Raw genomic sequence first — 47412 nt, 5'->3', positions numbered from 1 at the left:
ATCACCATGGGTAAAGGATGTTAAAAAGTGTTCACCATGTCCCCGAACACCTGTCTACCATGTCCCCGGACTGTACACACACGGGGAGAGGGAGAAAACATTAAAAAAGGCAACTTTCGTTGCCTTTTTGCTTTTACCTACAGCTTCGGACCCGCGCTCACCAGCGCTTCACCTGCCGGGGTATCGGTGTACTTCTCGAAGTTCTCGATAAACAGCTTCGCCAGCGATTCCGCCTTCTCGCGCCACTGTTCCGGCGATCCGTAGGTATTGCGCGGGTCGAGGATACGCGTATCCACACCCGGCAGTTCCGTCGGAATGGCCAGATCGAACATCGGCAGCGTGAAGGTTTCGGCGTTATCCAGAGAACCATCCAGAATGGCGTCGATAATGGCGCGGGTATCTTTGATGGAGATACGCTTGCCGGTACCGTTCCAGCCGGTATTCACCAGGTAGGCCTGCGCGCCGGATGCCTGCATGCGTTTCACCAGCACCTCAGCGTATTGCGTCGGGTGCAGCGACAGGAATGCCGCGCCGAAGCAGGCGGAGAAGGTTGGGGTTGGCTCCGTGACGCCACGCTCGGTACCCGCCAGCTTGGCGGTAAAGCCAGAGAGGAAGTGGTACTGCGTCTGGCTGGCGGTCAGGCGGGAAACCGGTGGCAGCACGCCGAACGCATCCGCCGTCAGGAAAATCACCTTCGTGGCATGGCCCGCTTTTGACACCGGCTTCACGATGTTGTCGATGTGGTAGATCGGGTAAGAGACGCGGGTGTTTTCGGTTTTAGACGCATCGTCAAAGTCGATAGAGCCGTCGGCACGTACGGTGACGTTTTCCAGCAGCGCGTCGCGGCGGATCGCGTGGAAGATATCCGGCTCGGCCTCTTCAGACAGGCGAATGGTCTTCGCGTAGCAACCGCCTTCGAAGTTAAACACCCCGTCATCGTCCCAGCCGTGTTCGTCATCGCCAATCAGACGGCGTTTTGGATCGGTGGAGAGCGTGGTTTTCCCGGTGCCGGAAAGACCGAAGAACACCGCTACGTCGCCTTTCTCGCCGACGTTCGCCGAGCAGTGCATAGAGGCAATACCGCGCAGCGGCAGCAGGTAGTTCATGACCGAGAACATCCCTTTCTTCATTTCGCCGCCATACCAGGTACCGCCGATCAGCTGAATACGTTCGGTCAGGTTGAAGGCAATGAAGTTTTCGGAGTTCAGACCCTGCTCTTTCCACTGTGGGTTAGTGCATTTCGCACCGTTCATCACGATGAAGTCAGGTGTGAAGTCCTGCAGCTCTTCGTCGGTCGGACGAATAAACATATTCTTAACGAAATGCGCCTGCCAGGCCACTTCGGTAATGAAACGCACGGAAAGGCGGGTGTCGGCGTTAGCGCCGCAGAAAGCGTCGACAATGAACAGACGCTTACCGGAAAGTTGATGGGTTACGAGCCCTTTCAGATGCTGCCAGGTTTCCGGGGAGAGCGGTTTGTTGTCGTTCTTCCCTTTGCCCTTGTCAGCCCACCACAGCGTATCGCGGGTAGTTTCGTCTCGGACGATATACTTATCTTTCGGCGAACGACCGGTAAAGATACCGGTATCGACGGCGATAGCACCAAGGTTCGTCAACACACCGCGCTCGTATCCTTCCAGTGCTGGATTGAGCTCTTCCTGATACAGCGTATCGTAATCGGGGTTGTAGACCACTTCCTGGACGTCGTGAATACCATAAGCCTTGAGATCTTGCGGGGTTAAACCAGTAACACGCATATCACTGCTCCTTAGCCAATATGTACTGCCTGAAATTGTAGGGTTTTTCTGGGGATGTTAACCGCGACGGGGCTCATAGATTTGTGCATCTGGATAAAACCCTTACTAACGGAAAACGCTGCGACTCCAGTCACAGTGCAGGCGGATTATCGCAGGAATCGCTTTTTGGTTGGGGAAAATGTTCCGAAAAGGTTAAGAGGTGGTGATTTTATCGGAGAGAATGTGAATGTAATCGCATACATGTAAGAAAATTACGTAAGAGTTACATAGGGAAAACGATTCAGCTTTTGGGGGATTTTTACCCCTCACCCTAACCCTCTCCGCAAAGGGGAAAGGGCAGGGTGAGGGGTAGCGTATTAATGAACTTGCGGATCTGCCGGAGAGGCATTATTGCGGATTTCAGCGATATCCATTGAATTGAACACGTAGTGCGTACCGCAGTAGTCACAGTGCATATCAATTTCGCCGTCTTCAGCCATGATGCTGTCGATCTCTTCATCCGGCAGAGTTTTCAGTGCGCCAGCGCAGCGCTCGCGCGAGCAGGTGCACTTAAACTCCACGGACTGCGGATCGTACACGGTCACTTCTTCTTCGTGGTACAGACGCCACAGCACGTCGGTCGCCGACAGGTTGAACAGTTCTTCCGCCTTGATGGTTTCGGTCAGCGTCGCCAGATGCTCAAAGTCATTGGTCTGTGCGTCCTGCGCTGGCAGAACCTGCAGCAGCATGCCGCCCGCAGCAGGCTGGCCGTCCACTTCACCGGTACGGATGAACAGACGCGTAGGCAGCTGTTCAGAACGCATGAAGTAATCTTCCAGGCAGGCTGCGAGGGTATCGCCTTCCAGACCGACCACGCCCTGATAGCGTTCACCTTCCTCCGGGGAGATGGTGATCACCAGGTAGCCATTGCCCACCAGCGTTTTGAGGTCAGCATTTTCAGGCACGTCGCCCTGAACGCGCGCCACGCCGCGCATCTGCTGCTGGTTATTGCCGTTGATCACCGCCAGCGTCATCGGGCCGTCACCCTGCAGCTGCACGGTGATATCACCGGCAAACTTCAGCGTTGCGGTCAGCAGGCTGGTGGCAACCAGCAGTTCGCCCAACAGGGTCTGCACCGGCAGCGGGTAGTTGTGGTTTTCCAGAATCTGTTTCCAGGTTTCGGATACGGTGACCAGCTCGCCGCGCACGGCGAATTGTTCAAACAGATAGCGGTGTAATTGGTCGTGTTGGGCCATTTTCATCTCTCGTGCGGGTGAGGGTTACTCGCTCTCACCGTGTTTAAATTTCATCAGATCGCGGCGCTCTTTTTTATCCGGTCGCCGGTCCGGGTGGGGCATGGTCAGCGCATTCATTTTGCGCGCCAGCGCGGTCTTCTCGCGCTTTTCAACGCTTTCAGCCGTCTCTTCGTAAAGCAGTACGGCTTCCGATGCGGGCCGCCGCTGTTCGGTAATGGCTTTGATCACTACCGTACGTTCGTCGTTGCCCTGGCGCAGCGTTAAGGTAGCGTTCAGCTCAACCAGCTTGCTCGGCTTGCTGCGCTGGCCGTTGTAATGCACTTTACCGCCGTCAACCATTTCACGGGCAAGGGCGCGCGTTTTATAAAAACGGGCTGCCCACAGCCATTTATCCAGTCTTACCCCATCTGAGGGCTTTTCTTTCATGGCGTCTCCTTCACGGTCAGTGAGGGGATCATCTGGCGGTAGTCGTTCAGTCCCGGATGGCGCAGATAGCTTTTTTCAGCCAGGCCAGAGTCAGGATTCGTGACGCCCAGACAGTAGCGAATGCCAAACGTTGCCGCTGAATCAAGAATAGGCTCGCTGTCGTCAATGAACAGCGTGCGCTCCGGCTGCAGGCCGGTCTCTTCCTTCACCGCATGCCACAACCGCTGATCCTCTTTCGGATAACCAAATGTGTGGGTGGAAAGTAATAAATCAAGGTGCGACGCCAGTCCCGTATGCTCCAGCTTCACGGCCAGGTTATGTGGATGCGCGTTAGTCAGCAAAATACGGCGCTTGCCGCTTGCTTTCAGTGCGTCCAGGAAGGGAACCGTATCTTCGCGCAGCACGGCGCGTGGTCCCTGGGCAGTGGTCATGGCACAAATATCCAAACCGAGGCGCTCGCTCCAGTAGTCCAGACAGTACCAGTTTAGCGTATGTTGCACTGCGCTATATTGCGAACGAATGAACGCCTGCGCTTCTGCCGGGGAGATACCCTGCTGCTCACCATAGGTTTCCGGTACCAGCTTTTGCCAGAAATAGTTATCAAAGGCGAGATCGAGCAGCGTGCCGTCCATATCCAGCAGAACGGTGTCGACCTGCTGCCAGTCGATATCAAGATGCATAGGGGGGAACTCCAGCCAGAAGAAACGTGCGCGACAGGGTAGCACATCTTGTCGCGCAACGACGTTATCAGATCAGGCTCTCAGAGGAGGGGATCAGCTTAGGATTTAGGCAATTCTCATAATATTGCTGGATCTCCGCCAGACGCGTGCGGGAGCGCTGGTAGCGGCGCAGGGCCATAAAACCGTTCCAGAAAATGGCGATCAGCATGGCGATCATCAGCAGAGAGGTGCCAATGTAACGCCACAATCCTGCGCTGTCCGGCATCCGGTGCAGGCCGATATGGCGCGTGCCGTTGGCGTCGGTGTAGATGCTTGTGACAATCCCTTCGGCACTGAACGGCGTTTGCATCAGCATCTGCGCCAGACGCTGGAACTGGCTCCACTGCTCCTGGGCCGGGTAGTCATAAAGCGCTACCTGCGGGTAAGGCTGATCGACCAGGTCGCTGCCTTCATCGCTGGCAATCACAAAGCCGCCCGGTGCCGGACTGTTGAGCGCCTGAGCCGCCCGGGTGGTTTCGCGCATCATAAACGGCGATGTCGAGGTGGCGACCAGGTTATCAAGCGATTCCGCGCTGACCGGACGCAGCAGCACGTTGACGCCATCAAGTCGTCCCGCCTCGGCGCGTTTCACCAGCGAGTCCCAGTCTTTACTGTTCCCGAGGTTAACCAGCGCGTTCTTGAGGCGTATGCACTCATCCTGCGAGGAGCATAAGTCCTGGGTTTTCAGGACAATGTCGCCAAAATCATCCAGCAGAATCATGCCTGATTTCTGGATGGCGGAACGCAGCGCGGGGCTGACGCGTGAATCATCGTCCGGTTTCGGGTGCAGCTGGCGGTTGACCGTCTGGGTCAGCGCCGTGGCTTTATTCACCACTTCGGATTCCGGTAGCGGCAGCGGCGGCGCGTCGTTCCAGATAATTTGCGAACAGTCGAACGGCGTGAACGGTGAATTCTGGCGCGTGTTCCACGCCCCCGGGGTATGGATATTACACATTCCGGTGCCTTTCAGGCGCAGCGTATCGCCCACCCGTACACCCGCTTCATCGAGCTGGTTGACGCTGGTCGCCTCGATGGTCTGCGCGCCTTTGATCCACGACAGGGTAAATTTGATGGGCATATCCAGCGGCACGAAAAGCAGCAGCATGATAAACACCAGCCCGGCGCCGGCGGCGATGACCGTGCTGCGGAGCCAGTGCTGAAGCGGGAAATTTTTTACTTCATCATGCAGGGATAAGAAGCGCCCCTGTCGCACAACGTGGCGGTCAAGATAGATATCAATATCGGTTTTCTGCCCTAAATCCTGCGCAATCCACGGTTGCCAGTGGCGCGGGTAGATCAGGTCAATAATCCCGAGTGAGATATTGTTGAGATGCTCCTGATCGTTCTCACCGAACAGGCCCCAGCGCTTTGGCGTGCCGCGCAGGCAGTGGATCTCCCGCAGCGAGGTTTTGGCCGGCGGGGCAAAGAGCCCCCACAGCCCGGCCGCAAGAAGCAACACCGCGCCACCCGCCAGCCATGGGACAAAGACGTCCGGCGTCAGCAGGCAGACAAAAAAGAGCAGGAAAGCGGCAACGATCAGGATGGCTTCACGAATACCGTCCGGACGGCTCAGGGCGTACTCTTCATGCGTCTCCTGACGAATATTCAGCAGCTCAATCTGCTCGGTCTCTTCACCACGAATAGAGGCCTGCGTTGAACTCGCGCGTTCCAGCGCAAAGCGCGGGGCTTCGTGAAGATAGTCATTCAGGGTATGGCCGTTGAGCGAGATTACCAGCGGCAGCGAATCGGTGTGAATCAGCTCAACGCTGTTTTCGTCGTTAATGTACTGCTCCCAGGACGGGGGCAGATGCACCTCAACCGAATCCAGGTAGTAGCGCCACTTGTTGGGGTCGTCAGTCGTAATGCCGTAGCGCGTGATGGAGCGCGTCACGCAGAGCACGGTGTCACTTTGCGCGTTAAGCTTAAGCGCGACAGGTGCAGTCGTGGCTCCCGTCGGCCCAGGCGTTAACTGAGAACGGTTCAGCGTTTCGAGATAGTTTTCAACTGCATCGCGCTCGTCTTGCGTGAGTTTACGCGTTGTCGCACCCGCGAAGGCATTTAAAAAGGGCAGCCGGTAACGGCGCTGTATGCGTCGCCTGTACAGCCACCCTGCAATCAATGCGCTGACCAGCATAGCAGCGAGAACAATCAAAATGGTGCTCATGCTTTCCCCATCTTACTTATCTTACAGGTGTAGTCAGTAGCACCTTTACATTGAATGAGAGTCTGTGGCTGGCTATCGGCAAGTATGGAGTCGAACTTGAGCATTCTAAAGCGCATCCCAGTGACCGGTGATAATAGCAAAGCCTGTCATGGCGCGATATCAGCAAATTCCTGGAAACATTTCAACCTCTTGACATTTGTTTTGAATTGAGGATTGATCCCTGCTACGTTGCATAAATGTAAATAAAGAACAATTGACATTGCCGAAACCGTGCGGCATATCGCACAATAACGTCAGTTCACACTGCTAAGACCCCATCAAGATGAGCAAACCACTACAAAAACCCACCATTCTGCACGTTGAAACTGTCGCCAAATCGCGCCTGTTTAACGTCGAGAGTGTGGATCTGGAGTTCAGCAACGGTGTGCGTCGTGTTTATGAGCGTATGCGCCCCTCTTCGCGCGAAGCGGTGATGATTGTCCCTATCGTCGACGATCATCTGATTTTGATCCGTGAATACGCCGTGGGGACGGAATCTTACGAGCTTGGGTTCTCGAAAGGGCTCATCGATCCGGGTGAAACGGTCTTTGAAGCAGCAAACCGCGAGCTGAAAGAAGAGGTGGGTTTTGGCGCGAACGAACTGTCGTTCCTGAAAAAGCTGAGCATGGCGCCGTCCTATTTTTCCAGCAAAATGAACATTGTGGTGGCTGAAGATCTCTATCCTGAATCGCTGGAGGGAGATGAACCAGAGCCGCTGCCGCAGGTTCGCTGGCCGCTGGCGCATCTGATGGATCTGCTTGAAGACCCTGATTTTAACGAGGCTCGCAACGTGAGCGCGCTGTTCCTGGTTCGCGAGTGGCTGAAGGGGCAAGGGCGGCTGTAGGCCATAAAAAAGCCGGGTAGCGGCTTCGCCTTACCCGGCCTGCAATTCTTTGCCCGGTTTTTACCGGGCATTTTTATGCTTAAAACAGCTCGTGCGTCTCGCCGTTATCAATAATCTCTGTACCCACCTCATGCACCGCCTGTGTGGTTGGCTGCGTACCTTCGATAAAATACTCGGCACGGCTATTACCGCCGTTAGCGAGCTGGCCGGTGCTGCGGTCAATATTGACCGTCACCACGCCCGGTGGCGGCGTCAGCGGCTGCTCCGGCACGCCTTCAAGAACGGATTTCATGTAGGCATCCCAGGCCGGCTGCGCGCTTTTGGCACCGCCTTCGTAGCCGGAAATCTGATCTTTAATCGCGCCGGATGCCGTGGTACGGCCTAAATCACGGCGATGATCGTCGAAACCGATCCAGACTGACGTCACCACGCCCGGCCCATAGCCGGAGAACCACGCATCCTTCGAGCTGTTAGTTGTCCCGGTTTTACCGCCGATATCATGGCGCTGCAGATCGCGCCCTGCTCGCCAGCCGGTACCCTGCCAGCCGGGTTCACCGAAGATGTTGGTGTTCAGCGCGCTCTTGATCAGGAACGCCAGCGGCGTGTTGATCACGTGCGGTGCGTACTCCTGCGCGCCGGTTTGCGCCACCAGCGACTGGTTAGCCTGCTCCAGCTGCGGCTGCGGCAAGACGATATTTGGCTGCTCCTGAGAAACGGCAGGGTCTTCCATGTCCTTGTTTTCGAGCACCTCGGATTTCGGCGTATTGCCGTAAATGACCGGAATATCACACTCAGGGCAGGCAATTTTCGGCTTTGCTTCAAACAGCACGCCGCCCTGGTCGTTCTCGATTTTGCTGATGAAGTACGGGTCAACCAGGAAGCCGCCGTTGGCCATCACCGAGTATCCGCGGGCGACCTGAAGCGGCGTAAAGGAGGCTGAGCCCAGCGCCAGCGACTCGGTGCGAACGATGTTCTGCGCCGGGAAGCCGAAGCGCTGCAGGTACTCTGCCGCATAGTCGACGCCCATCGCGCGCATGGCACGCACCATCACCACGTTTTTCGACTGCCCCAGACCCTGGCGAAGACGAATAGGACCGGCATACTCCGCAGGAGAGTTCTTCGGCTGCCAGTCGGAACCGGCACCGGCATCCCAGCGGGAAATCGGCACGTCGTTTAGGATGCTGGCAAGGGTCAGTCCCTTATCCATCGCTGCCGTGTAGAGGAACGGCTTGATGTTGGAACCCACCTGACGCAGCGCCTGCGTGGCGCGGTTAAATTTGCTCTGGTTGAAATCGAACCCGCCGACCAGCGCCATTACCGCCCCGTTCTGTGGGTTAATGGAGACCAGAGCCGAGTTCACATCCGGTACCTGCGCCAGCCACCAGGTATCGCCTGACTTGCGCACCCAAATCTGCTGCCCGGCCTGTACCACGTCGGTCACCTTGCGCGGCGTTGGCCCCTGCAGGGTGTCCGAACGGTATGGACGCGCCCAGCGAATACCGTCCATGCGCAGGGAGACGGACGTGCCGTCCGCCAGCGTCGCAACGGCTTCCTGAGGATCGGCCTGCGTCACTACGGCTGGAAGGAGCGGACCATAGGTTGGCAGCGCTTTCAGCGTGCTGGTGATTTTTTTGCTGTCCCATGCGCTTTCGCCCACTTTCCAGAGCACGTTCGACGGTCCGCGATAGCCGTGACGCATATCGTAGTCCATCACGTTATTGCGCACCGCGTCCTGAGCCGCCTGCTGCACTTTACGGGTAACGGTGGTGTATACGCGATAGCCATCTTCATAGGCCTTGTCGCCATAACGACTCACCATCTCCTGGCGCACCATTTCGGTCAGATAAGGGGCAGAGAAGGCGATCTCAGGGGCATGATAATTGGCGTCAATGACGTCGTTACGCGCCTGGTCGTACTCGCTCTGGCTGATATAGCCTTCGCTCAGCATACGTGACAGGACGACATTACGACGTGAGGTAGCACGATCGAGCGAGTAAAGCGGGTTAAACGTGGACGGCGCTTTTGGCAGACCGGCAATGGTTGCCATTTCGCTTAGGGTGAGCTGTTCAACAGGCTTACCGAAGTACACCTGCGCGGCTGCCCCCACGCCATAGGCACGGTAGCCCAGATAGATTTTATTGAGGTACAGCTCAAGGATCTCGTCCTTGTTCAGCAGTTGCTCAATACGGATCGCCAGGAACACCTCTTTGATCTTACGCGTCAGCGTCTTTTCAGGGCTGAGGAAGAAGTTACGCGCCAGCTGTTGCGTAATGGTGCTCGCCCCCTGGGAGGCGTGACCGGAGAACAACGCAATGCTTGCGGCACGGAAAATCCCGACCGGATCGACACCGTGGTGCTCGTAGAAACGGCTGTCCTCCGTGGCGATAAAAGCTTTCACCATCACGGGGGGAATTTGGTTTAAGGTCAGCGGGATACGACGCTTCTCGCCATACTGCGCCATCAGCTCGCCATCGGCGCTATAGACCTGCATTGGGATCTGGAGACGCACATCGCGGAGCGTGGCGACATCAGGTAGCTGTGGCTCAATATATTTGTACAAACCGTAAATCGAGCCTGCTCCCAGCAGAATGCAACAGACTGCAAGGATGAATAAATACTTTACGAACTTCACCGGAGATTTCCCATTTGGTTTCACTTGGGCAGTTTCTAAACAATCGCGCGGTAGTATAAAGGCAAGCCTGATTCATTGATATAGCCGTCAAGGCGACGGGCGATAAGGAGATCGTGAAGCATGGCTTTCAAAACATGGCAAACGGGCGTTCATATTCAACAGGATAAGGTCCTGATTACGGCACTGGTCCGGGAGAGAGGCGGCTGGTGCTTACGCCGCTGGTGGGCCATTTCTCTGGCCGAAGGCATCATTCGTGACGGCAAAATTTGTCAGCCAGAAGCGCTGGCCGATGCCTTACGCGACTGGCGAAAAGCGCTCCCGCACTACCACCGGGTATTTCTCTCCTTTCCTGCTGCACGGACTCTGCAAAAAACGTTGCCCCGACCGTCTCTTGCATTGCGCGACAGCGAGCAGCTCTCGTGGATGGGGGCGGCGCTTTCGCGCGAACTGGAGATGTCGACAGAGTCCCTCTGTTTCGACTACACCCAGGACACCTTCAGCAATACGTTTCACGTGACTGCTGCACAAAACAAAGAGGTTGAAACGCTTCTTGATCTGGCGAAAACGCTACGTTTGCGGCTGGCGACCATCACCCCGGATGCCAGCGCGCTGGCGAACCTGCTGCCTGCGTTAGCGCCGACGCAGTGCGTCGCCTGGCGGGATGCGCATCACTGGCTGTGGGCTATGCGCCATCAGTGGGGGCGTCGTTATACCACTGAAGCAGAAAACGTCACTGAGCTGGCGGCGCTGCTGGCCCTCAACCAGAATGACATCGCGTTCTTTGATGCCGAACGAACCCCATGGGAAACGCTGCAGCGCTGGCATGCGCCTCTTCCCGAATGCGGGGCTGACTATACCGTCGCGCTGGCGCTGGCCATGAGCGAGGTGCCTGAATGAACGTGACCAACCTCCTGCCCTGGCGTCAGCAGCGGCGCGCGCGATGCCTGCGTTTCTGGGGCGGCGTATTTGTCGGCGCATTGCTGCTCATGCTGGTGACCGTTTTTAGCGTAAGGATGAATCATCTGGTAACGCTGCGCGCGCTGCAGGCTCAACTGGCGGGTACGCAGTTCGTGCAGCGTGGTCTTGTGTCTCGCCAGCGACCCACCGCAGAGGTGCAAAACCCTGCGGGCACGCCGCAGCACCGCGCATGGCAACCGGTGCTGGAGTCACTTTCTGAGGCCATGCCTGCGCAGGTATGGCTGACAGAGCTGCGTTATCAGCCTCCTGCTCTGATGTTGATCGGATATGCCACTACCCTGCAGGCGCTTTCTGCCTTGCGTAATGGGCTGGAGCACATAGACGGCTTTACGCCCGGTTCTGAGGGGGAACTCCGGCAGGATAGCCAGGGGCGCTGGATGTTCACTCTGCACCTGAAAAGCGAGGGGTAATGCGTGGAGACCTTGCTAGAACGCTGGTGTGAAAGTCGTCCCTGGTGTCGGCTGGTCTGCGGGGGGCTGGGTATTCTCCTGATGGGCCTGACAGCATGGGGTGTATTGCTCCGGCCAGCAGAGAGGCAGTGTGCGGATCAGCGGCAGCAGTTGAGCCAGGCGGCCAGGACTAACGCGTCGCTGTGGCCCACCGCCAGTCAGGTGCCGTTTAGCCCGCAAACCCGGACGGCACTGGAGATAAAGCCCTTTTCACCGCTCGATTTTCAGGGGGAGGGTACAAGGCTCCTTCACTGGAAGCCGTTGCAAAACGGCGGTGAACTGGCGCTGGAGGCGGAGTGGCAGGCGATCCCGCCTCTTTTTTCCCGGCTGGCGCAGCGGGATGTGCGGGTCGCTGCTTTTACGCTTGCGCCACAAAGTACGGCGTTACGCCTGAAGCTGGAGCTGGAACATGCGAAATAGCGCGAGATACCTGCTGGTTTGCTCGACGCTGCTGTTGACCGGCATGCGCGATCCGTTTCGCCCGCCGGACGACCCTTGTGCCACAGCCGAACTGGCACAGTGGCACTACCGCGGAATGGTGGGAGGGCAGCAGCGCGTTGGTATTTTGCTGGATGGGCAACGGCGCTGGCATCGTCTGAAAGAGCACGATCGTTTCCCGGCGGGCTGGCGGATAACGGCCATCAATGAAACGGAACTGGTTGTTGATGTGGGTGACACATGCGATCCCGAAGAATGGGCGTGGCAACGAGAAGGAAAGGATAAAAATGAAGTTAAGGATAGTGCTGTTGCTGCTGGCGTTCAGCCGCCCGCTGTGGGCAGTCGCGCCAAAGCCGGTCACGCTGGTGGTGGATGACGTGCCGGTGGTTCAGGTGCTACAGGCGCTGGTTGCGCAGGAGAACCGTAATCTGGTGGTATCGCCGGATGTCGGCGGCACGCTCTCGCTTAACCTGACGCGCGTTCCCTGGCGGCAGGCGTTACAGACGGTAGTCACCAGCGCCGGACTCGTTTTACGAGAGGAGAGCGGTATTTATTATGTCCATACCGCAGCCTGGCAGCGTGAACAGCGGGAACGTTTAGAGCAGGAGCGAGCGCGTCGACAGCTTGATGCTCCGCTGGTCTCGCACAGCATCCCATTTTCTTATGCGGATGCCGGAGAACTGCAAAAAGCGGCTGAAAAGCTCCTGAGCCCAAAGGGGAGTTTATCTGTCGACAAACGCACCAACCGTCTGCTCATCAGGGATAACCAGGCGGTGCTGGAGGCGCTGCAGCAGTGGGCGGCTCAGATGGATATTCCCGTCGAGCAGGTCGAACTGGCGGCGCACATTGTCACCATTAATGAAAAAAGCCTGCGAGAGTTGGGGGTGAAGTGGAATCTTGCCGAGGCCACTGAGGCGGGTAAGGTTGGACAGCTCACGACGCTTGGCAGCGATCTTTCCGTGGCCAGTGCTACCACGCATGTGGGGTTTAATATCGGGCGGATTAACGGCAGGCTGCTGGATCTGGAGCTCTCTGCGCTGGAGCAAAAACAGCAGGTCGATATCATTGCCAGCCCGCGGCTGCTGGCCTCGCACATGCAACCGGCCAGCATTAAGCAGGGGAGTGAGATCCCGTATCAGGTTTCAAGCGGTGAAAGCGGGGCGACCTCGGTGGAGTTCAAAGAGGCGGTACTCGGAATGGAGGTCACGCCGGTAGTATTGCCCGGTGGGCGCGTGCGCCTGAAGCTACACATCAGTGAAAACATGCCGGGACAGGTGCTGCAGCAGGCCGATGGCGAAACGCTTGCCATCGATAAACAGGAGATAGAAACCCAGGTGGAGGTAAAAAGTGGAGAAACGCTGGCGCTGGGGGGAATTTTCTCGCAAAAGAACAAAACCGGCAGTGACAGCGTGCCCGGGCTTGGGAGCATCCCCTGGTTGGGACACCTTTTTCGCCATGATGGAAAAGATAATGAGCGGCGTGAGTTAGTGGTGTTTATTACGCCACGTCTGGTCGGTATTCACTAACGGGTAACGATCCCCGCAATGATTTTGCATTCAGTTTGTTGCAGATGTTTGACGTGGGGCATGAATTAGCATACAAGGAGTACCGATTTGAGTTGGACTTACGTCTTATTACCTTATGCGTCCGGCGCGGTGATTTAATCAGTTGCCAAACAAGCCGGAGTATTGAGATAATTTTTAGTCTGACTCTCGCTCTATTGCATATGAGGTTTCAGTTCATGTCCTGCTACGCCGGGTGTCTGCGAAGCGGGGATTACCATTAACGAATAGTCTTAGTAGTACCGATAAAATGGCAGAGAAACGCAATATCTTTCTGGTTGGGCCTATGGGTGCCGGCAAAAGCACTATTGGGCGTCAGTTAGCTCAACAACTCAATATGGAATTTTACGATTCTGATCAAGAGATTGAGAAACGAACCGGAGCTGATGTGGGCTGGGTTTTCGATGTAGAAGGCGAAGAAGGTTTCCGTGACCGAGAAGAAAAAGTGATCAACGAACTCACGGAAAAACAGGGCATCGTACTGGCAACAGGCGGCGGCTCTGTGAAATCTCGCGAAACCCGCAACCGTCTCTCCGCCCGTGGCGTAGTGGTCTATCTTGAGACGACCATTGAGAAACAGCTGGCACGTACGCAGCGCGATAAAAAGCGCCCGCTGCTGCAGGTTGAAACGCCACCACGCGAAGTTCTGGAAGCGTTGGCCGACGAACGCAATCCCCTGTATGAAGAGATTGCCGATGTGACCATTCGTACTGACGATCAGAGCGCTAAAGTGGTTGCAAACCAGATTATTCATATGCTGGAAAGCAACTGATTCTGGCTTTATATACACTCGCCTGCGGGTAAAAGCATTAAAGGTGGATGTCGCGTCATGGAGAGGATTACAGTTACTCTCGGGAAACGTAGTTACCCTATCACCATCGCGGCTGGTTTGTTTAACGACCCAGCTTCCTTTTTACCACTAAAAGCGGGTGATCAGGCGATGCTGGTCACCAATGAGACGCTGGCTCCGCTTTATCTCGACCGCGTGCGCCACCTGCTTGAGCAGGCAGGCGTAAAAGTCGACAGTGTGATTCTGCCCGATGGCGAGCAGTATAAAAGCCTGACGGTACTTGATACCGTCTTTACCGCATTGCTGCAAAAACCGCACGGTCGCGATACAACACTGCTTGCCCTGGGCGGCGGTGTTGTGGGCGATCTGACCGGCTTTGCGGCCGCAAGCTATCAGCGTGGCGTCCGTTTTATTCAAATCCCGACCACGTTGCTGTCTCAGGTCGACTCCTCTGTCGGTGGCAAAACGGCAGTCAACCATCCTCTTGGCAAAAACATGATTGGCGCGTTCTACCAGCCTGCGTCGGTGGTGGTGGATCTCGACTGTCTGAAAACCCTGCCGAAACGCGAGCTGGCCTCTGGCCTGGCTGAAGTGATCAAATACGGCATTATTCTGGATGGCGAGTTCTTTAACTGGCTTGAAGAGAATATGGATGCGCTGCTGCGCCTGGATGAGGCGAAACTGGCATACTGCATTCGTCGTTGTTGTGAGCTGAAAGCAGAAGTTGTCGCGGCAGACGAGCGTGAAACCGGCTTACGTGCTTTACTGAATCTTGGGCATACGTTTGGCCACGCCATTGAAGCCGAAATGGGTTACGGCAACTGGCTGCACGGTGAAGCCGTCGCGGCTGGCATGGTCATGGCAGCCCGCACCTCTGAACGTCTTGGGCAGTTTAAACCGGAAGAGACGGCACGTATCATTGCGCTACTTGAACGTGCAGGTTTGCCGGTAACCGGGCCGCAGGAGATGTCGGCGCAGGCGTATTTACCCCACATGATGCGCGATAAAAAAGTATTGGCAGGTGAGATGCGTCTTGTACTCCCGCTTGCAATAGGGAAGAGTGAAGTGCGCGGCGGAGTGTCGCACGATGTCGTTCTTGGCGCCATTGCTGATTGCCAGCAGGCGTAACAACTAGAAAGGTCAGGCCACTGTTATCGGTGGTCGTTTAGCTTCAGGCGAAATGCAAAGACGTAGGCATAAGCCTTTGAGTGGGGTGTTAAATGGATGAATTCAAACCAGAAGACGAGCTGAAACCCGATCCCAGCGATCGTCGTACTGGTCGTTCTCGTCAATCTTCAGAACGTGATAACGAGCCGCAGATCAACTTTGACGATGTTGATCTGGATGCAGACGATCGTCGCCCTTCGCGCAGCCGCAACGCGCGTGATGAGCGAGAAGAAGAGGATTATGAGTCCGAAGAAGATTCAATGGACGAACAGCCTGTAGAGCGTCGCCCGCGTAAACGTAAAAAAGCCGCTGCGCAGAAACCGGCCTCCCGTCAGTACATCATGATGGGACTTGGCGTTCTGGTGCTTGTGCTGCTGATTGTTGGCATTGGCTCCGCGCTGAAAGCACCGTCCACCAACTCAACCGATCAAACCGCCTCCGCAGAGAAGAGCATCAACCTCTCCGGTAATGATGCGACGGATCAGGCGAATGGTGCACAGCCAGCGCCGGGCACCACTTCCGCTGAGCAGACTGCCAGCAACACAACGACGCCGCAGGATGTTTCTCTGCCGCCCGTTTCATCAACGCCTGCTCAGGGCCAGGCACCTGTCACGCCCGAAGGCCAGCAGCGTGTTGAAGTTCAGGGAGACCTGAACAATGCGCTGATGCAGCCGCAAAACCAGCAGCAGGTTGATAACGTTGTGGTTAACTCTACGCTGCCAACTGAACCTGCAACCGTCGCACCGATCCACGGTGCTACCGCGCAGCCGCAGACGGCAGCAACGGAAACTAAACCGCGCCAGACGCAAACTGCGACGCGTCCTGAACGTAAGCAGGCGGTCATTGAGCCGAAGCGTGAAACCAAGCCTCAGGCCGTGGTAAAAGCGCCTGAAGTGAAAGCCGCACCGGCACAGCCGAAACGCACTGAAACGGCTGCCGTGAGCGAGCCGGCCAAAGCGCCAGTCACGCAGACTGCGCCGAAAGCGACGGCAACCACAACGGCACCTGCTGCCACCGCTGCGCCTGCCGCGACGGCGACGGCTTCCAGTGCTGCAGCAGGTAAAACAGCTGGCAACGTCGGTTCGCTGAAATCTGCACCGTCCAGCAACTACACGCTGCAGTTGAGCAGTTCGTCTAACTATGACAACCTCAACGGCTGGGCGAAGAAATCGAATCTGAAAAACTACGTGGTTTATCAGACGACCCGTAACGGACAGCCGTGGTACGTGCTGGTGAGCGGTGTGTATGCTTCTAAAGATGAAGCGAAGCGCGCCGTGGCGACACTGCCAGCAGACGTTCAGGCGAAAAACCCGTGGGCGAAGCCGATTCATCAGGTGCAGGCCGATCTGAAGTAATGTTTAAAGCGCAGGATGCTGTCGGAGCTTTCTCCACAGCCGGAGAAGGTGTAATCAGTTAGTCAGCATGAAAAAAAATCGCGCTTTTCTGAAATGGGCAGGGGGGAAATACCCCCTGCTCGATGATATTAAAAAGCACCTGCCAAAAGGCGAGTGTCTTATCGAGCCCTTCGTGGGTGCGGGATCGGTGTTCCTGAACACCGATTTTTCTCGTTATATCCTGGCGGATATCAACAGCGACCTTATCAGCCTTTATAACATCGTTAAGCTGCGTACCGATGAGTATGTGGAAGAGGCGCGCAAGCTGTTTACGCCAGAGAACAACAGCCCTGACGTTTACTATCAGTTCCGCACGGAATTTAATCAGAGCCAGGATCCGTTCCGCCGCGCGCTGCTGTTCCTTTACCTCAACCGTCATGGTTACAACGGCCTGTGCCGGTATAATCTGCGCGGCGAATTTAACGTGCCGTTTGGTCGTTATAAGCGCCCGTACTTCCCGCAGGACGAGCTGTATCATTTTGCGAACAAAGCGCAGAATGCAGAGTTCCACTGCCTCTCCTATGAAGAGTGCATGGAACTGGCAGGCGTAAACTCGGTGGTCTACTGCGATCCGCCTTATGCGCCGCTGTCTGCGACGGCGAACTTCACCGCCTACCACACCAATAGCTTCAGCCCGGCCGAACAGGCCCGCCTGGCGGAGATGGCGGAAAAACTGGTCAGCAAAAGAATTCCGGTGTTAATTTCAAATCACGATACCCCTGATACGCGCGAATGGTACAAAGCCGCGAAGCATTTTCAGGTTAAGGTGCGGCGTAGCATTAGCAGCAACGGCGGCACACGTAAAAAGGTGGACGAACTCCTGGCTCTTTATCGCCCCTGAGCCGTTTTGCCCGCCGGTAAACACATTTCAAGGAGATGCGGATGAAACAGTTTTTGATTGCCCCCTCAATTCTGTCGGCCGATTTTGCCCGCCTGGGTGAAGACACGGCGGAAGCTCTCGCAGCTGGCGCAGATGTCGTCCATTTCGACGTTATGGATAACCACTACGTTCCCAATCTGACCATCGGTCCGATGGTGCTCAAGGCCCTGCGTAACTACGGCATTACCGCACCGATCGACGTTCACCTGATGGTGAAGCCTGTCGACCGCATCGTGCCTGACTTCGCCGCAGCGGGCGCCAGCATTATCACTTTCCATCCGGAAGCCTCCGAGCACGTTGACCGCACGCTGCAGCTGATCAAAGAGAACGGCTGTAAGGCGGGGCTGGTGTTTAACCCGGCAACACCCTTGAGCTATCTCGATTACGTGATGGACAAGCTGGACGTGATTTTGCTGATGTCCGTTAACCCGGGCTTTGGCGGCCAGTCGTTCATCCCTCACACGCTGGATAAGCTGCGCGAAGTGCGCCGTCGCATTGACGAGTCTGGCTATGATATTCGTCTGGAAGTGGACGGCGGTGTGAAAGTGAATAATATTGGCGAAATTGCGGCAGCGGGCGCGGATATGTTCGTTGCAGGTTCGGCAATTTTCGACCAACCGGATTACAAAAAAGTCATTGATGAAATGCGCCGCGAGCTGGCGAAGGTAAGTCATGGATAAATTGCAGGCAATTCGGGGTGTGGCATTCGACCTCGACGGCACGCTGGTGGACAGCGCACCGGGCTTAACGAGCGCCGTCGATCGGGCGCTGTATGCACTGGAACTGCCCGTTGCGGGCGAAGATCGTGTGATTACGTGGATTGGCAACGGTGCCGATGTCCTGATGGAGCGCGCGTTGACGTGGGCTCGTCAGGAACGCGCGTCGCAACGTTCCGCGCAGGGGAAACCAAGCGTCGATCACGCCGATATCCCGCAGGATGAGCAACTGCGTATTCTGCGCAAACTGTTCGATCGCTTCTACGAAGAGGCCGTCGAGGAGGGAAGCTTCCTGTTCCCGGACGTCCAGGAAACTCTGAGCGTGCTGCACGCGAAAGGCATCCCGCTGGGACTGGTGACCAACAAGCCGACGCCGTTTGTTGCGCCGCTGTTGGAGGCGCTCAATATCGCGAAATATTTCTCCGTGATTGTAGGCGGGGATGACGTGCAGAACAAAAAACCGCATCCGGAGCCGCTGTTGCTGGTGGCAGGAAAATTATCCTTAACGCCTGCGGAGCTGCTCTTTGTCGGGGATTCGCGTAATGATATTCTGGCTGCCCGAGCGGCGGGGTGTCCTTCCGTCGGTTTAACCTATGGCTACAACTACGGTGAGGCCATTACGCTGAGTGAGCCGGATGTTGTGTTCGACCACTTCAAAGATTTGTTGCCCGCACTCGGGCTTTCGCACAGTGAACATCAGGAATTGAATAATGACTAAGCCCATCGTTTTTAGTGGCGCACAGCCTTCAGGTGAATTGACCATTGGTAACTACATGGGTGCGTTGCGTCAGTGGGTCAGCATGCAGGATGACTACCATTGCATTTACTGCATCGTAGATTTGCACGCTATCACCGCGCGTCAGGATCCTGAGAAGCTGCGCAAAGCCACCCTGGACACCCTGGCCCTCTATCTGGCCTGCGGTATCGATCCTGAAAAGAGCACCATTTTCGTTCAGTCTCACGTGCCGGAGCATGCGCAGCTGGGCTGGGCGCTGAACTGCTATACCTATTTCGGCGAGCTGAGCCGCATGACCCAGTTCAAGGATAAGTCTGCCCGCTACTCTGAAAACATCAACGCTGGCCTGTTCGACTATCCGGTGCTGATGGCGGCCGATATCCTGTTGTACCAGACCAACCAGGTGCCGGTGGGTGAAGACCAGAAGCAGCACCTGGAGCTGAGCCGTGATATCGCCCAGCGCTTTAACGCGCTTTACGGCGACGTATTCAAAGTGCCAGAGCCGTTTATTCCGAAATCCGGCGCGCGAGTGATGTCGCTGCTGGAGCCAACCAAGAAGATGTCCAAGTCTGACGATAACCGCAACAACGTTATCGGCCTGTTGGAAGATCCGAAATCGGTGGTGAAAAAGCTCAAGCGCGCGGTCACCGACTCCGACGAGCCGCCTGTGGTGCGCTACGACGTGCAGAACAAAGCGGGCGTCTCCAACCTGCTGGACATTCTCTCCGGCGTGACCGGCCAGAGCATTCCCGAGCTGGAAAAACACTTCGAAGGCAAGATGTACGGCCACCTGAAGGGTGAAGTGGCAGAGGCGGTTTCCGGCATGCTGACCGAGCTGCAGGAGCGCTACAACCGCTACCGTAACGACGAAGCCTTCCTGCAGAAGGTGATGAAAGACGGCGCGGAAAAAGCCAGCGCGCGCGCGTCCGAAACCCTGAAAGCGGTGTACGAGGCGATTGGGTTTGTGGCGAAACCTTAAGCCGGCACCCGACAAATACGGACTCAATAAAAAAACCGGGAAATCCCCGGTTTTTTTACGCCTGAAAAACGCTTACTGCTGTGCCGCCGGGCCGCAACCGCCGATGATCTTCGAAATGGAGATCGCCGGGTGCAGCAGGTAATCGTAGCTGCAGTTATTTTTAGTATTTTGAACGTGACCGGTGCAGGCGGTCAGCGTCGATAACAGGCCAACCAGAACGGTGGCTTTTGCCAGCTTGAACATACGCATTCCTTGTCTAAAAATCTTAAATTGGATGTAACACGAGGGAATAAATGGAAAAGTTCCACTATGCGAGCGGTATGTTATCGACTGAGGTATGAAGGGAGTAGTCCGCTTAAGGACTACTCGAAGGAGGGAGAATATGCGTTAGTGATTCGAGAACCAGTTCAGCTTATCGCGCAGTTCAACCACGCGACCCACCACAATCAGCGCCGGGCTTTCGACCTGCTGCGCCAGCTCACCGAGCTGCGTCAGCGCGCCATTCACCACGCGCTGCTTGATTGACGTCCCGTTTTCCACCAGCGCAACGGGCATATCAGCCTCCATGCCGTGCTCCAGCAGTTTCGCCTGGATAGTGGCGGCCTGGTTCAGCCCCATGTAGAACACCAGCGTCTGCTTTTCAGCGGCCAGGTTATGCCAGTCCAGCTCGCTGCCGGTTTTCAGGTGGCCCGTGACCAGACGCACGCTCTGGGCGTAGTCGCGATGGGTCAACGGAATGCCTGAGTAGGCTGAACAGCCGGACGCCGCCGTTATGCCCGGCACCACGGAGAACGGAATGCCTGCATTGCACAGGGTTTCCAGCTCCTCGCCGCCGCGGCCAAAGATAAACGGATCGCCGCCCTTAAGGCGCACCACGCGTTTTCCCTTTTGCGCTTCTCGCAGCAGGATCTGGTTAATCTCCTCCTGCGGCACGCAGTGGTAGCCTGCCCGTTTACCGACGAAGACGCGGTCGGCGTCGCGGCGCACCAGGTTCATGATGTCATCGGAGACCAGGCGGTCATACACCACGATATCCGCCTGCTGGATCTGCTGGAGCCCTTTCAGGGTCAGTAAACCCGCATCTCCCGGACCAGCCCCGACCAGCACCACTTCACCTCGGTGATCCAGCGGCTCGCTCAGCAGCTGCTCGGTCGTCTCTTCAACCGCTTTCGCGTCCTGATTCGCCAGTGACTGCGCCAGCCTGTCGTTAACGAAAAATTTCTCCCAGAAGCGACGACGCTCACCCACGGTTGAGAAGGTTTGCTTCACGCGGGAGCGAAGTTGCCCGGCGTAGTGGGCTATCTGGCCGAGATGCTGCGGCAAAATAGCTTCCAGTTTTTCCCGCAGCAGGCGGGCAAGTACGGGCGAGCGGCCGCCGGAAGACACCGCGATCATCAGCGGTGAACGGTCGATAATCGACGGCATGATAAAGCTCGCCTCTTTCGGCGCATCCACCACGTTACAGAAGATCCGGCGCGCTTCGCAGGCGTCGCTGACGCGCTGGTTCACTTCATCGTCATCCGTCGCGGCAATGGTCAGCCAGCAGGTATCCAGCAGGGACTCATCAAACTCCCCCTGCACCAGCGTGAGCATCCCTTCCTGCGCCCAGACGTCAAACTGCGGAGCGAAGGTGAGGGCATTGACGGTCAGTCGGGCTCCAGCATCCAGCAACAGGCGCGCTTTGCGTTCAGCCACATCGCCGCCGCCTACAAGCAGGCAGTCGCGATGGCGTAATTGACAAAAAATCGGCAGGTGGTCCACGACGTTACCTCACAGCATTCAAGGAGGGGTAAGAATTGACGTCAGGATAACAGCAGGAATCGTACAGAACATACGGTTTTTCCTGCCGTTACCCATAAGGGGTCATAAGCCTTTCCTATTGGAAGGCGGAGGGTTACGCTTTGAGCTGCACCTTGCCGTCCTTCACTCGGGCGTCGTAGTGCTTCACGGAGAAGCTTTCATCTTCCATGCAGTGCCCGTCGGTTAAGCGGAAACGCTGCTTTTTCAGCGGGCTGGCGACCCACAGCTCACCTTGATGTTCAGCAATCAGACCGCGGGAGAGCACGCTGGCCTCAAAGAACGGATCGATATTGCTGATGGCAAAGACCTGTTCATCGTGGCGAGGGCGGAAAATAGCTACCTGCTCGTTACACAGCAAAGCACAGACGCCGGTTGCTGGCAGAATGTCGTTAATGTTGCAGATGTTTACCCACTGGCTCATGCGTTTTCCTCCACCAGCATCACCGGAATGCGTTCATACGGGGTTGCAGGACGATGCTGTTCGCGCTCCGGCACTACCTGCACGTTCGGGTCGCGCTGGGTGCTGTTGATAAAGTGTTTGAAGCGCGTCTGCGCCGCCGGGGTGTTGACGGTTTCGGTCCACTCGCAGATCACCGCCTCGCGCAGGCGAGCCATCTCGGATTCCAGCTGTTCGTTCAGACCCAGCTTGTCATCAATGATGACCGACTTCAGGTAGTCGATACCGCCTTCGAGATTATCCAGCCAGGAAGCGGTACGGGTCAGCTTATCGGCGGTACGGATGTAGAACATCATGAAGCGGTCGAGATACTGGATCAGCGTGTCGCGATCGAGATCCGCCGCCAGCAGGTCGGCGTGGCGTGGTTTCATCCCGCCATTGCCGCACACGTACAGGTTCCAGCCTTTCTCGGTGGCGATGATCCCTACGTCTTTACCCTGCGCTTCCGCACATTCACGGGTACAGCCGGAGACGCCGAACTTCATTTTGTGCGGGGTACGGATGCCTTTGTAGCGGTTTTCCAGCTCGACGCCGAATCCCACGCTGTCGCCCACGCCGTAGCGGCACCAGGTGCTGCCCACGCAGGTTTTCGCCATACGCAGCGCTTTGGCATACGCGTGACCGGTTTCGAAGCCCGCTTCAATCAACTGACGCCAGATTTCCGGCAGGTCATCCTTCTGCGCGCCAAACAGGCCGATACGCTGGGAACCGGTGATTTTGGTGTACAGATTAAATTCACGGGCGATACGGCCCACGGCGACCAGCCCTTCCGGGGTGATTTCGCCACCGGCGGAACGCGGAATGACGGAGTAAGTACCGTCTTTCTGGATGTTCGCCAGGAAGTTATCGTTGGTGTCCTGCAGCGGCGTGTGTTCTGGTTTGAGCACGTACTCATTCCAGCAGGACGCCAGCAGGGAGCCGACGGTCGGTTTACACACTTCACAGCCGTAACCCTGGCCGTGTTTCTCCAGCAGTTCGTCGAAGGACTTGATGCCTTCCACGCGGATCAGATGGTACAGCTCCTGGCGAGAGTAGGCGAAGTGCTCGCACAGGTTGTTGTTCACTTCGATGCCCTGTTTCGCCAGTTCAGCGTTCAGCACCTGAGTCACCAGTGGAATACAGCCGCCGCAGCCGGTACCGGCTTTGGTTTCGGCCTTCAGCGCCGCAACGGTGTGGCAGCCTTTGTTGATGGCGGAGATCAGCATGCCTTTGGTGACGTCGAAGCAGGAGCAAATCTGCGCGCTGTCCGGCAGTTTATCTACGCCGATAGATGGTTTACCGCTGGATGCGTGCGCCGGCAGGATCAGCGCGTCCGGGTTTTCCGGCAGTTCAATCGCGTTCAGCACCAGCTGGAGCAGGTTACCGAAGTCGCTGGTATCGCCCACCAGCACCGCACCGAGCAGGGTTTTGTTGTCCTGGCTGACGATAAGGCGTTTGTAGACCTCTTTGCTTTCGTCCAGATAGACGTAGCTGCGGGAGTTCGGGGTGCGGCCATGGGCATCGCCGATACCGCCTACGTCCACGCCCAGCAGCTTCAGCTTGGCGCTCATGTCTGCGCCGGTGAAGGCGTTTTCGCTGCCGAGGATATGGTCCACGGCGACCTGCGCCATTTTGTATCCTGGTGCCACCAGACCGTATACCCGGTTATTCCAGCTGGCGCACTCGCCAATGGCGTAGATATCCGGATCGGAGGTCTGGCAGGTATCGTTAATCATGATCCCGCCGCGCTGGGCTACGGCCAGGCCGCACTGCGTGGCGAGCTTGTCGCGCGGACGAATACCGGTGGAGAAGACGATGAAGTCCACTTCCAGCTCGCTGCCGTCGGCAAAGCGCATGGTTTTACGCGCTTCTGTGCCTTCCTGCACGATCTCTTTGGTGTTCTTGCTGGTGTGAACCTTCACACCCATGCTTTCGATTTTACGACGCAGCTGGTCGCCGCCCATGTGGTCCAGCTGTTCCGCCATCAGCATCGGGGCAAATTCGATAACGTGGGTTTCAACGCCGAGGTTTTTCAGCGCGCCTGCCGCTTCCAGGCCCAGCAGGCCACCGCCAACAACCGCACCGCGTTTGCTTCGACGTGCGCAGGATTCAATGGCGTTGAGGTCTTCAATGGTACGGTAAACGAAGCAATCCTGGGTTTCCGACCCTTTAATCGGCGGGATCCACGGATACGAGCCAGTCGCCATGATCAGCTTATCGTAAAAAACCGTACGCCCGGCGCTGGAGTGGATCACTTTCTCCTGACGGTTGATGGTGATAGCGCGTTCGCCCACCAGCACTTTTACGCCATGCTTCTCGTAGAAACCTTCGCGCACCAGAGAGAGCTCTTCGGCGGTATGGTGAGAGAAGTAGGAAGACAAGTGCACACGGTCGTACGCCTTGCGGGGTTCTTCACAGAACACGGTAATATCGAACTGGTCAGCATCGGCTTTATCGAGAAGATCCTCAATAAAGCGGTGGCCGACCATGCCGTTACCGATGATAGCGAGTCTGACTTTGCTCATTTTTGCCTCGATTTCTTTTCTATTACTGCCTACCTTAACGATTCAGCAGGGACACTTATTGATGCAAATCAAATACGCCTTCACCTACCCCTTAGTGGGTATATCTATGATTTGTCAGGTTTTTTATAAGTAACGGATAATGTTTGATTTTTGTGCTTGCTTGTTTTTCGCACAAATTTGACGGGGTTTTTACGAATCGGCAGTCAGAGCGGGTAAGCAGGGTAAAACCCCTTTGCAGAACGCAAAGGGGTTTTGACGATTAGTGGGTAGCCGTTGCCGTATTGTGCTGGCGGTGACGGGTCACGAAGCCCAGAATGAAACACATGATAAACACCACGGCATACAGACCGTTAGCGGTGTGCAGCGCGGCCAGCGGGCCGCTGTGCGCCACAATCGGGCCCGTGACCACGAAGGTCAGCATGGTGCCGATGGTGCCGCAGGTCAGCACGAAGTTCACCAGTTTTGGCGAAGCCACTTTGGTCTGCAGGGAGCCCAGGGTGATGATTGAGGTGTAAATCGCGCTGGAGAAGAAGCCCAGGGTCAGGATGAACCATGGCATATGCTCCGGGGAACCGTTGATGAACAGATACATCAGCACGGTCGCCAGACCCGCCAGGACGGTCAGAATACGTTGCAGGTCGAAGAAGCGCAGGATGAAGCTAAAGGCCCACATGCCGAACATGTAAGACATCCAGAAATCGCTCACCAGTTTGCCCGCGTCGTTCAGGCTCATGCCCAGACCTTTGGCGTATTCAGGTACCCACGAGATAAAGCCCAACTGACCGAGGATGTAGCACAGGGCGGCAATGGAGAGGAACAGCACGCCGATACCCCATTTTTCCTTCGCCACCGGCTCTGAGGTGGTCTGCGCTTTTTTGCCCAGCACCGGGAAGTCACAGCCGAAGGTCAGAATGAAGATCGCGACATAGACCAGACCGATACAGGCGTATACCCAGTACCATTCAATACTGCGCGCGAGCAGATACGCGGCGACCATCGGGAAAATCATCCCGGCCATGCTGAAGAAGGAGTCGGTAAACAGCAGGCGCGCGCCGCGCTGGCGGCCTTCATACATGTGCGTAATAAGGAACGTACCGATCGACATCGTGATCCCGCTGACCAGGCCCAGCACGAACATGGCGGCGGAGAACAGGGCGATGCTGTGGCTCAACATCAGGCCCGCCACGGCGGCAACCATCAGCACGAAGCCGAAGCGCAGCTGGGTTTTCAGCGGGACGATTTCCATCAGCCAGGCATTCAGGAAGATTGAGATCAGGATCCCCGCGTTGAGGAAGGTGAAGGTGTTACTCATGCTGGAAACGGGCAGCTGGAAGTAGTCTGCGATATTTCCCATCACCATCCCGGTGACGATCACCAACGCGCCGGTCAGGGCGTAGGAGAAGAAGCTTATCCATGTGAGCTTGATGCGATTGCTGTTAGTCATGTCTGGCCTGTTCAGAAAAAGAAAAGCGCCGGGAGGGCGCTGAGAGCGGGCAGATTTTAGTCGCTAAAGTGATCTATTCCTATCTTTTAAGGGAAATGAATATGCCATTGCAGGTTTTAGTGTGATCTAAGTCACACTAAATGGCGGTATAACCAATCGTTTGCGCAGTAATAATTGTTTCAATTTCGTAAAATTAGGTAAAAGGCTGGTCTCGGTTCATACTGCTCTTTAGAATCAAGCCATTCGCTTTTTATACTGCGCTTTGTTAAGGAATTCTCATGCTCAAATCAACACTGGCGGCTGTCGCAGCTGTGTTTGCTCTTTCTGCCGTTTCCCCTGCTGCGCTGGCAGCCAAAGGGGACCCTCACGTTCTGCTGACCACCTCTGCCGGGAACATTGAGCTGGAACTAAATAGCCAGAAAGCTCCGGTTTCTGTGAAAAACTTCCTCGACTATGTGAACAGTGGTTTCTATAACAACACCACCTTCCACCGCGTGATCCCTGGCTTCATGATTCAGGGCGGCGGCTTCAACGAGCAGATGCAGCAGAAACAGCCTAACCCACCCATCAAAAACGAAGCGGACAACGGCCTGCTGAACAAGCGCGGCACCATCTCCATGGCGCGCACGGCGGATAAAGACAGCGCCACCAGCCAGTTCTTCCTCAACGTGGCGGATAACGCTTTCCTCGACCACGGCCAGCGCGACTTCGGCTATGCGGTCTTCGGTAAAATTGTGAAAGGGATGGACGTGGCGGACAAAATCTCTCAGGTTCAGACCCACGATGTCGGTCCATACCAGAATGTGCCGTCTAAACCTGTCGTTATCATCTCTGCAAAAGTTCTGCCGTAATCCTCTTTGGCACGGGCGATCCTCGCCCGTGTTGTGACCCCTCCCTGCGAAAGCGCGTTTTGCTGCTTATACTTGTGGCAAACGGACTATTCAGGGAGGCGTTAAGTGAAAAAACTCACCGATAAGCAAAAATCCCGTCTCTGGGAGCAACAGCGTAACGTCAATTTTCAGGCCAGTTGTCTCCTTGAAAAAGGTAATGGTCCTTCAGAGCCCGGCATTGAGACGCTGGAGCTTGGGCCTTCAGCGCCCGGGCTACCGCATCTGTGCCTCATTCATCGCCATCTGTATCACAGAGAGATGAAGCAGGCAGGCGAATTCCGTACCGACGATATCTTTAAGGGTGACATTCCCTTCTGCCATTTTGAGTACATCGAGACGATGGGTAACGAACTGATGGCAGCGCTGGAAAGTGATAAGTATCTCGTGGGTCTTGAAAAAGCGGCGTTTGTTGAAAAAGTGAGCCATTACTACTGTGAAATCAACATGCTGCATCCCTTTATGCGCGGTAATGGCATTGCTCAGCGCGTCTTCTTTGAGCAGCTGGCCATCCACGCGAATTACGCGCTGGACTGGCGGGATATTGATCCCGAGCAGTGGGTGGCGGCGAACCGAAGCGGTGCCACGGGCGATTTGACCGCGCTGAGCGCTATCTTTGCCAAAGTAGTGAGCGAAGCGCGGGAATCTGAGTAGAATAGGGCGGCATTTTTTTCGGGAGCCGCCATGATTCTGCTGATTGATAACTACGATTCCTTCACCTGGAACCTTTACCAGTATTTTTGTGAACTGGGTGCAGAGGTGGTTGTCCGCCGCAACGACGAACTCAGCCTGTCTGATATTGAGACGCTGGCTCCGCAGAAAATCGTCATTTCGCCGGGGCCGTGTACGCCATCGGAATCGGGCATTTCTCTGGAGGTTATTCACCACTATGCCGGCAGGCTGCCGATCCTGGGCGTCTGTCTCGGTCATCAGGCGATTGCCCAGGCATTTGGGGCTACCATCGTGCGTGCCGCGAAAGTGATGCACGGCAAAACCTCGCCGGTCACCCACACCGGCACGGGCGTATTCACAGGGCTCAATAACCCGCTAACCGTGACGCGCTACCATTCGCTGGTGATTGACCCACCGACGCTGCCCGACTGCTTTGACGTGACCGCCTGGAGCGATACGCAGGAGATCATGGGGATTCACCACCGCGAGTGGGATCTCGAAGGCGTCCAGTTCCACCCTGAAAGTATCCTCAGCGAGCAGGGGCACGCACTGCTGGCAAATTTCCTCAATCGCTGAATATCTGTTGCCTTGTTGTGAGTTTTTATGCATATTTTGTGATTATATTTTCACAATGAATGTGACATAAAATGGATGGGCATGACATGGCAACTGAACAACCAGCAATTACCCGCGCGACATTCGATGAAGTGATTCTGCCGATTTATGCACCGGCTGAATTTATCCCGGTGAAGGGGAAAGGCAGCCGCGTCTGGGATCAGCAGGGCAAGGAGTATGTGGATTTCGCGGGCGGTATTGCGGTCACGGCGCTGGGCCACTGCCATCCTGCGCTGGTGGACGCGCTGAAAACCCAGGGCGAAACCCTGTGGCACACCAGCAACGTGTTCACCAACGAACCTGCGCTGCGCCTGGGCCGCAAGATCATTGATGCCACGTTTGCCGAGCGCGTGCTGTTTATGAACTCCGGCACCGAAGCTAACGAAACCGCCTTTAAGCTGGCGCGCTACTACGCTACCACGCGCCACAGCCCGTACAAAACTAAAATCATCGCCTTCCATAACGCCTTCCACGGACGCTCTTTCTTTACCGTCTCCGTTGGCGGCCAGCCGAAGTATTCCGACGGCTTTGGTCCGAAACCAGCCGACATTATCCACGTGCCGTTTAACGATCTGCACGCGGTGAAAGCGGTGATGGACGACCACACCTGCGCGGTGGTGGTGGAGCCGATTCAGGGCGAAGGCGGCGTGACCGCGGCAACCCCGGAATTCCTGAAAGGGCTGCGCGAACTGTGCGACGAACATCAGGCGCTACTGGTGTTTGATGAAGTGCAGTGCGGGATGGGGCGTACCGGAGAGCTGTTTGCCTACATGCACTACGGCGTCACGCCGGATATTCTGACCAGCGCCAAAGCGCTCGGCGGCGGTTTTCCGGTGAGTGCGGTACTGACGACGCAGGAGATTGCCTCTGCGTTCCACGTCGGGTCTCACGGCTCGACCTACGGCGGTAACCCGCTGGCGAGCGCCGTGGCGGGTGCCGCGTTCGACATCATCAACACGCCAGAGGTGCTGAACGGCGTTAGCGCGAAGCGCGAGCTGTTTGTGCAGCATCTCCAGCAGATTAACAATAAGTACGACGTCTTCAGCGAGATCCGCGGCATGGGGCTGCTGATTGGTGCGGAGCTTAAGCCGCAGTACAAAGGCCGCGCGCGCGATTTCCTGCACGCAGCCGCCCACGAAGGGGTGATGGTGCTAAATGCCGGGCCTGACGTGATGCGCTTTGCGCCGTCGCTGGTGGTGGAAGAGAAAGATATTGACGACGGGTTAACCCGCTTTGCCGCGGCGGTCGAGAAGATCGTAAAAGACTAATACTCGGTTCGCTTTAACCGCCGCGTTAACCAAATGCCGTGATGCGGGCGCTGACGCCATGCCACCGACGAAATGGTGTGCATGGTGTTCAGATGTCCCAGCACGCGCTGCAAATGCTGCTCCAGGGTGCTCATCGGCCCGTGGGTCAGCGTCTCCGGTGCCTCCAGAATGTTCGAATCCCCCGACTCACCCGGCGCGTCATACTCCAGACGCTGCTGACACCGCTGCAACGCAATTTCACACGACTGCAAATAGCGCTGCGCCAGATCCGGCGTCAGCATGGTGTGCTCGCGCGCCAGCGTGGTCATGGCATTGATGTGCTCAACGATAAACTGGCTGTGCGTGACCCACAGCTTCATATCGGCAAGATAGTGTGAGTTAAAGCCCGGCTCCTGCATCGCCTGGTTGAGCGAGTTAAACAGAGCGTTGTGCGCCTGGTTGACCTTCATCCGCTGATACGCCAGCGGGGAGGGCTGCGGATCGTCGCTCAGGATCAGACGAATGGCCTGCTGATCGGCCTCCAGCGCGTCGTGGGCGTTCTGCCTCAGCAGCCCGCTCTGCCACTGCGGCCACAGCCAGACCATGCCGCCAAAGGCGATCAGGCAGCCAATCAGCGTGTCGATCAGGCGGGCAACGATGAACTGTTCGCCGTTAAGCGTCAGCAGCTGAAGGGTATATACCGCCGTCACCGTAAAGCCCACCATCGCCCAGCCGTAGTTTTTGCGAATGATTAGATAGCTTACCAGGGTGACCACCAGCATCCCTGCCAGGGTATAGCCCTCGGGCACGTGAAAATGCAGCGTCACGCCCGCAATAATCAGCCCCGCCATCGTGCCGCCTGCCCGGTGCAGAATGCGCACCCGCGTGGCGCCATAGCCGTTCTGGGTAACAAACAGCACGGTCATTAAGATCCAGTATGGTTTCGGCAGGTGGAGCGCCATGCCCATCAGGCTGGCGATACTGAGCATGACGCTAATCCTTGCAGCGTTGCGCAGAGCGGAAGATTTCAGAGACAGGTAGCTTCTCAGCGCCGGCAGCAGCGGCAGACGTTTCTGTTTATCCGCCATCAGGTCACGGGAATAAAGCGGGCGCTGGGTGCGCAGCACGCGGGCGATGCGGCTGAAGTGCCAGGCGGCAAACTGGCCGACCGGGTTATCCGGGTGCTGACGGGCAATTTTCTCCAGCGCGCCGAGCTGTTTGTCCATGTTAAAGCGCGTGGGGTAGCGGTGGTAGAGAATATCATCGGCCAGCACCCGCAGGCGCGCGGAGACGGTCTGCGCGTTCCAGCGGATCACCGCTTCGGCATGGCTGCGCTCAACCAGCTTTTGCACCTCCTGCGGGTGGTGAAGGCTAACGGAGATATGCTCCTGAAGATCCAGCCCCACCTGAAAGGTGCGCAACAGCCGTTTATATTCGTGGTTCTTGTTGGCGGCGAGCATATGCAGCTGCTGATAGCACTGGCTTATCAGGTCTACCACCTTTTGCTGGCGCGTCAGCAACGGCGGTAAGGATTTCTCCGGATCCGTATGCTGGGTGAGCAGGGTGTATTTGGCTTCACAGTAATCCGCAAGCTGCACGTAGAGCAGGCTCAGAGATTCGCGCAGCGGCTGCTCCCGCCACAGCCAGAACCAGAACCAGTTAAACAGCCCGTACCACAGCGTGCCGAGGGCGTAGATCAACAGCGGCTCCCACACGGGCATATTACCGGCGAGGCTCAGGGTGAAGATGGCCGCAATGAGTGACGCGGGAAGCAGACGGGCATGGAGCGAGCTGATTTCGGCGGTGACGCCGAGGGTCATCGCCAGCACGGTCAGGATCAGCGGCAGGGGAATATCACGAGCCAGCAGAAGCTGCACCGCGAGGCTACAGCCAGCAAACAGCGAGCCGCCAATTATCAGACGTTTGAAAAAGCGTTTATGGGGCGTGTCCAGACCGGCAATGTTGCAGCAGGCGGGGACGAGAGAAAACAGCAGGCCCTGCTGAAGATGTCCCAGGATCAGGCCCACGGCCACGGGAAGACACAGCACCAGCGTTTGTCGTAGTGCGTAGTTAACTTCCGGGTGATAGATCAGCCTGCGCCACATGGGGAATAGAGACAAAAACGGCGTGACACCTCGCGATGGCACGCCGTTTAGGCAGGATTAACGGGTTCCGTAAACCACGATGGTTTTACCGTGGGCGGAGATCAGGTTTTGATCTTCCAGCATTTTCAGAATACGGCCCACCGTTTCGCGGGAGCAACCGACGATCTGACCGATTTCCTGACGGGTAATTTTAATTTGCATGCCGTCCGGGTGGGTCATCGCGTCTGGCTGTTTCGCCAGGTTCAGCAGAGTCTGCGCGATACGGCCAGTCACGTCCAGGAAGGCGAGGTTACCCACTTTCTCTGACGTCACCTGCAGACGGCGCGCCATCTGGGAAGAAAGACGCATCAGGATGTCAGGGTTAACCTGAATCAGCTGACGGAATTTCTTATAAGAAATTTCAGCCACTTCACATGCTGTCTTTGCACGAACCCAGGCGCTACGTTCCTGGCCTTCTTCAAACAGGCCCAGTTCACCGATAAAATCGCCCTGGTTCAGATAGGAAAGGATCATCTCTTTGCCTTCCTCATCTTTGATCAGCACTGCCACCGAGCCTTTGACGATGTAATACAAGGTTTCCGCTTTTTCACCCTGGTGAATCAGCGTGCTCTTCGATGGGTACTTATGAATGTGGCAATGAGACAAGAACCATTCGAGAGTCGGGTCTGTTTGCGGTTTGCCAAGCACCATGCGCTGTTATCCTCTGTTATAAGCTGTCACCAGAGTCATCAGATGCATCCGGACTCTGGGGTTGCAATCGAATTCTTACCCATACCCTGGGAAGTCGGCTGTCGTAACGTTTCGCAGCCAGTAAAGTTTGATGTCCTCTGCATACATGTGTAACGTCAATGTATTACTGTAGCATCCTGAGTGTTTTAGCATAGCTTTTGCCGCGTGTCTCCTGGTGTCTCGCTTCAGCATGATGCAGGTCGCCTTCCATTGCGAGAAATGTAACGCACGCGTAATCTGTCACCAAAAATGCAACGTTGGAGTTAATGAATATGCAAGCGCGCGTGAAGTGGGTTGAAGGTTTAACGTTCCTGGGCGAGTCCGCATCAGGACACCAGATTTTGATGGATGGTAACTCCGGCGATAAAGCTCCAAGCCCAATGGAAATGGTGCTGATGGCGGCAGGCGGATGCAGCGCGATCGACGTGGTGTCGATTCTGCAAAAAGGCCGTCATGACGTGACGGATTGCGAGGTTAAACTCACCTCAGAGCGTCGCGAAGAGGCGCCACGCCTGTTTACCCACATTAATCTGCACTTTGTTGTCACCGGGAAAGAACTGAAAGACGCGGCGGTCTCACGCGCGGTGGATCTCTCTGCGGAGAAATACTGCTCTGTGGCGTTAATGCTGGAGAAAGCGGTAAAAATCACCCATTCGTATGAAGTGATCGAGGCTTAATTATTGGGGCATCGTGCGTGTTGATGCCCTCACCCTAACCCTCTCCCACGGGGAGAGGGAACATGTTCACGCGATCTGCTTCCCTTCCATCAGTCGCTCCACCAGCGGCGTCATGATCAGCTCCATTGCCAGCCCCATTTTTCCACCGGGAACCACTAACGTATTCATGTGGGAAATAAACGAGCCCTGCAGCATCGCCAGCAGCCAGGGGTAATCAATGCCTTCAAGATTGCGGAAGTGGATCACCACAAAGCTCTCATCCAACGACGGGATGCTTTTCGCCGCGAACGGATTGGAAGTGTCCACCGTCGGCACGCGCTGGAAGTTAATGTGCGTGCGGGAGAACTGCGGCGTGAGATAGTTGATGTAATCTTCCATGGAGCGCACCACCGAGTCCATTACCGCCTCGCGCGAATGGCCGCGCTCGCTCATGTCGCGCGTCAGCTTCTGGATCCACTCCAGGTTAACGATCGGCACCACCCCGACCAGCAGATCCACATGGCGCGCCACGTCGTGCTGAGGTGTGACAACGCCGCCGTGCAATCCTTCATAAAACAGCACGTCGGTGGGTTCCGGCAGCGGTTGCCAGGGGGTAAAGGTGCCCGGCACCTGATTCCAGGGTACGGCTTCGTCGTAGGTGTGCAGATACTTACGGGACTGCCCGGTACCGCTCTGACCGTATTCGCGGAAGGTTTGCTCCAGCAGGCCGAAATCATTGGCTTCCGGGCCAAAGTAGCTGATGTGTTTACCCAGATCGCGTGCCTTGCGGATCGCCATGTCCATCTCCGGACGCGTGTAGCGGTGAAAGCTGTCGCCTTCGACCTCCGCCGAACGGAGATTCAACTGGGCGAAAATCTTGCGAAAAGCGAGGCTGGTGGTGGTGGTTCCCGCACCACTCGACCCCGTAACGGCAATAATGGGATGTCTGGCAGACATAGCAACTCCCTGACGGAAAAGGTTGGAAGATCAGCCGTGAAACGCGTTGCGGGGCATGATATTGACCGTCTCATGCAGTTCTGACCACACCAGCACCACGTCGCCGCTTTTCAGCTGGCGTTTTACATCGTTGACCTTTTGCTCAAGCGAACGCTCATGTTCACCATAATCGGTGCCTTCGCGTAATACAAAGCTTTCAATCAGATTATCGAGCGTTTCGGGAGCCAGATCCTGCCAGGGAATGATCATTTTGCACCATCCAGATAAGGAGTCAGCCAGTCAGGAATGCGCGCTTCCAGCCACATTTTCGGCCTGCGCAGCGTGCCGCCGATGAACCCCACGTGGCCACCATGTTCGGTCAGCTGGTAGTGAACGTTGTCAGGCAGGAATTCCTGCGCGGGAATAGAGTGATGATCCATGAACGGGTCATCTTTGGCGTGAATAATCAGCGTCGGCTGCGTGATTTTGCTGAGCAGCGGCATGGCGCTGCACTGTCGGTAATAGTCGATAGCATCGGCGAAGCCGTGAATTTTGGCGGTGATCAGATCGTCGAATTCGCGGATGCAGCGTACCTTTTTCAGCTGGCGCAGGCTTACCGGCAGGGTATCCGGATAGGCCTTCAGCTTTCGCGCCGCGTTGGCTTTCAGCAGGTTGAGCAGATAGCGCTGATAGACGCGAGAAAAGCCTTTTTCCATGTGGTAGCTGCACTGCTCCAGCATAAACGGTGCGGAGACAATCACTGCCGCATTCAGCGGTACGCTTTCGCCCTCTTTGGCCAGCAGACAGGCGAGCATATTACCGCCCAGCGAGTAGCCCACGGCGGCCGTTGGCGCGGTGCCATAATTTTCCCGCAGCCAGTGCAGAAACCACGTGCCATCTTCGGTTTCACCCGAGTGATAAATGCGTTTCTGACGATTCGGCTCGCCGCTACAGCCGCGAAAATGCATCACCACGCCGAGCCAGCCGCGCGCTTTGGCGGCCTCAATTAACCCATGCGCATACGGACTGTGCAGGCTGCCTTCTAAACCGTGAAAAACCACCAGACGCGGCTTATGAAGAGCCTGTTCCGGCGCTTCGCTCCAGGCGAGATCCAGAAAATCACCGTCCGGCAGATCGAGCCGTTGCCAGTGCGGAGTGAACTGGACCTTGCGGCGGATCAGCCGCGGCAGCATGGTCTGCAAATGGCAGTTGGTCACGCCGCGCATGGGCACGAACTCGGTGCTGTCTTCGGCTGTAATGTCGAAGTCTGATGGAATGATTTGGGTCATAAGGACGATGCTAATTCTTGTCAGAAATTCACTATACTTTCCGAATTGTACCCCGTTTAGCCTGGATTTCCGAACCAGAGATAGATTCCGTTCGCACAACGGGGTAAAAATTCAGTCTGCCTGCAGCATCGCTTCCAGCTGTTCCTGCGCGTCCAGCCATGCCATTTCGCACTCTTCGAGGCTGGATTTGGCTTTCGCCTGCGTTTGCAGACAATCCGTTAGCTCCGCTTTACGGCTCTGATCGTACAGGTCGCTGTCGCCCAGCTTCTCTTCGACGGCGGCAAGCGTGGCGTTGAGCTTTTCCATCTCTTTTTCAAGACGGGCAATCTCTTTACGCAGCGGCTGGGTCTGGGTGCGCAGTTCCGCTTCGCGGCGCTTCTGGTCTTTACGCGACTGTGCGCTGTTGACGTTGTCTTTCGCTGACTCTTCCGGCTGGTTTTCCTGCTTTTGTACGTCCGTGAGCCACTGCTGGTAGTCTTCAAGATCGCCGTCGAACGGTTCGACTTTGCCGCCGTGTACCAGGTAGAGATCGTCGGTGGTGGAGCGGATCAGGTGGCGATCGTGCGACACGACAACCAGTGCGCCTTCGAACTCAATCAGCGCTTCGGTCAGCGCCTGACGCATGTCGAGATCCAGGTGGTTGGTCGGTTCATCGAGCAGCAGCAGGTTGGGTTTCTGCCAGACGATCAGCGCCAGCACCAGACGGGCTTTTTCGCCGCCCGAGAAACGCTCGGTGTTTTCGGTCACCTTATCGCCCTGGAAGCCGAAGCCGCCGAGGTAGTCGCGCAGCTTCTGCTCCATTTCCTGCGGCGCAAGACGCGCCAGATGCTGAATCGGGGATTCATCCGCGCGTAAAAATTCCAGCTGATGCTGGGCGAAATAGCCAAGCTTAATGCCCTTCGCCAGGCCGATTTCACCGCTGGTTGGGTTAAGCTCGCCCGCGAGCAGCTTAATTAATGTTGATTTACCGGCGCCGTTGCGCCCCAGCAGGCCAATGCGCGAACCCGGCACCAGGTTAAGCTTGATAGAGTCGAGGATGATGCGATCCCCATAACCCGCGCTGACCTTTTCCATCTTCAGAAGCGGGTTCGGCAGGCTTTCCGGCGCGCGGAAGCTGAAGTGGAACGGGTTGTCCACGTGCGCCGGGGCAATCATCTCCATGCGTTCCAGCATCTTGATGCGGCTCTGGGCCTGCTTGGCTTTTGACGCTTTAGCTTTGAAGCGATCCACGAAGCTCTGCAGGTGCGCCACGCGCTGCTGTTGGCTTTCATACATCGACTGCTGCTGGGCAAGGCGCGTCGCGCGCTGGCGCTCGAAAGAGCTGTAGTTGCCGGTGTACTCGAACATGGTTTGCTGTTCGATATGAATGATTTTATCCACCACCGGGTCGAGGAAGTCGCGGTCGTGGGAGATGAGAATCAGAGTGCCCTGATAGCTCTTGAGCCACTTCTCGAGCCAAATAACCGCATCGAGATCGAGGTGGTTGGTCGGTTCATCGAGCAGGAGCAGGTCTGAGCGGCAGATCAGCGCCTGCGCCAGGTTGAGGCGCATGCGCCAGCCGCCGGAGAAGTCGCTTACCGGGCGTTCAAGCTGTTCATTGCTGAAGCCCAGGCCGTGCAGCAGGCTGGAGGCGCGGGAGCGAATGGTCCACGCGTCGATGGCGTCCAGCTTGCCGTGAACGGTAGCGATGGCGTGACCGTCGTTGCGCTCGTTGGCCGCGTTGAGTTCCGCTTCGAGCTTACGGTATTCGCGATCGCCGTCGATAACATAGTCGAGCGCCGGTTCGCTCAGGGCTGGCGTCTCCTGGTTTACCCACGCGAGCTGCCAGTTCCCCGGGAAGGTAAAGTTACCGCCATCCGCGCTAATCTCGTTTTTCAGCAGCGCCAGCAGGGTGGATTTACCGCAGCCGTTTTTGCCGACCAGACCCACTTTCTGGCCCGGGTTGATGGTAGCAGTGGCGTTATCCAGCAGGACGCGCACGCCGCGACGAATTTGTAACGAGGAGAAAACAATCATAGAAGCGCCGTATGTTCCGACTATGTTAATTTGTCATTATGATAATGTAAGGTGTGGGCCATTTTCCCCACCGGGCCGCCATGGTAGCCCAAAACGACAACAATACACAAAAACAGAACCGGGAGGGGAGTGATGTCTCAGACAGCGAAAGTGCTGCTGCTGTATGCCCATCCGGAATCTCAGGACTCGGTGGCGAACCGGGTGCTGCTTAAGCCGGCCACACAGCTCAGTAACGTCACGGTGCACGATCTCTACGCGCACTATCCTGATTTCTTTATCGATATTCCTTACGAGCAGGAACTGCTGCGTCAGCACGACGTGATTGTGTTCCAGCATCCGCTCTATACCTACAGCTGTCCGGCGCTGCTGAAAGAGTGGCTGGACCGCGTGCTGAGCCGGGGCTTCTCCAGCGGGGTGGGGGGCAACCAGCTGGCGGGAAAGTACTGGCGCAGTGTGATCACCACCGGTGAACCCGAAAGCGCTTACCGTCACGACGGGCTGAACCGCTACCCCATGAGCGACATCCTGAGGCCGTTCGAGCTGACGGCGGCCATGTGCCGCATGCACTGGATGAGCCCGATTATTGTTTACTGGGCGCGGCGTCAGGATCCGAAAGCGCTCGCAAGCCACGCCAGAGCCTACGGCGAATGGCTGGCATCACCGATTCCGGCAGGAGGTCGTTAATGGAAGGATCGAATTTACTCCTCGCCGGGGTGCTGTTTTTATTTGCCGCCGTCGTCGCGGTGCCGCTTGCTGCGCGTATCGGTATCGGGGCGGTGCTGGGGTATTTGCTCGCGGGGATCGCCATTGGCCCATGGGGACTGGGTTTCATCAGCGACGTGGATGAAATTCTCCACTTCTCGGAGCTCGGCGTGGTGTTCCTGATGTTCATCATCGGCCTCGAACTGAACCCCTCGAAGCTGTGGCAGCTTCGACGCTCTATCTTTGGCGTGGGCGCCGCGCAGGTGCTGTTTAGCGCCGCGATTCTGGCTGGCCTGTTAATGCTGACCAACTTTTCCTGGCAGGCGGCGGTGATTGGCGGGATTGGTCTCGCAATGTCGTCAACGGCGATGGCGCTGCAGCTGATGCGCGACAAGGGGATGAACCGCAATGAGGCCGGACAGCTGGGCTTTTCGGTGCTGCTGTTCCAGGATTTAGCGGTGATCCCGGCGCTGGCGCTGGTGCCGCTGCTGGCGGGCTCGGGCGACGATCACTTCGACTGGGCAAAAATTTCCATGAAGGTGCTGGCCTTCGCGGGCATGCTGATTGGCGGACGTTTCCTGTTACGTCCGGTGTTCCGCTTTATTGCCGCCTCGGGCGTGCGCGAGGTGTTTACCGCCGCGACGCTGCTGCTGGTGCTCGGCTCGGCGCTGTTTATGGACGCGCTGGGGCTGTCGATGGCGCTGGGCACCTTTATTGCCGGCGTGCTGCTGGCGGAGAGTGAATATCGGCACGAACTGGAAATTGCCATCGATCCCTTCAAAGGGCTGCTGTTAGGCCTGTTCTTTATTTCGGTGGGAATGGCGCTCAATCTTGGCGTGCTTTATACCCATTTGCTCTGGGTTGCGGTGAGTGTTGCGATCCTGGTGGCGGTGAAAATGCTGGTGCTGTACGTCATGGCGCGTATCTACGGGTTGCGCAGTTCGGAACGCATGCAGTTTGCCAGCGTGTTGAGCCAGGGTGGCGAGTTTGCGTTTGTGCTGTTCTCCACCGCCTCCTCCCAGAAGCTGTTTAAAGATGACCAGATGGCGCTGCTGCTGGTGACGGTAACGCTGTCGATGATGACCACGCCTCTGCTGATGAAGATGGTGGATAAACTCCTGTCGCGCCGCCTGAATCCGGCAGACGATGAAGATGAAGCGCCGTGGGTAGAAGACGATAAGCCGCAGGTGATCGTCGTGGGCTTCGGCCGCTTCGGGCAGGTGATTGGCCGCCTGTTGATGGCGAACAAAATGCGCATTACGGTGCTGGAGCGCGATATCAGCGCGGTCAACCTGATGCGCAAATATGGCTACAAGGTCTATTACGGCGATGCCACTCAGCTTGAGCTTCTGCGCTCGGCCGGGGCAGAAGCGGCAGAGTCCATCGTGATTACCTGTAACGACCCGGAAGACACGATGAAGCTGGTGGATCTTTGCCAGCAGCATTTCCCGCACCTGAATATTCTGGCGCGTGCCCGGGGGCGTGTTGAAGCTCACGAATTGTTGCAGGCAGGTGTGAAACACTTCTCCCGTGAGACGTTCTCCAGTGCGCTGGAGCTGGGGCGCAAGGCGCTGATCTCGCTTGGCATGCATCCTCACCAGGCGCAGCGCGCCCAGATGCACTTCCGCCGGCTGGATATGCGCATGCTGCGCGAATTAATGCCGGTACATAGCGATACGGCGCAGATCTCCCGCGTGCGGGAAGCGCGTCGCGAGCTGGAGGAGATTTTTCAGCGAGAGATGCAGCAGGAACGACGCCAGCTCGACGGCTGGGATGAATTTGAATAAAGGGTAACGAAAGATGGCTGTACGTAAACGCTTTATCGCGGGTGCAAAGTGCCCGTCTTGCCAGGCTCAAGATACGCTGGCCATGTGGCGCGAAAATAATATTGATATAGTTGAGTGCGTTAAGTGCGGTCACCAGATGCGTGAGGCCGACAAAGAAGCACGCGATCACGTTCGCAAAGAAGAGCAAGTGATCGGCATTTTTCATCCAGACTAGCGATATGCTCTGAGTTTTTTTAAGCTTAAGGGTACACGGGTGCAGATTTCCGCTACAATCTGCGCCAGCAATTTTCCCACGCTCAGGAGATATCATGAAAGTAGCAAAAGACCTGGTGGTCAGCCTGGCCTATCAGGTACGTACAGAAGACGGTATGTTGGTTGATGAGTCTCCGGTGAGTGCGCCGCTGGACTACCTGCATGGTCACGGTTCCCTGATTTCCGGCCTGGAAACTGCGCTGGAAGGTCATGAAGTTGGCGATAAATTCGACGTTGCTGTAGGCGCAAACGACGCTTACGGTCAGTATGATGACAACCTGGTTCAGCGCGTTCCTAAAGACGTGTTCATGGGCGTTGACGAGCTGCAGGTTGGCATGCGCTTCCTGGCTGAAACTGACCAAGGTCCGGTTCCTGTTGAAATCACTGAAGTTGAAGACGACCACGTTGTAGTTGACGGCAACCATATGCTGGCTGGCCAGAACCTGAAGTTCAACGTAGAAGTTGTTGCGATCCGTGAAGCGACCGAAGAAGAGCTGGCCCATGGCCACGTTCACGGTGCGCATGGTCACGACCATGATCACGATCACGGCCACGACGGCTGCTGCGGTGGTCACGGCCACGACCATGGTCATGACCACGGCCACGGTAAAGGTGGTTGCGGCAACGGCGGCTGCGGTTGCCACTAATTCCGTCATGCGGAAAATAAAAAAGCGGGATAATCCCGCTTTTTTTACGCCTCAATAATGAGGTGGTGGCGTCTCTTCCGACTGAGAGGCAATATTTGACGGCTGCGTCGCCTTCAGCTTTTCCGTCAGCAGGCGCATATGATCCCGCAGTTTCGCCATTTCGAGTTCGTGCGCGGTCACGGTCTGGTTAAGCTCTTCGATGGTGATGTCCTGAAAAGCCAGGCGGCTTTCCAGCTCAGCCATTCTCGCTTCTATCATTGTGTCCTTCATCATTCACCTCGTTTATATCTGATACGCCATATTGGCCCAGCGGCGGCGCAGTTTAACTGAGTTTATCCTTAAGTGCAGTCTCTATCCCGTTGGCAAGAAACTTATTTAAACAAAAATAGTCTGAAAAGTGGCGAGAATTGGAAGTGTCTGTCTGTAGATTTCTTCCGCAACGTTTTATAGTACGTCACTCATTTACGTTTAACGCTGGGGTGAGAGTCCCCAGGCCCTGGAGATATGGATGAAATCACTGTTTAAAGTAACGCTGCTGGCGACGACGATGGCTGTTGCACTGAACGCGCCGCTGTCATTCGCTGCTGATACTGCTGCGAAGCCTGCTGCCACTGCAGACAGCAAAGCGGCGTTCAAAAATGACGACCAGAAATCCGCCTACGCACTGGGCGCATCTCTGGGCCGCTACATGGAAAACTCTCTGAAAGAACAAGAGAAACTGGGCATCAAACTGGACAAAGCCCAGCTGATCGCGGGTGTTCAGGACGCTTTTGCTGATAAGAGCAAACTGTCTGACCAGGAAATCGAACAGACTCTGCAGGCGTTCGAAGCGCGCGTGAAGGGTGCCGCTCAGACCAAGATGGAAGCGGACGCTAAAGACAACGAAGCGAAAGGCAAAGCCTACCGCGACACCTTTGCTAAAGAGAAGGGTGTGAAAACCTCTTCTACTGGTCTGGTGTACAAAGTTGAGAAAGAAGGTACCGGTGATGCGCCTAAAGACAGCGACACCGTTGTGGTGAACTACAAAGGTACGCTGATCGACGGTAAAGAGTTCGATAACTCTTACACCCGTGGTGAACCTCTTTCCTTCCGTCTTGACGGTGTGATCCCAGGCTGGACTGAAGGCCTGAAAAACATCAAAAAAGGCGGCAAAATCAAGCTGGTTATCCCACCGGATCTGGCCTATGGCAAAACTGGCGTCCCGGGTATTCCGGCAAACTCCACGCTGGTCTTCGACGTAGAGCTGCTGGACATCAAACCAGCGCCGAAAGCGGATGCGAAACCGGAAGCGCAGGCAGATCAGAAAGCTGCGACAGACGCTAAGAAGTAATGTGATGCAAACCGCCGCCTTTTAAGGCGGCGGTTTTTTATTGTGGGGCAGATATAATTAACACTGGAAAGCGTTAGGCACGCTGTATTAATTTAGTTGTCCGTGTAGATAATGAGCCTGCCCTGAAAACCTAACGACAGGCTCCTGAAAAGGAGTGTTTTTTTCATGTCCAGGTCGCTTTTAACCAACGAAACCAGTGAACTTGATTTGCTGGATCAACGTCCTTTTGACCAGACCGACTTCGATATTCTGAAATCCTATGAAGCGGTAGTGGACGGGTTAGCGATGCTCATTGGTTCCCACTGCGAAATCGTATTGCACTCCCTGCAAGATCTGAAGTGTTCCGCCATCCGCATTGCTAATGGTGAGCATACCGGCCGTAAAATTGGTTCGCCAATTACCGACCTTGCATTGCGTATGTTGCATGACATGACCGGCGCGGACAGCAGCGTCTCAAAATGTTATTTCACCCGCGCCAAAAGCGGCGTGCTGATGAAATCAGAAACCATCGCGATTCGAAATCGCGAGCATCGTGTGATTGGGCTGCTGTGCATCAACATGAACCTTGATGTGCCATTCTCGCAGATCATGAGCACCTTTATTCCGCCAGAAACGCCAGACGTTGGCTCTTCTGTTAACTTTGCCTCCTCCGTTGAAGATCTCGTCACGCAGACGCTTGAGTTCACCATTGAAGAGGTCAATGCTGACCGCAACGTATCGAACAACGCCAAGAATCGCCAGATCGTACTCAATCTCTACGAGAAAGGGATTTTCGACATTAAAGATGCCATCAACCAGGTGGCCGATCGTCTGAACATCTCCAAGCATACGGTTTACCTCTACATCCGTCAGTTCAAAAGCGGCGATTTCGTGGGGCAAGATAAGTAATGCGTTTTGCATTAATGGTGACGGGCCCGGCGTATGGGACTCAACAGGCCAGCAGCGCGCTGCAGTTTGCGCATGCGCTGCTGGCGACCGGACACGAACTGGCGAGCGTCTTCTTCTATCGGGAAGGGGTGTATAACGCGAACCAGTTTACGTCGCCGGCGAGCGACGAGTTTGATCTGGTCCGCGCCTGGCAGGCGTTAAATGAAAAGCAGGGCGTTGAGCTGCATATCTGCGTGGCGGCGGCGCTGCGTCGCGGCGTGACGGATGCAGCCGAAGCCGAGCGCCTGGGATTATCAGGCGCTAACCTGCAGCCTGGTTTTTCGTTGAGTGGTCTGGGCGCATTGGCTCAGGCGGCGTTAACCTGCGACAGATTGGTGCAATTCTGATGAAGCGTGTGGCATTTGTTTTTTCTTCTGCGCCGCACGGCAGCACCTCTGGCCGCGAAGGCCTGGATGCGCTGCTTGCGACATCGGCGTTAACAGAAGATATCGGTGTCTTCTTTCTGGGGGACGGCGTGCTTCAGCTTCTGGCGGGCCAACAGCCGCAGGCCATTCTGGCGCGCGACTACATCGCCACCTTCAAAGTGCTGCCGCTTTACGATATCGAAACCTGCTATGTCTGTGCCGACTCTTTAACGGCGCGCGGTTTAAGCGATAAGACGCCTTTTGTGCTGGATGTGACGACCTTACCTGCCGCAGCACTGCGTGAACAACTATCCCACTACGACACCATTCTGACTTTCTGAGGCTTCCATGCTCCATATTCTCAGCCATTCACCATGGCAATGTGATATCGACACGCTGTTGAGCATGCTGCGCGAAGGTGACGATCTGCTGCTGATTCAGGATGGCGTGCTCGCTGCACTTGAAGGTGGACGTTTCGTTGAAATTCTCACGAATGCCCCCATAACGGTCTCTGCGCTGAAGGACGATCTGGATGCGCGGGGTCTTTCTGGTCAAATTTCAGCCAAAATTGACGTGGTTGGCTATACTGATTTCGTCAATCTTACTGTGACGCACGCCAGTCAAATGAACTGGTGATTTGAGATCGCTGTATATTTCTTGACACCTTTTCGACGTAGCCCTAAAATTTCGCGTCCTCATATTGTATGAGGTCGTTTTATTACGTGTTTACGAAGCAAAAGCTAAAACCAGGAGCTATTTAATGGCAACAGTTAACCAGCTGGTACGCAAACCACGTGCACGCAAAGTTGCAAAAAGCAACGTGCCTGCGCTGGAAGCCTGCCCGCAGAAACGTGGCGTATGTACTCGTGTATATACCACCACTCCTAAAAAACCAAACTCCGCACTGCGTAAAGTATGCCGTGTGCGTTTGACTAACGGTTTCGAAGTGACTTCCTACATCGGTGGTGAAGGTCACAACCTGCAGGAGCACTCCGTGATCCTGATCCGTGGCGGTCGTGTTAAAGACCTTCCGGGTGTTCGTTACCACACCGTTCGTGGTGCGCTGGACTGCTCAGGTGTTAAAGACCGTAAGCAGGCTCGCTCCAAGTACGGCGTGAAGCGTCCTAAGGCTTAATGGTTCTCCGTTAAGTAAGGCCAAACTGATTTATCTTAATGTCAAACTAAACTCGTAGAGTTTTGGACAATCCTGAATTAACAACGGAGTATTCCCATGCCACGTCGTCGCGTCATTGGTCAGCGTAAAATTCTTCCAGATCCGAAGTTCGGATCAGAACTGCTGGCAAAATTTGTAAATATCCTGATGGTAGATGGTAAAAAATCTACTGCAGAAGCAATCGTATACAGCGCGCTGGAGACCCTGGCTCAGCGTTCTGGTAAAAATGAACTGGAAGCTTTCGAAGTCGCTCTCGACAACGTTCGCCCAACTGTAGAAGTTAAGTCCCGCCGCGTTGGTGGTTCTACTTATCAGGTTCCAGTTGAAGTTCGTCCGGTTCGTCGTAATGCCCTGGCAATGCGTTGGATCGTTGAAGCTGCTCGTAAACGCGGTGATAAATCCATGGCTCTGCGTCTGGCGAACGAACTTTCTGATGCTGCAGAAAACAAAGGTACTGCAGTTAAGAAACGTGAAGACGTTCACCGTATGGCAGAAGCCAACAAGGCGTTCGCACACTACCGTTGGTAATCCCTTCGGAGTATTAGTCACCAGGCGGGCGCTTCAGAGAAGCTGCCCGCTCTGGGTAACTTAACTGAACGCCTAAAGAAACAAACGAGGAATCAAATGGCTCGTACAACACCCATCGCACGCTACCGTAACATCGGTATCAGTGCGCACATCGACGCCGGTAAGACCACTACTACCGAACGTATTCTGTTCTACACCGGTGTAAACCATAAAATCGGTGAAGTTCATGACGGCGCAGCCACCATGGACTGGATGGAACAGGAGCAGGAGCGTGGTATTACCATCACCTCCGCAGCGACTACTGCATTCTGGTCAGGTATGGCTAAGCAGTACGAACCGCATCGCGTAAACATCATCGACACCCCGGGCCACGTTGACTTCACCATCGAAGTAGAACGTTCCATGCGTGTTCTTGACGGCGCGGTAATGGTTTATTGCGCAGTTGGTGGTGTTCAGCCACAGTCTGAAACCGTATGGCGTCAGGCGAACAAATATAAAGTTCCACGCATCGCGTTCGTTAACAAAATGGACCGTATGGGTGCTAACTTCCTGAAAGTTGTTGGCCAGATCAAAACCCGTCTGGGCGCGAACCCTGTTCCGCTGCAGCTGGCAATTGGTGCTGAAGAAGGCTTCACCGGCGTTATCGACCTGGTGAAAATGAAAGCCATCAACTGGAACGATGCAGACCAGGGCGTTACCTTCGAATACGAAGATATCCCGGCTGAGATGCAGGACCTGGCTGACGAATGGCACCAGAACCTGATCGAATCCGCTGCTGAAGCTTCTGAAGAGCTGATGGAGAAATACCTGGGTGGTGAAGAACTGTCTGAAGAAGAGATCAAAAAAGCTCTGCGTCAGCGCGTTCTGAACAACGAAATCATCCTGGTAACCTGTGGTTCTGCGTTCAAGAACAAAGGTGTTCAGGCGATGCTGGATGCGGTAGTTGACTACCTGCCATCCCCGGTTGACGTTCCTGCGATCAACGGCATCCTGGACGACGGTAAAGATACTCCGGCTGAGCGTCACGCAAGTGATGACGAGCCGTTCTCTGCACTGGCGTTCAAAATTGCTACCGACCCATTCGTGGGTAACCTGACCTTCTTCCGCGTTTACTCTGGTGTGGTTAACTCTGGTGACACCATCCTGAACTCCGTGAAAGCGGCGCGTGAACGTTTTGGCCGTATCGTACAGATGCACGCTAACAAACGTGAAGAGATCAAAGAAGTTCGTGCGGGCGACATCGCTGCAGCTATCGGTCTGAAAGACGTGACCACTGGTGACACCCTGTGTGACCCGGATCACCCGATCATTCTGGAGCGTATGGAATTCCCTGAGCCGGTAATCTCCATCGCGGTTGAACCAAAAACCAAAGCTGACCAGGAAAAAATGGGTCTGGCTCTGGGCCGTCTGGCGAAAGAAGACCCATCATTCCGCGTATGGACTGATGAAGAATCTAACCAGACCATCATCGCTGGTATGGGTGAACTGCACCTGGACATCATCGTTGACCGTATGAAGCGTGAATTCAACGTTGAAGCGAACGTGGGTAAACCTCAGGTTGCTTACCGCGAAGCGATTCGCGCGAAAGTTACCGATGTTGAAGGTAAACACGCTAAGCAGTCTGGTGGTCGCGGTCAGTACGGTCACGTTGTGATCGACATGTACCCACTGGAGCCGGGCTCTAACCCGAAAGGTTACGAGTTCATCAACGACATCAAAGGTGGTGTAATTCCTGGCGAATACATCCCAGCCGTTGATAAAGGTATCCAGGAACAGCTGAAAGCGGGCCCTCTGGCTGGCTATCCGGTTGTTGACATGGGTATCCGTCTGCACTTCGGTTCTTACCACGACGTTGACTCCTCTGAACTGGCGTTTAAACTGGCTGCGTCTATTGCCTTTAAAGAAGGCTTTAAGAAAGCAAAACCAGTTCTGCTTGAGCCAATCATGAAGGTTGAAGTAGAAACTCCTGAAGAGAACACCGGTGACGTTATCGGTGACTTGAGCCGTCGTCGCGGTATGCTGCGTGGTCAGGAATCCGAAGTAACTGGCGTTAAGATCCACGCTGAAGTTCCGCTGTCTGAAATGTTCGGATATGCAACTCAGCTGCGTTCTCTGACCAAAGGTCGTGCATCATACACCATGGAATTCCTGAAGTATGATGATGCGCCTAACAACGTTGCTCAGGCCGTTATTGAAGCCCGTGGTAAGTAATCCACAGGATTAAAACCTAAGTCCCGTGCTCTCTCCAGAGGGGAGAGCACTATAGTAAGGAATATAGCCGTGTCTAAAGAAAAATTTGAACGTACAAAACCGCACGTCAACGTTGGTACTATCGGCCACGTTGACCATGGTAAAACTACCCTGACCGCTGCAATCACTACCGTTCTGGCTAAAACCTACGGTGGTTCTGCTCGTGCATTCGACCAGATCGATAACGC

General features: G+C 55.8%; 49 protein-coding genes. 31 read left to right on the top strand and 18 right to left on the bottom strand.

Going from position 1 to position 47412, the window contains the following annotated elements:
* Window positions 1-137: 137 nt before the first annotated feature.
* The 5 genes from pckA to IM291_RS21265 form a co-directional block, all read right to left on the bottom strand.
* Window positions 138-1757 carry a phosphoenolpyruvate carboxykinase (ATP) gene (pckA, locus tag IM291_RS21285; protein WP_045259359.1) on the bottom strand — a complete coding sequence of 540 codons (1620 nt, stop codon included), beginning with the start codon at window positions 1755-1757 and terminating at the stop codon, window positions 138-140.
* A gap of 356 nt (window positions 1758-2113) precedes the next feature.
* Complete coding sequence (gene hslO / locus IM291_RS21280) at window positions 2114-2998, bottom strand: Hsp33 family molecular chaperone HslO (protein WP_192971938.1); 885 nt, start codon at window positions 2996-2998, stop codon at window positions 2114-2116.
* An 18-nt stretch (window positions 2999-3016) separates the two neighbouring features.
* Complete coding sequence (gene hslR / locus IM291_RS21275) at window positions 3017-3418, bottom strand: ribosome-associated heat shock protein Hsp15 (protein WP_028014669.1); 402 nt, start codon at window positions 3416-3418, stop codon at window positions 3017-3019.
* Complete coding sequence (gene yrfG / locus IM291_RS21270) at window positions 3415-4098, bottom strand: GMP/IMP nucleotidase (RefSeq protein ID WP_028014668.1); 684 nt, start codon at window positions 4096-4098, stop codon at window positions 3415-3417. Before yrfG ends, hslR begins: the two co-directional genes overlap by 4 nt.
* Window positions 4099-4165: 67 nt before the next feature.
* Window positions 4166-6301: an intracellular growth attenuator family protein gene (locus tag IM291_RS21265; RefSeq protein ID WP_028014667.1), complete on the bottom strand. Its 2136-nt coding sequence runs from the start codon at window positions 6299-6301 to the stop codon at window positions 4166-4168.
* Window positions 6302-6623: 322 nt separating this feature from the next.
* Here IM291_RS21265 and nudE point away from each other — a divergent pair, with 322 nt between their 5' ends.
* Entirely contained in the window at window positions 6624-7184 is a 561-nt protein-coding gene (gene nudE, locus IM291_RS21260; protein WP_028014666.1) for an ADP compounds hydrolase NudE, read from the top strand.
* A 79-nt stretch (window positions 7185-7263) separates the two neighbouring features.
* On the opposite strand, the gene mrcA is transcribed toward nudE, so the two are convergent.
* Window positions 7264-9816: a peptidoglycan glycosyltransferase/peptidoglycan DD-transpeptidase MrcA gene (mrcA, locus tag IM291_RS21255; protein WP_192987598.1), complete on the bottom strand. Its 2553-nt coding sequence runs from the start codon at window positions 9814-9816 to the stop codon at window positions 7264-7266.
* Between the two features lie 120 nt (window positions 9817-9936).
* On the opposite strand from mrcA, the gene IM291_RS21250 reads away from it, so the two are divergent.
* The 12 genes from IM291_RS21250 to trpS all read left to right on the top strand — a co-directional run bounded on the left by IM291_RS21250 (window position 9937) and on the right by trpS (window position 19905).
* Window positions 9937-10713 (top strand): DNA utilization protein HofM, encoded by a 777-nt coding sequence (locus tag IM291_RS21250; RefSeq protein ID WP_192987596.1) that lies wholly within the window; start codon window positions 9937-9939, stop codon window positions 10711-10713.
* Window positions 10710-11204 (top strand): PilN domain-containing protein, encoded by a 495-nt coding sequence (locus tag IM291_RS21245; protein ID WP_059357235.1) that lies wholly within the window; start codon window positions 10710-10712, stop codon window positions 11202-11204. Before IM291_RS21250 ends, IM291_RS21245 begins: the two co-directional genes overlap by 4 nt.
* A gap of 3 nt (window positions 11205-11207) precedes the next feature.
* A complete protein-coding gene (locus tag IM291_RS21240; RefSeq protein WP_192987595.1) occupies window positions 11208-11663 on the top strand; it encodes a HofO in 456 nt (151 codons plus the stop codon).
* Complete coding sequence (locus tag IM291_RS21235) at window positions 11653-12057, top strand: HofP DNA utilization family protein (RefSeq protein ID WP_048998973.1); 405 nt, start codon at window positions 11653-11655, stop codon at window positions 12055-12057. Before IM291_RS21240 ends, IM291_RS21235 begins: the two co-directional genes overlap by 11 nt.
* Complete coding sequence (gene hofQ, locus IM291_RS21230) at window positions 11969-13207, top strand: DNA uptake porin HofQ (protein WP_192987594.1); 1239 nt, start codon at window positions 11969-11971, stop codon at window positions 13205-13207. Before IM291_RS21235 ends, hofQ begins: the two co-directional genes overlap by 89 nt.
* 286 nt (window positions 13208-13493) lie before the next feature.
* Complete coding sequence (gene aroK, locus IM291_RS21225; RefSeq protein WP_003861630.1) at window positions 13494-14015, top strand: shikimate kinase AroK; 522 nt, start codon at window positions 13494-13496, stop codon at window positions 14013-14015.
* A 57-nt stretch (window positions 14016-14072) separates the two neighbouring features.
* Window positions 14073-15161 carry a 3-dehydroquinate synthase gene (gene aroB, locus IM291_RS21220; protein ID WP_192971932.1) on the top strand — a complete coding sequence of 363 codons (1089 nt, stop codon included), beginning with the start codon at window positions 14073-14075 and terminating at the stop codon, window positions 15159-15161.
* A 92-nt stretch (window positions 15162-15253) separates the two neighbouring features.
* Window positions 15254-16555, top strand: coding sequence for a cell division protein DamX (gene damX, locus IM291_RS21215; RefSeq protein WP_028014660.1), 1302 nt, complete (start codon window positions 15254-15256; stop codon window positions 16553-16555).
* Between the two features lie 67 nt (window positions 16556-16622).
* Window positions 16623-17435, top strand: coding sequence for an adenine-specific DNA-methyltransferase (gene dam, locus IM291_RS21210; RefSeq protein WP_126327254.1), 813 nt, complete (start codon window positions 16623-16625; stop codon window positions 17433-17435).
* Between the two features lie 41 nt (window positions 17436-17476).
* Window positions 17477-18154 carry a ribulose-phosphate 3-epimerase gene (gene rpe, locus IM291_RS21205; protein ID WP_023333698.1) on the top strand — a complete coding sequence of 226 codons (678 nt, stop codon included), beginning with the start codon at window positions 17477-17479 and terminating at the stop codon, window positions 18152-18154.
* Window positions 18147-18908 (top strand): phosphoglycolate phosphatase, encoded by a 762-nt coding sequence (gene gph, locus IM291_RS21200; RefSeq protein ID WP_192987593.1) that lies wholly within the window; start codon window positions 18147-18149, stop codon window positions 18906-18908. The genes rpe and gph overlap by 8 nt, the downstream gene beginning before the upstream one ends.
* Window positions 18901-19905, top strand: coding sequence for a tryptophan--tRNA ligase (gene trpS / locus IM291_RS21195; protein WP_028014657.1), 1005 nt, complete (start codon window positions 18901-18903; stop codon window positions 19903-19905). Before gph ends, trpS begins: the two co-directional genes overlap by 8 nt.
* 72 nt (window positions 19906-19977) lie before the next feature.
* On the opposite strand, the gene IM291_RS21190 is transcribed toward trpS, so the two are convergent.
* The 5 genes from IM291_RS21190 to tsgA all read right to left on the bottom strand — a co-directional run bounded on the left by IM291_RS21190 (window position 19978) and on the right by tsgA (window position 26110).
* Entirely contained in the window at window positions 19978-20148 is a 171-nt protein-coding gene (locus IM291_RS21190) for a YhfL family protein (protein WP_192987592.1), read from the bottom strand.
* A gap of 144 nt (window positions 20149-20292) precedes the next feature.
* On the bottom strand, window positions 20293-21666 hold the full coding sequence (gene cysG / locus IM291_RS21185) for a siroheme synthase CysG (protein ID WP_028014655.1): 1374 nt from the start codon (window positions 21664-21666) through the stop codon (window positions 20293-20295).
* A gap of 133 nt (window positions 21667-21799) precedes the next feature.
* On the bottom strand, window positions 21800-22126 hold the full coding sequence (gene nirD, locus IM291_RS21180; protein WP_192971929.1) for a nitrite reductase small subunit NirD: 327 nt from the start codon (window positions 22124-22126) through the stop codon (window positions 21800-21802).
* Window positions 22123-24666, bottom strand: a complete 2544-nt coding sequence (gene nirB, locus IM291_RS21175) for a nitrite reductase large subunit NirB (RefSeq protein WP_028014653.1) — start codon at window positions 24664-24666, stop codon at window positions 22123-22125. The genes nirD and nirB overlap by 4 nt, the downstream gene beginning before the upstream one ends.
* A 259-nt stretch (window positions 24667-24925) precedes the next feature.
* Window positions 24926-26110, bottom strand: a complete 1185-nt coding sequence (gene tsgA, locus IM291_RS21170; RefSeq protein WP_028014652.1) for an MFS transporter TsgA — start codon at window positions 26108-26110, stop codon at window positions 24926-24928.
* Between the two features lie 278 nt (window positions 26111-26388).
* On the opposite strand from tsgA, the gene ppiA reads away from it, so the two are divergent.
* The 4 genes from ppiA to IM291_RS21150 all read left to right on the top strand — a co-directional run bounded on the left by ppiA (window position 26389) and on the right by IM291_RS21150 (window position 29552).
* Complete coding sequence (gene ppiA / locus IM291_RS21165) at window positions 26389-26961, top strand: peptidylprolyl isomerase A (protein WP_041911929.1); 573 nt, start codon at window positions 26389-26391, stop codon at window positions 26959-26961.
* Window positions 26962-27066: 105 nt separating this feature from the next.
* The gene (locus IM291_RS21160) at window positions 27067-27651 is read left to right on the top strand and encodes a putative adenosine monophosphate-protein transferase Fic (RefSeq protein WP_028014650.1); all 585 of its coding nucleotides are present in this window, start codon (window positions 27067-27069) and stop codon (window positions 27649-27651) included.
* A 30-nt stretch (window positions 27652-27681) separates the two neighbouring features.
* On the top strand, window positions 27682-28245 hold the full coding sequence (pabA, locus tag IM291_RS21155; protein ID WP_182035562.1) for an aminodeoxychorismate synthase component 2: 564 nt from the start codon (window positions 27682-27684) through the stop codon (window positions 28243-28245).
* Between the two features lie 86 nt (window positions 28246-28331).
* Window positions 28332-29552 carry an aspartate aminotransferase family protein gene (locus IM291_RS21150; RefSeq protein WP_192831205.1) on the top strand — a complete coding sequence of 407 codons (1221 nt, stop codon included), beginning with the start codon at window positions 28332-28334 and terminating at the stop codon, window positions 29550-29552.
* Here the strand turns inward: IM291_RS21150 and IM291_RS21145 are convergent.
* Window positions 29549-31636, bottom strand: a complete 2088-nt coding sequence (locus tag IM291_RS21145) for a YccS/YhfK family putative transporter (protein ID WP_059357226.1) — start codon at window positions 31634-31636, stop codon at window positions 29549-29551. The genes IM291_RS21150 and IM291_RS21145 overlap by 4 nt on opposite strands.
* Window positions 31637-31693: 57 nt before the next feature.
* A complete protein-coding gene (gene crp, locus IM291_RS21140; RefSeq protein WP_000242758.1) occupies window positions 31694-32326 on the bottom strand; it encodes a cAMP-activated global transcriptional regulator CRP in 633 nt (210 codons plus the stop codon).
* A 311-nt stretch (window positions 32327-32637) separates the two neighbouring features.
* Between crp and IM291_RS21135 the strand changes: the two genes are divergently transcribed.
* On the top strand, window positions 32638-33042 hold the full coding sequence (locus IM291_RS21135) for an OsmC family protein (RefSeq protein WP_008503018.1): 405 nt from the start codon (window positions 32638-32640) through the stop codon (window positions 33040-33042).
* Window positions 33043-33108: 66 nt separating this feature from the next.
* Here IM291_RS21135 and IM291_RS21130 read toward each other — a convergent pair whose 3' ends face one another.
* The 4 genes from IM291_RS21130 to IM291_RS21115 form a co-directional block, all read right to left on the bottom strand.
* The gene (locus tag IM291_RS21130; protein WP_028014646.1) at window positions 33109-33978 is read right to left on the bottom strand and encodes a phosphoribulokinase; all 870 of its coding nucleotides are present in this window, start codon (window positions 33976-33978) and stop codon (window positions 33109-33111) included.
* A 30-nt stretch (window positions 33979-34008) separates the two neighbouring features.
* Window positions 34009-34227: a YheU family protein gene (locus IM291_RS21125; RefSeq protein WP_013099053.1), complete on the bottom strand. Its 219-nt coding sequence runs from the start codon at window positions 34225-34227 to the stop codon at window positions 34009-34011.
* On the bottom strand, window positions 34224-35246 hold the full coding sequence (locus IM291_RS21120; RefSeq protein WP_063438499.1) for a hydrolase: 1023 nt from the start codon (window positions 35244-35246) through the stop codon (window positions 34224-34226). Before IM291_RS21120 ends, IM291_RS21125 begins: the two co-directional genes overlap by 4 nt.
* A 111-nt stretch (window positions 35247-35357) precedes the next feature.
* Window positions 35358-37262: an ABC transporter ATP-binding protein gene (locus IM291_RS21115; protein WP_192971928.1), complete on the bottom strand. Its 1905-nt coding sequence runs from the start codon at window positions 37260-37262 to the stop codon at window positions 35358-35360.
* 132 nt (window positions 37263-37394) lie between these two features.
* On the opposite strand from IM291_RS21115, the gene kefG reads away from it, so the two are divergent.
* The 4 genes from kefG to slyD all read left to right on the top strand — a co-directional run bounded on the left by kefG (window position 37395) and on the right by slyD (window position 40650).
* Complete coding sequence (gene kefG, locus IM291_RS21110; RefSeq protein WP_006812200.1) at window positions 37395-37946, top strand: glutathione-regulated potassium-efflux system ancillary protein KefG; 552 nt, start codon at window positions 37395-37397, stop codon at window positions 37944-37946.
* A complete protein-coding gene (gene kefB / locus IM291_RS21105) occupies window positions 37946-39751 on the top strand; it encodes a glutathione-regulated potassium-efflux system protein KefB (protein ID WP_048998960.1) in 1806 nt (601 codons plus the stop codon). Before kefG ends, kefB begins: the two co-directional genes overlap by 1 nt.
* 13 nt (window positions 39752-39764) lie before the next feature.
* On the top strand, window positions 39765-39965 hold the full coding sequence (locus IM291_RS21100; RefSeq protein ID WP_003861689.1) for a YheV family putative zinc ribbon protein: 201 nt from the start codon (window positions 39765-39767) through the stop codon (window positions 39963-39965).
* Window positions 39966-40059: 94 nt separating this feature from the next.
* Window positions 40060-40650, top strand: a complete 591-nt coding sequence (gene slyD, locus IM291_RS21095) for a peptidylprolyl isomerase (RefSeq protein ID WP_192987591.1) — start codon at window positions 40060-40062, stop codon at window positions 40648-40650.
* Between the two features lie 51 nt (window positions 40651-40701).
* On the opposite strand, the gene IM291_RS21090 is transcribed toward slyD, so the two are convergent.
* Window positions 40702-40920 (bottom strand): protein SlyX, encoded by a 219-nt coding sequence (locus tag IM291_RS21090; RefSeq protein ID WP_028014642.1) that lies wholly within the window; start codon window positions 40918-40920, stop codon window positions 40702-40704.
* A gap of 238 nt (window positions 40921-41158) precedes the next feature.
* Here IM291_RS21090 and fkpA point away from each other — a divergent pair, with 238 nt between their 5' ends.
* The 9 genes from fkpA to IM291_RS21045 form a co-directional block, all read left to right on the top strand.
* A complete protein-coding gene (gene fkpA / locus IM291_RS21085; protein ID WP_023331457.1) occupies window positions 41159-41980 on the top strand; it encodes an FKBP-type peptidyl-prolyl cis-trans isomerase in 822 nt (273 codons plus the stop codon).
* A 165-nt stretch (window positions 41981-42145) separates the two neighbouring features.
* A complete protein-coding gene (locus IM291_RS21080; RefSeq protein ID WP_014885489.1) occupies window positions 42146-42868 on the top strand; it encodes a transcriptional regulator in 723 nt (240 codons plus the stop codon).
* Window positions 42868-43254: a sulfurtransferase complex subunit TusD gene (gene tusD / locus IM291_RS21075; RefSeq protein WP_048998959.1), complete on the top strand. Its 387-nt coding sequence runs from the start codon at window positions 42868-42870 to the stop codon at window positions 43252-43254. Before IM291_RS21080 ends, tusD begins: the two co-directional genes overlap by 1 nt.
* The gene (gene tusC, locus IM291_RS21070) at window positions 43254-43613 is read left to right on the top strand and encodes a sulfurtransferase complex subunit TusC (protein ID WP_045630323.1); all 360 of its coding nucleotides are present in this window, start codon (window positions 43254-43256) and stop codon (window positions 43611-43613) included. Before tusD ends, tusC begins: the two co-directional genes overlap by 1 nt.
* 7 nt (window positions 43614-43620) lie before the next feature.
* A complete protein-coding gene (gene tusB / locus IM291_RS21065; protein WP_041911943.1) occupies window positions 43621-43908 on the top strand; it encodes a sulfurtransferase complex subunit TusB in 288 nt (95 codons plus the stop codon).
* Window positions 43909-44032: 124 nt separating this feature from the next.
* Window positions 44033-44407 carry a 30S ribosomal protein S12 gene (gene rpsL, locus IM291_RS21060; RefSeq protein ID WP_000246815.1) on the top strand — a complete coding sequence of 125 codons (375 nt, stop codon included), beginning with the start codon at window positions 44033-44035 and terminating at the stop codon, window positions 44405-44407.
* A gap of 96 nt (window positions 44408-44503) precedes the next feature.
* The gene (rpsG, locus tag IM291_RS21055) at window positions 44504-44974 is read left to right on the top strand and encodes a 30S ribosomal protein S7 (RefSeq protein WP_003861706.1); all 471 of its coding nucleotides are present in this window, start codon (window positions 44504-44506) and stop codon (window positions 44972-44974) included.
* Between the two features lie 96 nt (window positions 44975-45070).
* Complete coding sequence (fusA, locus tag IM291_RS21050; protein ID WP_028014637.1) at window positions 45071-47185, top strand: elongation factor G; 2115 nt, start codon at window positions 45071-45073, stop codon at window positions 47183-47185.
* 69 nt (window positions 47186-47254) lie between these two features.
* The coding region (locus IM291_RS21045; RefSeq protein ID WP_227507214.1) for a GTP-binding protein at window positions 47255-47412 on the top strand (158 nt) is incomplete at its 3' end.

Source organism: Enterobacter cloacae complex sp. P27C (assembly GCF_014895705.1).
Taxonomy (GTDB): domain Bacteria; phylum Pseudomonadota; class Gammaproteobacteria; order Enterobacterales; family Enterobacteriaceae; genus Enterobacter; species Enterobacter bugandensis.
Note: the sequence above shows the minus strand (reverse complement) of the source record. Positions and strands in the feature narration are given on the sequence as shown.

Coding starts and splice junctions, on each gene's coding strand:
- IM291_RS21090 (WP_028014642.1), bottom strand. CDS start 40,920: ATGAAGGACACAATGATAGAAGCGAGAATGGCTGAGCTGGAAAGCCGC.
- IM291_RS21080 (WP_014885489.1), top strand. CDS start 42,146: ATGTCCAGGTCGCTTTTAACCAACGAAACCAGTGAACTTGATTTGCTG.
- rpsG (WP_003861706.1), top strand. CDS start 44,504: ATGCCACGTCGTCGCGTCATTGGTCAGCGTAAAATTCTTCCAGATCCG.
- aroB (WP_192971932.1), top strand. CDS start 14,073: ATGGAGAGGATTACAGTTACTCTCGGGAAACGTAGTTACCCTATCACC.
- IM291_RS21130 (WP_028014646.1), bottom strand. CDS start 33,978: ATGTCTGCCAGACATCCCATTATTGCCGTTACGGGGTCGAGTGGTGCG.
- nudE (WP_028014666.1), top strand. CDS start 6,624: ATGAGCAAACCACTACAAAAACCCACCATTCTGCACGTTGAAACTGTC.
- tusB (WP_041911943.1), top strand. CDS start 43,621: ATGCTCCATATTCTCAGCCATTCACCATGGCAATGTGATATCGACACG.
- crp (WP_000242758.1), bottom strand. CDS start 32,326: ATGGTGCTTGGCAAACCGCAAACAGACCCGACTCTCGAATGGTTCTTG.
- IM291_RS21250 (WP_192987596.1), top strand. CDS start 9,937: ATGGCTTTCAAAACATGGCAAACGGGCGTTCATATTCAACAGGATAAG.
- hslR (WP_028014669.1), bottom strand. CDS start 3,418: ATGAAAGAAAAGCCCTCAGATGGGGTAAGACTGGATAAATGGCTGTGG.
- IM291_RS21190 (WP_192987592.1), bottom strand. CDS start 20,148: ATGTTCAAGCTGGCAAAAGCCACCGTTCTGGTTGGCCTGTTATCGACG.
- tusD (WP_048998959.1), top strand. CDS start 42,868: ATGCGTTTTGCATTAATGGTGACGGGCCCGGCGTATGGGACTCAACAG.
- IM291_RS21235 (WP_048998973.1), top strand. CDS start 11,653: ATGCGAAATAGCGCGAGATACCTGCTGGTTTGCTCGACGCTGCTGTTG.
- ppiA (WP_041911929.1), top strand. CDS start 26,389: ATGCTCAAATCAACACTGGCGGCTGTCGCAGCTGTGTTTGCTCTTTCT.
- IM291_RS21115 (WP_192971928.1), bottom strand. CDS start 37,262: ATGATTGTTTTCTCCTCGTTACAAATTCGTCGCGGCGTGCGCGTCCTG.
- rpe (WP_023333698.1), top strand. CDS start 17,477: ATGAAACAGTTTTTGATTGCCCCCTCAATTCTGTCGGCCGATTTTGCC.
- IM291_RS21145 (WP_059357226.1), bottom strand. CDS start 31,636: ATGTGGCGCAGGCTGATCTATCACCCGGAAGTTAACTACGCACTACGA.
- nirD (WP_192971929.1), bottom strand. CDS start 22,126: ATGAGCCAGTGGGTAAACATCTGCAACATTAACGACATTCTGCCAGCA.
- tusC (WP_045630323.1), top strand. CDS start 43,254: ATGAAGCGTGTGGCATTTGTTTTTTCTTCTGCGCCGCACGGCAGCACC.
- damX (WP_028014660.1), top strand. CDS start 15,254: ATGGATGAATTCAAACCAGAAGACGAGCTGAAACCCGATCCCAGCGAT.
- IM291_RS21265 (WP_028014667.1), bottom strand. CDS start 6,301: ATGAGCACCATTTTGATTGTTCTCGCTGCTATGCTGGTCAGCGCATTG.
- kefG (WP_006812200.1), top strand. CDS start 37,395: ATGTCTCAGACAGCGAAAGTGCTGCTGCTGTATGCCCATCCGGAATCT.
- slyD (WP_192987591.1), top strand. CDS start 40,060: ATGAAAGTAGCAAAAGACCTGGTGGTCAGCCTGGCCTATCAGGTACGT.
- aroK (WP_003861630.1), top strand. CDS start 13,494: ATGGCAGAGAAACGCAATATCTTTCTGGTTGGGCCTATGGGTGCCGGC.
- IM291_RS21245 (WP_059357235.1), top strand. CDS start 10,710: ATGAACGTGACCAACCTCCTGCCCTGGCGTCAGCAGCGGCGCGCGCGA.
- pckA (WP_045259359.1), bottom strand. CDS start 1,757: ATGCGTGTTACTGGTTTAACCCCGCAAGATCTCAAGGCTTATGGTATT.
- IM291_RS21120 (WP_063438499.1), bottom strand. CDS start 35,246: ATGACCCAAATCATTCCATCAGACTTCGACATTACAGCCGAAGACAGC.
- pabA (WP_182035562.1), top strand. CDS start 27,682: ATGATTCTGCTGATTGATAACTACGATTCCTTCACCTGGAACCTTTAC.
- IM291_RS21135 (WP_008503018.1), top strand. CDS start 32,638: ATGCAAGCGCGCGTGAAGTGGGTTGAAGGTTTAACGTTCCTGGGCGAG.
- rpsL (WP_000246815.1), top strand. CDS start 44,033: ATGGCAACAGTTAACCAGCTGGTACGCAAACCACGTGCACGCAAAGTT.
- kefB (WP_048998960.1), top strand. CDS start 37,946: ATGGAAGGATCGAATTTACTCCTCGCCGGGGTGCTGTTTTTATTTGCC.
- IM291_RS21150 (WP_192831205.1), top strand. CDS start 28,332: ATGGCAACTGAACAACCAGCAATTACCCGCGCGACATTCGATGAAGTG.
- hslO (WP_192971938.1), bottom strand. CDS start 2,998: ATGAAAATGGCCCAACACGACCAATTACACCGCTATCTGTTTGAACAA.
- gph (WP_192987593.1), top strand. CDS start 18,147: ATGGATAAATTGCAGGCAATTCGGGGTGTGGCATTCGACCTCGACGGC.
- tsgA (WP_028014652.1), bottom strand. CDS start 26,110: ATGACTAACAGCAATCGCATCAAGCTCACATGGATAAGCTTCTTCTCC.
- IM291_RS21100 (WP_003861689.1), top strand. CDS start 39,765: ATGGCTGTACGTAAACGCTTTATCGCGGGTGCAAAGTGCCCGTCTTGC.
- dam (WP_126327254.1), top strand. CDS start 16,623: ATGAAAAAAAATCGCGCTTTTCTGAAATGGGCAGGGGGGAAATACCCC.
- fusA (WP_028014637.1), top strand. CDS start 45,071: ATGGCTCGTACAACACCCATCGCACGCTACCGTAACATCGGTATCAGT.
- nirB (WP_028014653.1), bottom strand. CDS start 24,666: ATGAGCAAAGTCAGACTCGCTATCATCGGTAACGGCATGGTCGGCCAC.
- hofQ (WP_192987594.1), top strand. CDS start 11,969: ATGAAGTTAAGGATAGTGCTGTTGCTGCTGGCGTTCAGCCGCCCGCTG.
- fkpA (WP_023331457.1), top strand. CDS start 41,159: ATGAAATCACTGTTTAAAGTAACGCTGCTGGCGACGACGATGGCTGTT.
- yrfG (WP_028014668.1), bottom strand. CDS start 4,098: ATGCATCTTGATATCGACTGGCAGCAGGTCGACACCGTTCTGCTGGAT.
- trpS (WP_028014657.1), top strand. CDS start 18,901: ATGACTAAGCCCATCGTTTTTAGTGGCGCACAGCCTTCAGGTGAATTG.
- IM291_RS21125 (WP_013099053.1), bottom strand. CDS start 34,227: ATGATCATTCCCTGGCAGGATCTGGCTCCCGAAACGCTCGATAATCTG.